The organism is Flexivirga sp. YIM B11880 (genome assembly GCF_058148645.1).
Map to the genome: position 1 here is coordinate 1 of NZ_JBMAMH010000001.1, position 57,671 is coordinate 57,671.

Consider the following 57,671-nt stretch of genomic DNA (forward strand, 5'->3'; position numbering starts at 1 on the left):
CACCCTCAACCGCAGGCCGCGACCTACACTCGACCTACATACCCCAGCCCAACGGCTCGCCGAGCTGCTCGAAACCCCAGCAGCCTGAACCGATGTTGCCTCGACCGTTTGACTTTGCCCCGCCTCACGCGTGCAAAAGCCGCGACCGTCGCGAGATATGCGCGTGCCGCGGTTAGGCTGCCCGCATGGGGGTCGCGGATGCACAGGGTCTGACGGTGCAATATCCCCGGGTGCGCGCGCTGGACGCGCTGACGCTGACCGTCCCCGAGGGCATCACCGGAGTGATCGGGGTCAACGGCGCCGGGAAGTCCACCCTGATCAAGGTGCTGCTCGGGCTGCTCCACCCGACCAGCGGTGTCGTGCGGGTGCTCGGCATGGATCCGGCCACCGACGGCGCCCGGGTCCGCAGCCTCGTCGGTTATATGCCGGAGCACGACGTACTCCCCGGAGATGTCTCCGCCGCCGAGTTCGTCATGCACATGGCCATGATGTCCGGTCTGCCTCGCAATGCAGCGCGCGAGCGCACTTCCGATGTGCTGCGGCACGTCGGACTCGCCGAGGAACGGCACCGGCCGATGGGCGGCTACTCGACCGGCATGAAGCAGCGCGCCAAATTGGCCCAGGCGATCGTGCACAGCCCGCAACTCGTGCTGCTCGACGAGCCGACGAACGGCCTCGATCCGCGCGCTCGGGACGACATGCTGGAGCTGATCGGCCGCATCGGGCACGACTTCGGCATTTCCGTCATGGTCACCAGCCACCTGCTCGGCGAGCTGGAGCGCACGGTCGATCACGTGATCGTCATCGACGCCGGCCGGTTGCTGCGTGCCGATCGGACGCAGGACCTGACTCACACCACTGGCAACGTGCTCGTCGAGGTGCTGGGGCCGGCCGGCAGCGACCGGCGCATCGGCCAGGCGCTGCTCGACCGGGGTGTGCGGGCCTGGCCGGTCGGCGACCGCATCGAGGTCCAGGTGGAGCGGCCGGAGACGCTCGACCTGATCCGGGATCTCGTGGCCGCGGAGGGCCTCGGTCTGGTCCGGTTGCAAGAGGTGCACCACAGCCTGGAAGAGGTCTTCGGACAGAGAGGTGGTCGGGCATGAGCGCCGACCGAGGCGAGGACACGAGCGCAGCGAGGCCCGCAGCCGAGGGCAGAGGCGCGACCACAGGCATGAGCGCCGACCGAGGCGAGGACACGAGCGCAGCGAGGCCCGCAGCCGAGGGCAGAGGCGCGACGAGGGCATGAACGGGGAGAACGCACGCCGCGGGGTCATCCACGACATCGGCTACCGGCCGTTCACCGGCAAGCGGCAGAGCACGGCGGCGGTCGCCTGGGCGCTCTACCTCACGTCCTTGCGGCACTGCTTCGGGCTGGGCCGGTCCGGCAAGTCCAAGGTGATGCCGTGGCTCGTCACCGCCTTGCTGATGGTTCCCGCGCTGGTGCTCGCCGGCCTGCTGCTGCAGCTGAACAAGATGTCACTGTCCAGCCAGGCGAACCTGTTCGCGCCGCTGGCCAACTACTTCGGCTTTCCCTACTGGACGCAGCTGCTCATCACGATCTTCGCGGCGGCTCAGGCGCCGGTGCTCTTCGCGCGGGACCTGCGCTATCGCACGGTCGTGCTCTACTTCGCACGTCCGCTCTCCCGGGTTGCCTACGTGCTCATGCGCCTGGCAGCGCTCGCGACCGCGCTCTTCGCAGTGGTCGCCGTGCCGCTGACCGTCTGGTATGGCGCGGCAATGAGTGCCGACGTCGACCACGGGGAGCACACCAAGAACTACCTGGCCGCGATCGTGGGGGTGGCCGTCCTCGCGGTCATGCTGGCCACCTTCTCCGGCATGGTCTCCGCGATCACCACGCGTTCCGGGCTGGCCGTCACCGCAGTGATCGTCGCGCTGATGCTCACGTCGGGGGTCGTCACGGCCGTGCAGGGTGCGGCATACGGCGCCGGCAACGAGACGCTCAGCTTCATCGGGGCGCTCTTCAACCCGTTCACCGTCGTGGCCGAGTTCATCAGCGGCGCGTTCCACCAGCCGACGCCATCGGACACGGTGCTGCACCCGGGCAGCGGCTGGACCGTCGTCTTCGGGGTCGCGGTGGCCTGCTGGATCCTCGGCTCGGCATACGTTCTGCTGCACCGCACCCGGAAGGCTGCCTCGTTATGAGCGAGCTCGTGCTGGCCGACGTGTCGCGGTGGTACGGCAATGTCGTCGCCGTCAATGACGTCAACATGCACATCGGCCCCGGCATCACCGGTCTGCTCGGACCCAACGGCGCCGGCAAGTCGACCCTGCTGTCGATGATGGCAGGCCTGTTGCCGCCGTCCAGCGGGACGGTGACCATCGACGGCGAGCCGACCCGCGGCAACATCCGCATCTACGGGCCGATCGGTCTCGTGCCGGTGCAGGAGTCGCTCTACGACTTCCTCACCGGAGCGCAGTTCGTCCGGCTCAACGCCGACCTGCAGCGCGTGCCACAGGCCGCGAAGGCGACGGAGTGGGCCATCGGCCTGGTTGAGATGTCGGATGCCGCCGGCCGGAAGATCTCCACCTACAGCAAGGGGATGAAACAACGCATCAAGGTCGCGTCGGCACTGGTGCACGACCCCGGCATCCTGCTGCTGGACGAGCCGTTCAACGGAATGGACCCGATCCAGCGGCGGCACATGATGGGCCTGCTCACGCGGTTCGCCGAGCAGGAACGCACGATCGTCTTCAGCTCGCACATCCTGGAGGAGGTCGAGCAGATCGCGCGCCAGGTCGAGGTCGTCGTCGCCGGACGTCATGCAGCGAGTGGGGATTTCGCCGCCATCCGGCGGTTGATGACCGACCGGCCCAACCAGTACGTCGTGCGCAGTTCCGACGACCGCGCCCTGGCGACGCTGCTGCTGGCCGACGCGTCCGTTCGCGGAGCGCGGCTGCGCGGCGGCACAGCACTCGAGGTCGAGGCGGACGACTTCGGCCGGTTCGCAGCTCTCGTGCCCAAAGTCGCGCAGCAGAACGACATCCGGATCTTCGAACTCACGCCCACCGACGAGTCCCTGGAGAGCGTCTTCTCCTACCTGGTGAACCAATGACAGTTACCCCACGAAGTTCTCCCCCGCTCCGTCACCCCACGAAGTTCTCCGCTCGCGCCTCGCTCCGATACGTCGCGGGAACCCCGACTCGCTCCTCCGATACTTCGCGAGGACCCCGACCTGCTCCTCCGACACTCTGCGGGACCCCGACATGAACAGCGCCATCTTGCGTCTCGGACTGCGCTCGCTCTTCGGTCGCGCGCGGGTCTGGCTGATGATCGCGATGCCGGTGATCATGCTCGTGCTCGCGGCTGTCATCCGTGCCGCGTCCACCGGCGGCGACGACGACTACTCCGCGGAAAGCTTCCTGCGGGTGTTCGGGGTCGGCATCGTCGTGCCGATCGTCGCACTGGTCGCGACCACCACGTTGATCAACTCCGAATTCGACGACGGATCGATCATCTACCTACTGACCAAACCGATTTCCCGCCTGACGATCATCAGCAGCAAGGCAGTGATCGTGCTCGGCGCCGGTGTCGCGTTCGCCGCGGCGCCCATGCTGCTGGCGGGACTGCTGCTCGTCGGCGGATCCTCCCAGGTCGCGATCGCGGCACTGGTCGGCGGTGTCGTCTCGACGGTGGCCTACGTGGGCATCTTCACCGCCCTCGCCACCACGATGAAGCGCAGCATCGTCGGCTGCCTGCTCTTCTGGCTGTTGTGGGAGTCGACGATCTCCTCGCTGCTGTCGCCGGTCAAGTGGCTGTCCGCGCGGGCGTGGGGCAATGCCGTCATCCAGCACATCGCCACCGCGACCGGAGACGGCAAACCTGGTGTGCCGTTGTTGTATGCCGTGCTCGGCGCCGTGGTCGCCTTCGCAGCAGGGGTCGCTCTGGCCGGCCAACGGCTCACCTCGATGACGATCTCGGAGGAGTAGCCCGCGAGGCGTCAGCCCGAGAGGTAGCGGATGACCGCGTGCACCCGCCGGTGCTCGTCCGGGGTGTCCGCGAGATCGAGCGTGGCGTAGATGTGGGACACGTGCTGGACCACCGCCTTCTCGGTGATCGTGAGCAATCGCGCGATGGACGCGTTGCTGCGGCCCTCGGCCATCGCCGCGAGCACTTGCCGCTGGCGACGGGTGAGGCTGTCGAGCCCACCGCGCTGATTGGTGGCCCGGCTGATCATCAGCGCGATGACCTCCGGGTCGAGCACCGTGCCACCGGCACACACGCGATGCAGGTCCGCGCAGAACGTTGGGACGTCGGCGATCCGCTGTTTGAGCAGATAGCCCACCCGCGTGGGCGCACCGGCCAGCAGTTCCAGCGCGTACCGGCGTTGCAGGTACTGCGACAGCACGACGACGGAGATCGCCGGCATTGTGGTGCGGATCTGCAGCGCGGCCCGGAGCCCCTCGTCGGTGTGATCCGGCGGCATACGTATGTCGGTGACGACCAGGTCCGGCTGTTGCTCACGGGTCATGCGCAGCAGCGACTCGGCGTCGGCGGCCGTCGCCACGACATCGAAGCCGCCTTGCCGCAGCACGAGGTTCAGCCCCTCCCGCAACAGCACCTCGTCCTCACCGATCACGACCCGCACGGCAGCTCCACGAGCACCCGGGTGCCCTGACCAGCAGGGCTCTCGAGACTCAACCGGCCGCCCAGGGCATCCACCCGATCGGCGAGACCGCGCAGTCCGAGTCCGGCCGTCGGCCGCGCACCGCCGACCCCGTCGTCGCTCACCTCGAGCGTCAGCGTGTGGTCCAGCTGTGCCAGACGGACGGTCAGTGCCGAGGCGCTCGAGTGCTTGACAGCGTTGCCCAGAGCCTCGGCGACGATGAAGTACGCCGTGTTCGCGACCAGCTCCGGCAACCGTCGCGGCACGTCGAACTCCAGCCGTGTCGGCATCGGGATCCGGTCGACCAGGTCCTCGGTGGCCTCGGCGAGGCCACGCTCGACCAACGGCGCGGGCATCACCGACCGAACGAGATTGCGCAGGTCCGCTGCCGCCTGGTCGATCCGCGAGCGCAACTCGACCGCAGCTGTTGCCATCGCCCGCGGAGTGCCGGGCTGAGCAGCCAGCTGCTGGGCCTGGAGGGCCAGCAACACCAGATCGGCCTGCAGTCCGTCGTGCAGGTCCTGCGCGATCTTCTGCCGCTCCTGGTTGGCGGCCTGCAGGATGCGGATCCGGGAAAGCTGCAACTGCCGCTGGTTGGCCCGCAACTCGACCTCGAGCCGTTGCCGGTCGACCGCGATGGCTACCACGCGAGCGGCCTGCGTCGCCAGGTTCGGGTCGGCGATGAGGGTGCCGTCGTAGACGAGCGCGCCGATCTGCCGGGAGCCGGACTCCACTGGGACCACTGCCCGGCCGGAGCCGGGACCTGGCAAAGCCACCGCGACGCCGCACTCGTCGACGTAGTCGTTCCGGTCGGGCACCCAGTAGAGCAACTGAACGGTGTCGTCGCCGAGGGCGCGCGCGAGTGCCGACGTCAGCGGCGGCCGCCCGGTAGTTGCCATGCCGAGCCATGCACCGAGCTCGGCCAACTCGCCGGTACGTGCAAAGCCGCCTCGGAGCGTCGCGGCGACGAACGCGACCGGTGCGACTGTCAGCAACCCCACCTGGATGTCCCCCGCCAGATCAGTGGACAGACCGGCCGCGGGCACGAGGACCGTCGGCACGAGTGGTGTGGCGATGAGCCCGATGACCCCGTAGACGTAGAGGATGCCGAGCACCCGCCGCTGCGACGGCGTCGCGGCCCACAGCCTGCCGACGAGCAACCAGATGGTCACGGCCACCACAGCCAGGCCGGCACCGCGTTGCAACCACATCGCAACGGTCGCCGGACCCGGCCGGTCCGCGACCGCCAGAATGCCGTTCGGGCTGGCGGCAGGGACCAGCAGGTAGAGCGGCATCTGGAGGACGATGCAGACGACATAGCCTGCCAGCACCGTCCACGCGGCCGCGGGCGAGCGGATCCGGCCGGACGGGAACGCCAGGACCAACTGGACCACGATGCCGAGCGGAACGGTCGCGACCACAACGCCCGCCGCGGCCAGCACCGGCAGCGTGGAGTTGGCCAGACCGGTCAGCAACCAGACCGCTGCACCGACGACCAGGATCACGCCCAGCCGGTTGCTCGGTCGGCGCCACCATGCGAGCAGGCCGGCTGCGGCATACACCAGAGCGGCGGCGGGGGCGAGGATGAACTCCCACCACGGAGCTGCCGGATGGGACGCAAGCAGCGCGACTTCCCCGGCGGTAGCCGTGAGCAACCCAACGCCCAGGCAGCCCAGCGCAACACCGAGCGAGCGGACCACTGCCGGACGCTCGGCGCCGCTGCTGCTCACATGGCTCAGTGTGGCCCCGATCCGCGCTGCGGGACGGTAAATTTCCGGCGATCTCGGGTCGGGGACGACTCAAGACGAGCACCAAGACTGGGGCCAGGTCTATTGAGTGGGACGGGCGGCGGGGACAACGTGGATCTCGGGCCGCGGATCATCCGCGAGGGGGCGCCCTGTTCCGACGTTGAAAGGACCACCTGTGTCCAACCATCACTGGAGGCCGGCTGTTGCGGGCGTGGCTGTCGCCTCGACCGCCCTGCTGGGGCTCGTCTACGCAACACCGGCCCACGCCGATGATTACTCGTGCACCCCGGACGTCGGCGGTTCGGGACTCAGCGCGGCCGTCGTGGCGCATGGCCACCAGAGGATCGCCGATCGGACGATTGACGCCAGCGCCTGCGACATCGGCATCTACATCGGCGCAGGGGTCACGCACGTGACGATCTCCGGCGTCACGGTCAAGAATGCCGGCTTCCAGGGCATCTTCGCCGAGCGAACGTCACACCTGCGGATCCTGGGGTCGAAGGTCCACGATAACGGCTTCCGCACCGTCGACCCGTCGGCGCCGCCGCTGCCCGGCAGCGGCGTGCAGTCGTATGTCGGGCAGGCATTCGCGATCAGTCTCTTCGGGGTCTCCCACGCGGTCGTGGCCGACAACGACGTCTACAACAACGGCCGCGGCGGCATCGGCCTGATGGACAACGGCGCGAACGATCCCGGCTGGCGAATGCAGAACCAGAATCCCGCGGCACCGCTCGTCGCCTCGAGGTACGACGTCATCAGGGACAACCGGACGAGCGCCAACTACAGCGGCTGCGGGATCGTGGCGGCGACCCAGAACCTGGGCGGTCACCTCACCCACCTGCAGATCAGGAACAACACCATCACGGGGACGATCGGAGCGTTCACGCCGTCCGGACCGGACATCGGCGGCATCGTGGTCGCCGCGGACCTGCCCTACTCCAGTGTGTACGCCGTGAACGTCGTGGGCAACAAGGTCTCCCAGTCGTTCGAGGGCGGCATCATCGTCAACGCCGAGGCGTTCAACTCCGCGACCTACGGCGTGCGGGTCTCCTCCAACACCGTCACCGCGAACAACTGGGGTCATTTGGAGGCACCGGAGACGGCCGGCGTGCTCGTGTTCGCGAATCCGGCGCCGATCCCGCCCGGCACCAACGCACCGCGCAACGTCGGGACCAGAGTGACCGGCAACACCATCAGCCAGCAGTACTACGGCATCTGGTCGGTCGGTGACTTCGCGCCCAAGACGGCCGGAAACACCATCTCGGTCCTTCCCGGAGGCACGCCGATCTTCCACGGCTGACGGCTGCTGCATCGGTATGGCGAGCGGCGTGCCGACTCAGCGCTCGGCGACCCGCCCCAACGGGTCGCCCCAGCCGAGATCGGTGATCCCGTGCTTGTCGAGCGCGAGCGTGACAAGCGTGCGGCGATGTGCCGCAAAGGTGAGCATGTGGGAGTCGAGCGCTCGTCCCGGCAGCCGAGGCCGCCGGGTGGTTGAAGAAGCACTCGGTTTCGGCGCGGATGCCGTGAATGTCGAAGGACTGCAACGGAATCGGCGCGGTGTCACTCCGACGGACCGAGCGAACTCGTGCGTGCCCAGGTCTCACGCGTCGGTCGGCGCCATCTTCCCTGCTTTCGCCGCACGCAACGCCGCAAGACCCTGCGGTACGGCGACACACGCCAGCACCGACATCGCGACCGTCCAGGACCCGGTGGAGTCGTGGATCGCGCCGATCAGGATCGGCCCGATCGCGGCCAGGCCGTAGCCGACCGACTGCGCCATACCGGAGACCTGACTGGCCTGAGGGGTCGAGTTGCTGCGCAGCACCATGAACAACAGCGCGAGCCCGATCCCGCAACCCGGACCGATCATCACGATGCATGCCCAGAGCACCTGCGGCCTGTGCACGGTCAGCAGGCCGACGAAGCCGAGGGTGCTGATCACGAGGGATGCCACGGTGATTGCGCGCTGGTCGCGGAACCGGCCGGCGATGATCGGCGCGAGCAACGAGCAGAGCAGGCCGGCGGTCTGGCCGACGGCGAGCACGCCGCCGGCGCCGCCGGCCGACATACCGGCTTCATCGGTGAGGAACTTCGGCAGCCACGCACCGAACGTGTAGAAGATCAGCGACTGCGCCCCCATGTAGATCGTGATCGCCCACGCGGTGCGGTCGCGCCACAAGCTGCTGCTCGGCCGGTCCGCGCTCACCGTGTGCACCCGCCGCAGCTGCGGCAGCCATTGGACCATCGCCACCAGCACCAGCAGGCCCCAGGCCCCGAGCGTCAACCGCCAGCGATCGTGCAAGGCGTCGTCGATGGGCACGGTCAGCCCGGCGGCGACGGCCGCACCCCCGGAGAGCGTCATCGAGTAGAGCCCGGTCATCAGGCCCGAGCGGTCCGCGAAGTCGCGCTTGATCAGCGCGGGGAGCACCACGTTGCACACACCGATGCCCGCACCGACCAGGACCGACCCGCCGAAGAGCGCGCCTGGCGACGGAAGCAGGCGCAACGCGATGCCGGCGAGCAGGACGATCAGTGACCCGAAGATGGTCCGCTCGATGCCGAAGCGGTGCGCCAGCCGCGGCGCGACCGGAGCGCTGATGCCGAAGAACAACACCGGCAAGGTCGTCAGCAATCCGGCGGTGCCGCTGCTGAAGCCGAACGTGTGCGAGATGGTCTCGATCAGCGGCGAGACCGACACCACCGCCGGCCGGAGATTGGCCGCGACGAGCATGATGCCGATGGCCGCGACCAGCGCCGCACGACCGGCGAGCGACCGTTCGTCCGGCGAGACCTGCTTGATGCCGCTCGACACCGAGCGAACGTAACACGCGCGGTTCCCTCGGCCACCTCGCGAGCCGTATGGCGAGACCGCCTCCCAGCACGTCGGCAGACGGCGAAAACGCCTGCTCCCCAACGGAACAGGCGTCTCGCCGGACAGGCGTCGGTCAGGCGGACTTGGGCACCCCGATGCCCGCCCCACCGACGGCGACCGGCCGCTCGGCGGCCTGCAGGTCCTCCAGGTGCTCCTTGCCGGTGCGCGGGCCGAAGAGCGCGATCGTCACCGCGACAATGAGCCAGCACGCCGCGATGTAGACGAACACCGGGCTGTAGCCGTAACTGCCGAAGATCGTCGCCACCACCAAGGGGCCCATGATGTTGGCCAGCCGCCCGACGCCGTAGACGAAGCCGTTGCCGGAGTTGCGGTATGCCGTCGGGTACAGCTCCGGGGTGTAGGCGTAGAGCAACGCAGCGAAGGTCTGGATCAGTGCGTTGACGCAGAAGCCGAAGACCACGATCGCGATCGGGTTGAACGTGAGGCCGTAGGCCAGCCCGCAGACCGCGATGGCGGCGGACACGACAGCGATCGGCACCTTGCGCCCGAACCGGTCCGACAACGGCCAGGCGAGCAGGGCGCCGGGCACCGCGCCCAAGGTGGTGAGGGCCGAGAACGTCAGGCTGTGCACCAGGTCGAAACCGTGCGCCTGCAGCAGGGTCGGCACCCAGGCGACGAAGCCGTAGAAACCCAGCGTCTGGAAGATCCAGACGACCGACAACATCAGCGTGCGCCGGCCGACCGCGCCGTGGAACAGACTCAGGTAGCTGCAGTGTTCCGGCTCGTGACGCGCCGCGGACCAACCGCCGGCGGGTTCCGGCAACGGCCGCCCGGTCTCGCTCTCGATGGCGGCGACGACCTGCTGAGCGCGCTCGTGCATCCCGTGGTGCAGCAGCCACCGCGGGCTCTCCGGGAGTCTGGCGATGAGCGGCAGCGCCAACGCGCCCAGGGCGCCGAACACGAAGATCAGCCGCCAGCTGTTGCTGCTGAGCGGGATGATCCCCCGTGCCGCGAACGACATGGCCGGTATGCCGACCAGGCCGATGGCCATCACGCCGGACTGCATCCGTCCCCGGCTCGCGGCCGGCATCACCTCACACACGTAGGTCGTGGCCGCGACCGTCATCGCCGAGAGCCCGGCTCCGGTCAGGACCCTCGCGATGCCGAGGCTGACCGTGCCCGACATGAAGGCGTTCAGCAGGGAGCTCGCGGAGAAGAACGCGACGGAGATCAGTAGCGCGCGTCGTCGTCCCACCGCATCGGCGAACCGTCCGCCGAAGGTGGCGCCGACGAACATGCCGACGAATGACGCCGATGTCACGACGGCGATCGCGTGGACGCTGAGCCCGAGGTGGTCCTTCAGCGCCGGTGCGGCGTAGGCGAAGGTGTTGAGGTCGCCGAACTCGAAGAGGAAGGCCACCGCGAGCGCCAGCAGCACCCGTCGATGGAACCGTCCGATCGGCAACCGGTCCAGTCGTTCGGACAAAATGGTGTCGCGCATGGTCATACTCCTTCAGGCGAAAAGCGCCGGTTGTCAAGCAGATCGGACGTCGCGGCATACCCTGCGCGCCGGCCTAAGACCGATCCCGCGGTGAGGCCCGATCCGCCCGGGTAGTTGAACCAGAACAGGCCGCCAAGGGCCTCGCCGGCGGCGTACAGGCCCGGGATGGTCCGGCCCGCGGTGTCGAGGACCCGCCCATGGGTGTCGGTCCGAAGTCCGCCGAACGTGAACGTGATGCCGCAAGTGACGGGGTAGGCCACGAACGGCGCGGTGTCGATCCGCTGCGCCCAGTTGGACTTGGGCGGGGTGACGGTCGGAGCGGCCTTGCCGTCCTTGACCGTGGGATCGAACGGGGCGTCGTTGATGTCCGCGTTGAACGCGGCGACCGTGCGACCCAACGCGGCCGGGTCGATCCCGAGTTGCTGCGCCAGGTCGGCAAGCGTGTCGGCCTCGACGCGTGTCGCACCGGGCGCCTGATACTCCTCCGGCCGGAGTAGATCGGCGACCTTGGCGTCGAAGATCTGCACGGCATACCCATCGGGCTGCTGCAGGACTGCGGCGCCATACTTCGCGTAGGTGTAGTTGCGGTAGTCGGCGCCCTCGTCGACGAACCGCTCGCCGTTGCCGTTGACCACGATCCCGAAGGGGTAGCCGCCCCGGGTCAGCTGGTTGGTCAGCTCCCGGTCCCCGGTCGGCCGCGCACCCGCGTCCCAGGCGACCGAGTGGCACCCACTCCACTGACCGTAGGGCGCTGCGCCGTGGGCGAGGGCCATCCGCAGCCCGTCTCCGGTGTTGTACGGCGTGCCGCGCACGAGAGCGAGATCCCAACCGGGGCCGAGGTTTTCGGCGCGCATCTGCGGATTCGCCTCGAACCCGCCACTGGCGAGGATCACTGCGCGGGCGTGCAGCTCGTGGACACCGTCGTCGGAGCTGACGACGACACCGGTGATCTCGCCGCCCTTGTCGACCAGGTCGGTGACGTGGGCGCCGAACCGGACGTCGATGCCTGCCCGCTGCGCAGCGGCGAAATGCTGGGCGAACATACCCTTGCCGCCGTCGACGACCCCGACCGAGAGACCGCCCCAGAAGCGCCACTGCCCGTCGACGGCATACGCCTGCCGGTGGAACATCAACTCGAAGCGCAGCCCCTTCCCGTGCAGCCAGTCGATCACCCCGCGCGACTCGCCGACCAGGACCTCGGCGAGCTCGGGATCCGTGCGCCCCTTGGTGATCCGGTGCAGGTCGGCCGCGAAGTCGTCCCGGGTGTAGGCGTCGAGGCTGACGTGGCCCTCTTTGTCCGCGGGAACGGGTTCGAGCACCGCCGCCAGGTCGTCGAGGCCGCCGTGGGCGATCCGCATGGCACCCGCGGTGAAGTAGGTGTTGCCACCGGCCCATGCGCGAGGCGCCTTCTCCAGCAAAAGGACTCGGGATCCCGCCTCTCGGGCGGCGTGTGCGGCGCAGAATCCTGCGTTTCCGCTGCCGACGACGATGACGTCGTAGATGTCGGACACGAACGTTTCTCCTTGCTGAGTCGTCACGCGCTGTAGGCGTGCTGGTCGGTGGTGGTCGGCGGCAGGCGCAGTTGAGCGCGGGACGCCGGCAGGTAGAGCTCCGCGGTGGCGATGCACCGGGCGGCGCGGCTGAGCGTGACCCGGTGGGGGCCGCTGGTGCCGGACCGGTCGATGCGGGCGACGACGATGCCTGCAGCGGTGCCGATCCGCACCGATCCGGCGCCCTCGACCTTCCGGCCGAGCAGCGCCGGCAGTGTGCCGGCAACGGCCGCCGCGCTCGCCACGGCAACCGCGGAGGTGAGACCGATCGCCGGGTGCGGTGCGTGCATCGAGAGCATGCGGACGCTCAGGTCGTAGTCGTCGGCGTGGAGCTGCTGTCCGGCGGTCGTGCGGTATGCCGCGGCCGGCCCGACGATGCCCACCTTCGGGATCGCGTGGTGGACCGGCTCGCGCTCCTGAGCCAGACCCATCGCCAGCGCTGCGCTGCGACGCAGCGCGACCAGTGCGTCAACCGCGGGACTGAGCTCCCGTGGCGACTCGATCCCGGCGAGGCCGAGGTCGTCGGCGGCGACGAACGCACAGGGCGCACCGGCGTCGGCCAGCGTCGCCCGCACGGCGCCTTCGGCGGACGGGAGTATGTCGCAGGCATGCCCGGTCGGCAGCAGACTGCCGGTCGTGCCGCCCACCGGGTCGAGGAAGGTCAGCTCCACGGGGACACCCGGCTGGGCGACACCCGGCACGCGGGCGGTGCCGGCGAGTGGAACAGTGCCGCCGGGCGTCGCGATCCGGGTCTCCGCCACGGTGCCGGTGTTGGTGTTGTGGATGCGGACCGTCGTGACCGGATCGATCGCATCGACCAGCCCGGTCTGCACGGCATACAAGCCGACGCCCGTGGCGCAGTTGCCGCAGTTGCTGCCCCACTCGACGCTCGGCACGCCGATGCCCACCTGAGCGAAGGTGTAGTCGATGTCGCAGTCCCCGCGCACCGACGGTCCGACGATGGCGGCCTTCGACGTGGTGGATGTCGCGCCGCCGACGCCGTCGAGCTGTCGGGGATCCTCGGCACCGAATGCCATGAGCAGCGCCCCATCCCGATCGATGCCCAGCCGGTCGATGTCGGCGGCGTCGAAGATCCAGCACTTGCTGGTGCCGCCGCGGACCAGCGTTCCGTGAAGTTTCACTTCGTTCCCTTCGTGGTTCCTTTCACTCCACGATGAGACCTACGACACTTGAGCACAATCCCGAAAATCAGTCATCCCATTAAGCTGAGCTAATATCAACGCATGGCCGATCTCGATGTGCGCCGCCTCGCCCTGCTCGCCGACGTTGCCCGCCAGGGTTCGATCTCCGCGGCGGCCAAGGCCGGTGGCTACACCCCGTCCGCCGTTTCCCAGCAGATCGGCAAGCTGGAACGCGAGGCGGGGCAACCACTCCTGGAGCGGCACGCTCGCGGCATCTCACTGACCGACGGAGGCCGAGCCCTTGTTGCGCGAGCTGGCAGCATTGCCAGGGAGATTCGCGCGGCCCGGGCCGAGTTGGACGAGATCGCCGGGCTGCGCTCAGGGTCGGTGCGGCTGGCATCCTTCCCGACCGCCAGCGCCTCGCTGCTTCCGCTGGCGATCAAGGATTTCGGGCAGCAGCATCCCGGTGTGTCGGTCTCCGTCCGCAGTGCCCTACGGGCGGAGCTGCTGGAGATGCTGCACGTGCGCGACGTGGAGCTCGCCCTCCTGTGGGACTACGACTGGGACCGGGTGCAGGACGACACTCTCGAGCTCCTCCCGCTGCTGGACGACCCGACGGCGCTGCTGGTGTCCGCCGATCATCGGCTCGCGCAGCGATCGACCGTCCCCCTCGGGGAGTTGGCCCGGGAGCGCTGGGTGACGAGGGCCGACAATCATCCGCTCGGCGACGTGCTGCGCCGGGTCACCGGCCGTGCGGGGCTGGAGCCGCGAATCGCGTTCGCGGCGCACGATTACCACGAGGTCCAGGCGATGGTGGCGGTCGGTCTCGGCGTCGCGCTCGCGCCGCGGACCGCGCTGACCAACTTGCGCGACGACCTGCGGGTGATCGACGTGTCCCCCGATGCCCCTGTTCGCCGGATCATGCTGGCCCGCTTGGCCGACCGCCGGCTCACCCCTGCTGAGGAAGGCATGCGCCGCGAGCTCGTCGCGGCGGCGGCGCAGTTACGTGCCACCTTCCGGCAGCCGCGCCGTCGCCGCACCCGGTCGACACGCAGCGGCTCCGAATGACGAAAAGCGCCTGCCCACAAGGGGACAGGCGCCTCGCCATACGACACAGATCAGGCGGTGGTCTTCTCCGTGCCGTGCTTGGCCAGCCGCAGCCAGGTCTCCACGACGGTGTCCGGGTTGAGCGAGATCGACTCGATGCCCTGGTCCAGCAACCACTCGGCCAGGTCCGGGTGGTCCGACGGGCCCTGCCCGCAGATCCCGACATACTTGCCGCGGTCCTTGCACGCCTTGATCGCCATGCCGAGCATCGCCTTGACGGCAGGGTTGCGCTCGTCGAAGCCGGCGGCCACCAGTCCGGAGTCGCGGTCCAGTCCGAGGGTCAGCTGCGTCATGTCATTGGAACCGATGGAGAAGCCGTCGAAATGGTCCAGGAACTGGTCGGCGATGACCGCGTTGCTCGGGATCTCGCACATCATGACGACCTGCAGGTCGTTCTCCCCCCGCTTCAGCCCGTATTTCGCGAGCAGGTCGATGACGCCCTTGCCCTCCTCCAGTGTGCGGACGAAGGGGATCATCACCTTGAGGTTGGTCAGCCCCATCTCCTCGCGCACATAGCGCAGCGCCTCGCACTCCATCGCGAAGCACTCTTCGAAATCCTTTGACAGGTAACGAGATGCGCCGCGGTAACCGATCATCGGATTTTCCTCGTGCGGTTCGTAGCGCTCGCCGCCGAGCATGCCGGCGTATTCGTTGGACTTGAAGTCCGACATACGCACGATGACCGGCTCGGGCGCGAAGGCCGCGGCCAGGGTGGAGACGCCCTCGGCGACCCGCTTGACGAAGAACTCCCGCGGGCTGTCGTATGCCGCGATGAGCGCGCGAATGTGCTCCTGCAGCTCCGGCTCCTGGTCGTCCAGCTCCAGCAGCGCGCGCGGGTGGATGCCGATCTGCCGGTTGATGATGAACTCCAGCCGGGCCAGTCCGATCCCCTTGTTCGGCAGCCGGCTGAACTCGAACGCCTGGTCCGGCGTGCCGACGTTCATCATGATCTTCACCGGCAGCTCCGGCATCTCGTCGAGGGAGGTCTCGTTGACCTCGAACTCGCGAGCGCCGTCATACACGAACCCGGTGTCGCCCTCGGCGCACGAGACAGTCACCTCCTGTCCGTCCGCCAGATCCCTTGTGGCAGAGCCGGTTCCGACCACAGCGGGGATGCCGAGCTCGCGCGCGATGATGGCCGCGTGACAGGTGCGGCCGCCACGGTTGGTGACGATCGCCGACGCACGCTTCATGATCGGCTCCCAGTCGGGGTCGGTCATGTCCGCCACCAGCACCTCGCCGGGCTGGAACTCGTGCATCGAGTCGATGGAGCCGAGGGTGCGCACCGCGCCGGCACCGATCTTCTGCCCGATCGCCCGGCCCTCGACCACCACCGGGCCACGCTCCTTGAGCACGAACCGTTGCAGCGTCGAGGCATTCGAGCGCGACTGTACCGTCTCCGGCCGAGCCTGCAGGATGTAGAGCTTGCCGTCGACGCCGTCCTTGCCCCACTCGATGTCCATCGGGCGGCCGTAGTGCTCCTCGATGGCCAACGCGTGGGTCGCCAGCTCGGTGACCTCGTCGTCGGTGAGCGACAGCCGGGCCTGGTCCTCCGGCTCGACCGGCACGAAGTGGATGGTCTCCCCCACCGTGGCGTCGCCGGTGTAGACCATCTTGGTGGCCTTCGAGCCGACGCCGCGCTTCAGGATCGCCGGCCGGCCGGCCTTCAACGCGGGCTTGTAGACGTAGAACTCGTCGGGGTTGACGGCGCCCTGCACGACCGCCTCGCCGAGGCCGTAGCTGGAGGTGACGAACACCGCGTCCCGGAAGCCGGACTCGGTGTCCATCGTGAACATCACGCCGGAGGAGCCGATGTCCGAACGCACCATGCGCTGGATGCCGGCGGACAGCGCGACGAGCGAGTGGTCGTAGCCGGCGTGGACGCGGTAGGCGATGGCCCGATCGTTGTAGAGCGAGGCGAAGACCAGCTTGATCGCGTGCAGGATGTTGTCGATGCCGCTGATGTTGAGGAACGTCTCCTGCTGACCGGCGAACGACGCGTCCGGCAGGTCCTCGGCGGTCGCGCTCGACCGGACCGCGAACGTCGCGTCCTCGCCCTGCTCCGCGGTGAGCTTCTCGTATGCCGAGCGGATGTCGGTGTCGAGGTCGGCCGGGAACTCCTGCTTCTCGATGTCGCCGCGGATCTTGGCGCCGACCCGCGCGAGCTCCTGCACGTCATCCACGTCGAGGCCGTCGAGCAGTTCGTCGATCTCGGCCTTCAGCCCGGTCTCGGTCAGGAAGCGCCGGTAGGCGTCCGCGGTGGTCGCGAACCCGGTCGGCACGCGCACTCCGGCCTTCGACAGGTGCTGCACCATCTCACCGAGCGAGGCGTTCTTGCCACCCACGGTCTCGACGTCGTTCATGCCGAGATCGGCGAACCACTCGATGTTCGTCATGTCGGGATTCCTTTCGTATGACGTGACTCTCACGTCATCGGACTCCGGCGCTCGTGGTGCGTCCGGGGCTCAGTTTGCGGGTCTGCATGATCGTCGCCGCCATCTCCTCCACCGACATGGCGGCGGAGTTGATGTACGGAATCCGGTGGGCGCGGAACATCGCCTCCGCGCGCCGCAGTTCGTAGGTGCACTGCGCCAGGGTCGCGTATGACGAGCCGGGTCGCCGCTCGGAGCGGACCTGGCTGAGCCGCTGCGCGGTCGACAGCAGACCGAAGCACTTGTCGACATACGGCGCGATCGGCCGGGGCAGGCCGCCGGTCGCGAAATCCTCCTCGACGAGCGGGTAGTTGGCGACCCGCAGCCCGAACTGAAGGGCGAGATACATGGTCGTCGGAGTCTTGCCGCAGCGGGACGGCGCAGTGAGGATCAGCTCGGCACGCTCCAGTTGCCGCAGACTCTGTCCGTCGTCGTGCTCGATGGCGAACTCCACGGCTTTCATGCGCGCGTCATACTCGCCGACGTCGCGCATGCCGTGCGCGCTGCTGGCGTTGTGTGCGGCATTGACGTGGAGTACCCGCTCGACCATGTCCAGATGCGATCCGAAGAGGTCGATGAAGGCACATTTCGTGCCGGACAGGATCTCGCGGATCTCCTCCACCGCAACGGTGGAGAAAACCAGTGGGGTGACGTCGTCGGTCTTGGCCGCGTCCATCTGCTCGACGGCGTCGCGGGCCTGCTCCGGCGTCTTGATGAACGGCAGCTTCTCCCGCACGAACCGCACGCTGGGGAACTGCTGCAGCATCATGTTGCCGAGGGTCTCCGCAGAAATCCCCGTGCCACCGGCCACGAAGAAGACCGGGGTCGCTGGCGTTTCAGCCGGGAAATCCACAGGGCGAACTCTGCCATATGTGTCACAGGTCTCGTGAGGTGGTCTCAGGTGTCTTGCGCGGTGGTGGCGGGTGGGGCGGGCGGCATACCGCACACAACTCGCGACCGTCGCGAGTTACGAGCACCCGCGCGCGGTCTAGCCGCCCACAACTCGCGACCGTCGCGAGTTCGGTACATCCGCAGGTCAACCGAAGTGCCGGCGCCACCCGTCGCCGATCGGCACCGGCTGACCGGTCCGCAGCTGGACGCCGTCGGCGATACGCCGCAACACGCGGAGCGGTTCCTGGAACATCGCCGCCGAGGTGATGATGAGAAAACGCCAGCCGAGCCCCTCGACCTCTTCGCGGCGCAAGATGTCCCTGTCCCATTGCGCTTCCCGATCGATGTGGTAGCGCCCGTCGAACTCGATTGCCAGTTTGAGGTCGGGGTACGACAGGTCGAGCCGCCGATGTCGTGGTCCGAGCTGGACGATGTGACCGATCGTCGGCTCGACCATCCCAGCGCTGGTGATCAGCAGGCGGAGCCTGCTCTCGTTGGGTGAGTCGACCTTGGACTGGACGTGGGCAGCGACTTCACGCGCCCGGCGTGCCCCAGTGCTGTGCCGATCCGCGACGAACTCACGCAACTGGCTGGGTGTGACGTCGGTACGGCGGACGAGCGAATCACCAAGCACCAGGAGATCGATGAACTCGAGGAAGGCAGCGAGGTCGAGGAAGGTCTGAGCTGGTGACGTCAGCCAGAGACCTCTGTGCCAGACCAACTCCGGTTCGTGAGTGTAGAAGTGCAGACGAACGCCGTCGCACGTCGAGTGACGCCTCTTTCGCGTGCCCAGGTGTATGTCGGACGCCGTCGGAGTAACGGCTCGCCACAGCGCCGCGGCGGTGTGGTGGCACGCGAATCGCGCCGGCGGAATGACCTCCAGCAGAAAACGCGCCTGCGCCGTGAGGCTCGGCGGCGGCTGCGCAGACATGTACACCCCTCGGATGAGCCGGCGGTATTCCGGACTCCTGAGTCGCCGGGGGTCGACGCCCGCGCGAACGGCCGCGGCCGAAGTGAAGATGCTGTCGAGTTCCGGTGCTATTCACGCAGATTGGCAGGTTTCCGAGCGCCGCTGAGAAGTTATCCACAGTGCGCGGGGCGTGGCTCGCTGCCGGGTGTGCACACAACTCGCGACCGTCGCGACTTACGAACACTCACGCTGCGATCGCCCCGCACAACTCGCGACCGTCGGGACTTACGTACGGCGGCGCACGACATACCCGCACACAGCTCGCGACCGTCGCGACTTACGAACACTCACGCCGCCGATCCCCGCACACAACTCGCGACCGTCGCGACTTACGGACGCCGACGCGCGTTACACCGCCGCGCTCAGGCGCTGAGCTTCTCCGAAGCCGCGAGCAGGATGCAGGTGCCGACGGCCTCCATCGCGGCGGTGACCTCCTCCAGCACCGGGAACGAAGGCGCGAGACGGAGGTTGGTGTCGTCCGGGTCGTTGCCGTGCGGGTATGCCGCGCCGGCCGGCGTGAGGGCGACGCCCGCGGCCTTGGCGAGCTCCACGACGCGCGCCGCTGTGCCGGGGAGGACGTCGACGCTGACGAAGTAGCCACCGATGGGGTCGGTCCACTTCGCGACGCCGAGGCCGCCGAGGCGTTCGGCGAGGATGCGCTGCACCTCGGCGAACTTCGGTGCCAGGATGTCGCGGTGCTTGGCCATGTGCGCCAGCACGCCCTCCGCGTTGCCGAAGAACTCGATGTGGCGCAACTGGTTGACCTTGTCGGGACCGATCGAGCCGACGCCGAGGTACTTGATGTACCAGTCGATCTGCTCCTTGGACGCCGCGAGGAACGCCACGCCGGCACCGGCGAAGGTGATCTTGGAGGTCGAGGCGAACATGATCGGGCGGTGCGGGTTGCCCGAGGCGGCGGCCAGCGACAGCACGTCGGCGCTCTTGGTCTCGTGCGGTGTCAGGTGGTGCACGGCATACGCGTTGTCCCACAGGATCTTGAAGTCGGGCGCCGCGGTGGGCATCGACGCGAGCTTGGCGGCGACCTCCTGGCTGCACACGGCGCCGGTCGGGTTGGCGTAGGTGGGCACCATCCACATGCCCTTGATCATCGGGTCGTCCGCGACCAGCTCGGCGATCGCGTCGACGTCCGGACCGTCATCGAGCATCGGGACGGTCACCAGCTCGAAGCCGAGCGTCTCGGTGAGCAGGAAGTGCCGGTCGTAGCCGGGCACCGGGCAGATGAACCGGCGCTTCTCCTCCTGGACCCACGGACGCGGCGAGTCGACCGCGCCGAAGAGGAGCAGGTCGGTGAGCACATCCTTCATCAGCGTCAGGCTGGAGTTGCCGGCGGCGATGATCTGGTCGGTCTCGACCCGCAGCAGGTCGGCGAAGATCGAGCGCAACTCGCTCAGCCCATAGAGGCCGCCGTAATTGCGGGTGTCGGTCCCGGCCGCGTCGGTGAAGGTGGACGGCAGGTCGAGCAGCCGATTGGACAGGTCGAGCTGTTCGGACGAGGGCTTGCCGCGCGTGAGATCGAGCTTCAGGCCGCTGGACTTCAGCGTGTCGTATGCCGTCTGCTGCTCCTGCCGGAAGGCGGCAAGTTCGTCGGCGGACAGCTCGTGCAGCGGGCGTGTGTTGGACACGGCAGGTTTCTCCTGAAGACTTCCGAAGGCGGTCGCCCCAGTGTCTCAAAACCGCGTCAGCCCGCCGTGTTCAGGACCGTATGACGGACGCGCTGGCGTGCTGCGGCTGTGCCATCGGCTCGCACGGCACTCCGCGCGGGGCCTGCACGAGGCACCGCACGCCTTCCCGGGCTTGGGCGGCCGCGGCCCGCCATTGGTGTCGCTTCGCCTGGGCCACCGCACTGCGCCCTGCGTACACGAAGGAATAGACCAGCGCCTTGCGCGTCGTCGACCGCCGACGCTCCGGCGGCACATGGTTGCTGATGATCCCGATCGCGGTCACCGCTCACGGATGTTGCCGCCGGACACCATCCGCTGCGCGGTGTCGGACTCGTCGTGCTTGCGCTAGCCGGCCAGGATCTCGTCCACGAAGACGACCGGCCCGTGTGCAGCCATCCGCGTCCACAACTCCCAGTCCGCGGCATGCGGTAGATCGGTGCGGAACCCTCCGAACACCTCGTATGCCGAACGGCGCACCACGATGCCAGGGGCGCGCACCCGGTTGGACACCGCGAACGCCTCGAACGCGCCGTCCCAGATGCCGGTGCCTTCCCGGTAGCGACGGGTCTCGTGGATGGTCGCCCCACTGCCGTCGATGTGGCGTGTGCGGCACATGGCCACCAGCGCGGGACTGCCCTCCAGCGCCAGCTCCATCGCGACATAGAAGCCCGGCAGCACGGTGTCGTCGCCGTGCAGGATGTGCACGATCTCGCCCCGCGACAAGGCGATGCACCGGTTGAAGGTCGCCACGGCGCCGAGGTTCACCGGATTGCGTTCATAGCGCACGCTGTCGCCGCCGATCGCCCGCACCACCGTCTCGGTGGCGTCGGTGGACGCGTCGTCGATGACGATGATCTCCGCGTCGTCGCGGCCGCCGAGTTGTTCCACGACCTCGGCGAGGGTTTCGGCGAGGAAATGCGCACAGTTATGCGCCGGTACAACCACCGACCACCGCAGCTTATCCCTGCGTTCATTCGCGCGAAGCACGCTGTCGGCACCGCGACTCAACTGCTTTATCACTTCGGTCACGGTTGAAACGTAGGCGCGCCCGGTGACCAATTCGGGAGCGTGAAGTGAACAGCACAAACACAGGGAGCAAGAATGCAGATAGGAATCGCCGGTGCCGGGTTTTCCGGAGCGGTGCTCGCGCGGGAGCTGGCCGAGGCCGGGCATCGGGTGGTGGTCCACGAGACGCGCGATCACGTCGCCGGCAACTGCCACACCGAGCGCGACCCGGACACCGGCATCATGATCCATCGCTACGGCCCGCACATCTTCCACACCGCTGACGAGCGGGTATGGCGCTACGTCAACCGCTTCGCGGCCATGCAGCCCTACCACCACCGCGTGCTCAGCACCGTCGGCGGACGGGTCTACTCGCTGCCGGTCAACCTGCTGACCATCAACCAGTTCTTCGGCACCACGTTGAGCCCCGAGCAAGCCGAGGAATTCGTTCACGACCAGTCCGAACCGACCATCGAGGACCCGGCGAATTTCGAGGAGCAGGCTCTGTCAATGATGGGTCGCAAACTGTATGACGCCTTCTTCTTCGGCTACACGCACAAACAATGGGGCATGGAGCCACGCGACATACCAGCCTCGGTGCTGCGCCGATTGCCGCTGCGCTTCAATTACCAGGATTCCTATTTCTCGCACCCCTATCAAGCCATTCCGCGGGACGGGTACACCGCCCTGGTGGAGCGGATGCTGGACCATCCCGGGATCGAGGTACGGCTGAGCACGCCATACCCGCCCGAGGGCCGGGATCGCTTCGACCACTCGATCTGGACGGGTCCGCTCGACGCGTGGTTCGGCCACCGGTTCGGCCGGCTCGGCTACCGCACCCTGGACTTCGAGGAGATTCGCGGCACCGGCGACTACCAAGGCTGTGCGGTCATGAACTACGGAGACATCGACGTGCCGTTCACCCGCATTTCCGAGCACAAGCACTTCGCACCGTGGGAGCAGCACGAGGAGACCGTCTGCTTCCGGGAGTTCTCCCGTCTGGCCGGCGAGGACGACATCCCCTACTACCCGATCCGGCTGGCCCGGGACAAGACGCTCCTGGACCGCTACCTCGAGGCAGCGCGCCGCGAGCCGCGAGTCACCTTCCTCGGCCGACTCGGCACCTATCGCTATCTCGACATGGACGTCACCATCGGCGACGCGCTGCGCGCGGCCGATGAGCTGAAAGCGGCGTTCAACGCACGGCGGCCTCTTCCGGCGCTGTTCCAGGAGTGAGGTCCGCGGCGGCAGCGCCGGATGCTGCCGCCGCGAGCACCGCCACCTGCTCCTCCAGCTCGGTCAGCTGTTGCTGCACGGCTGCCAGGGCGAACATCAGGTCGGCGTTCCCGACTTTTGCCCCGGTGCCGCCGATCCGGATCACCGCCCGCAGCCGCTCGTTGCCGTGCAACTTGTTCTGGGCGTATTTGCCCGTCATCGAGGCGGTCCGGCGCACACCGGAGTGCCGCAGGTGGTGCCAGCCCACCCGCACCTTGCTGTCGGTCGCCGGCCGGCCGGCGAGCGCCTTCCGGAACTCCGCTCGATCCGCGGCGGCGACCGCGAGGCACAACCTGCGCGCCTGCGCACCCTTGTGGCCCTCGTGCAGCGCCTGCAGCACGGTGGCCCGCGAGTATGACGCGAAGATCGGGCGCACCGCGTCATACAGTCCGCCGCGTAGCGGCTCCGGCGTACGCCGCGAGATCCACTCCAGTTGCGAGATCGCCCACGTCAGCAGCGTCACTTCGTAGAGCTCCAGCACGCCGCGCTGCTCCAACCATCGGCGGATCGTGCCGTGGTGATCGAAGATCCGCAGCAGCCGCTCGTCGGCCGTTGCCATCGTCTGACCCGACCGGGCCACCCGGTGGTAGGCGAGCACGGTCGGCACGATGGCGATGGACCGGCCCGACACGACCGCGGCCCAGTGGAACGGGTTGTCCTCGTAGAAGTAGTCGCCCACCGGGAAGCGGATGCCTTCCTCCTCCAGCATCGAGCGCCGGTAGAGCTTGCGCCACGGCACCGCGATGAAGCGCAGAAACTGTTGCCGCATGGTCGGATCCAGCTCGTACCGCGCCCGGTCGAGAGCCGCCCAGCGATGCGCGTCCGCCGGCTCGGCGCGCTGGCCGGTGGTGTCGTCGACCTCGAGGTACTTGCACATCGCCAGGTCCGACCCGGCGGCCTCCGCCGCTCCCACCAGCTGCTCGAACATGTCCGGCTCGACGAAGTCGTCTCCGTCGACAAAACCCACCCAGGTCCCCGTGGCGCGTTCCAGGCCGGCGTTCGCAGCGGTCGCGACACCGCCCGGGCTGTTCTGGTCGAGCAGCACTGGGATGAATCGGGCATCGCGAGAAGCGAATTCGCGGATCCGATCCGGTGTGCCATCGGTCGACCCGTCGTCGACGACGAGCACCTCGATGTCCGGGAGAGTCTGTGCGGCAACGCTTTCCAGGCACTGCTCGATGTACCGCTCGATGTTGTATGACGTGACGATGATGCTGACTGTAGCCATGACGAGGACTTCCGATCAGACGAGCGAGCGGCGGACGATGCGGTCGGCGAGCGAGGGGTCGCGGCGCTCCCGGATGCGCATGAAGTCGGCCAGGTTGATGCGCAAGAGGTGCTGTTGCAACCGCTGGCGTCCTTCGTCGGCGACCTCGGGGGCGAGCCGGTCCAATGCCCACGTCGAGGAGCGCAGCACGAAGTCCCAGTAGTGATGCGAGTAGCGGTTGCGCAACTCAGGCCGGCGCCGCAGCATCTCGTAGGTCTCGTCGAGCGCGTCGAAGAGCGCGAGGCGCTCGCGGCCCATCCGGTGCGACAGATTGCCGCCGCCGTCACCGACGATGTGCGTGCAGACCGCGTCGTTGAGCAGCACCAGCGTGCGCGCGTCCAGCAGCGTCATCCAGTGGCCGAGGATGTCGTTGTGCACCTGGGTCTCGCTGAACCGCAAGCCGGTTCGCTGGAATCGCGCGGTCCGGAGCACCTTGTTCCAGGGGTAGTTGGAGAAGCCGAGGAGGCGGGGCACCTCCGAGAGCCGGGCGATCCGGCGACTCTGGTCGCCGACGTAGTGCTGCCAGACGACGTCGTCGAAAGAATTCATCCCCGTGTGGTCGGACGTCCAGCCACGCCGGTAGGTGTAGGGCATCATCGCGACGTCGGTGTCGGTCGCGTCCAGGAGCTCGACGGCATCCGCGAGCACGTCCGGATGAAGCTCGTCGTCGGCGTCGAAGAAGATCGTGTAGCGCCCGCGCGCCCGGTCGAAGCCGACGTTGCGGGCGTGGCCGGCGCCGTGATTGCCGTCCAGCCGGACCAGTCGCACCTCGTCGCGAGCGAGCTCCTGCACCACCTGCACGGAGTCATCGGTGGACCCGTCGTCCACGACGACAACCTCCACCCGCGGGCCGGGAACGTCGAGGAACGACTCGACGACCTTGCCGACGGTCGGTGCCGCGTTGCACATCGGGATGATCGCTGACAGATCCGGCATCAGGTTGGAGAACACAGGAATTGCGCTGCCTTCACTCGGAGTTGACGGTGATCCACCACGGTGGACGCCGGCGACGCTACCCCAGGATCCCCGGGGCCCGCGCCTGTGCAGAGCGCCCTCACCGAGATGTCGATGCCCCGTCACCGACTGTCCATCCGACGGCCAACTCGGCGGCCTACTTTGCCGACGTCGGGCCCGTCCACGGGCCCCGGAAGGTTGAGGCGATGACCGACAACACCACCGATGACCTCCTGCGACAGGTCGTGAAACAGTTGCGCACCACCCGGGAAGTCCCGTCGACCGCCTTGGGTTTGCGTCGCGCCGCGGTCCAGGACTCGGTCGATCACATCCGAGGCGACGAGCGTTTCCTGGACGCACAGGTGCATCTGCACAATCCGGAGGCGCTCCGCCGGGCAGCTGCGGCGGCGCCGTCCTTCGCCGGTCTGATCGCCGAGTTCGGCGTACACCGAGGCAGCAGCCTGACGATGCTCGCCGACCACTTCGCCGACCAGGTCGTGTACGGTTTCGACTCGTTCGAGGGCCTGCCCGAGGCCTGGACCGGCAGCCGGGAAAGCGCCGGGGCGTTCGACATCGGCGGCAAGCCGCCGACGCTGGCGGTGACCAACGTCGAGTTCCACGTCGGCTGGTTCGACGAGACCGTGCCCGCCTTCGCGGCGACCACCACCGAACCGTTCCGCTTCGTCCATCTGGACGCCGACCTTTACAGCTCGACGAAGACCGTCTTCGACGCCCTCGGCGACCGGTTCGTGCCGGGCACCGTGGTGGTCTTCGACGAGTATTTCGGCTACCACGGCTGGCGCCGGCACGAACACCGTGCCTTCAGCGAATTCCTCGGGTCACGACCGGATCTCGACTTCCAGGCGCTCGCCGTGGGGCACATGAGTCTCGCGGTGCGCCTCGTCGCTGCATGAGCCGGCCGGGCAGCTGTCGGCTGGATCAGAGACCCTTCGAGCAAGTATGTCGACGACACCGCCGCCCCATCCCGCCACTGGCGGCCTCCTCGCCGAGTGATCGCGAAATCTCGCCGTCGCCCGGCGAACCGACCGTCATTCGGGGAGGCTCAGCGCAAGTCGCGGATCAGCGGATGGAGTGCGAAGACCGCGCACAGCACGCTCATCGCCATACCGCAGCAGACTGTGGCCACAAGCATGGACGACCCACCGGCCAGGAGTCCGAACAGCGGCGTCGTCGCTGGCGTCAGCACCAGGTCACCGAGCCGGCTCACCGACGCCACGCGTCCCAAGTGGCTCGGCGCGATGATCCGCTGGAACGATCCGCCCAGCCAGACCGAGGCGAGCCCGGCCGTCACACCGACGACCAGCATTCCCGCCACCAGTCCGGCCCGGGTCGGCAGGCCGACGGCAGCGAGAGCAACGCCTTGGATCACCAGCAAGGCGAAGGATCGACGTGGCAGGTAGCTGCCCTGCCAGCGGATGCCGGCGACCGAGCCGAGGATTGCGCCGGTCGCCAGGGCCGCTTCGGCGACGCCCAACCAGCCGGATCCCCAATGGGATTCCGAGACGCGCAGTGCCACGCCGACGGAGGTCACCGGTGTGACGAAGACGTTCAAGGCCGCCAGTCCCAGCAGGAAGACGCGGGCCACCGGCGAGCGCTGGAGGTAGTCCCAGCCGGACCGCAGCGCTCGGCGCACCGGTTCGTCCGAGAGGCGCGGGAGGCGGAACCGGGTACGCACCACCAACCGCAGCACCAGCAGCACGACCAGGAACGTGACGGCGTCCGCCAGCATCGAGAAACCGAAATCCCACTGCACGACGACCGCCCCGATCGGGGCGCCCAGCAGCCGCGCGATCCGGGACCCGGTCTGCGACCAGCCGCTCACGGTGACCAGGTCGCCCGTGTCGACCAGTTGCCGCACCAAGGTCGAGCCGGCCGGCCCGGCCAGCCCAGTGACCGTGCCGAAACAGATCGCGACGGCGAAAAGCACTGCAGGCGTGGGCAATGCGCTGTTCCACGCCGCCACCGCCGCGACGAGCACGAGCACCCGCGCGAGTTCGCCGAGCATCATCACCCGCCGCGTGTCGAAGCGATCGGCGATCACCCCACCGACCAGCGTGCACAGTCCCTGGGGCAGCATCTCGATGCCGAGCACGAGCCCGGCCAGGCCCGGCGACAGGTGGTGCACCGCGGTCCAGGCGAGGCCGATGGCGAACACCGTGTCGCCCGCGGCGGACACCACGGTCGCGCCCAGGTAGGCCTGGACCATCCGGTCGCGCCGCACCGGTGGCGGCGCCGCACCGATCAGCTCCGGACCCTCGGTGGTGACGTGCATCGTCATACCGCGCCCGGCTCACTCGGGAACACCCGGGCGATCACCCGCACGGGGCGCCGATCCGACTCCGGATGCACCTCGGCGTCGGCGCGGACCTCCCCGGCCCACTCCATCACGAGGGCACCGATGCGCTCCTTCAACTCCTGCATCTGCCCGGCCGTCGCGGGCAGGAAGGTGTCGGTGGCCATGCCGTCCCGCCATTCGGCCGGGAGTTCGTCGCGGGTGCGCATCCAGCGCACCGTCGCTGCATTCAGGTATTCGAGGTTTGCTCGTTCGGCGGCGTCGGCCACCTGCCGGGCGAAGCTGCCGTCGGCGTAGTCCTCGGTATTCCAGGACAGCCGGCGAGTGTTGCCGCGCCACCAGGATTCCCGGGTGTCGCGTGCGAGCTCGGGCGCCGGCTCGACGAAGCCGGTCCGGTGCATCGGCTTCAGGTGGTGGCTGACCGACCCCACGGCGATGTCGAGACGAGCAGCGAGTTGCCCCACTGTTGCGGGTCCCTCGTTGGTCAGGATCTCGAAGATGCGCCGCCGCATCGGGTGGTGCAGCGCGAGCAGCGCGTCGATGAGCGCTGCTCCCGCCGGCTGGTCGGGCAGCTCAGCCGAAGGAGCCGAGTCGGTATGCCGCTCAGCGGCAATCTTGCGTGGCATGCGATATATCGTGATGCGGAGTCACGTCATACACAAGAGCTCTTGTATAACTCAGCTCCCTCCAGCGCCGCGCCGACCGGCATTGTCCTCGCCCGCGGACGCAATACCGCATTCTTCTCGATTTATGCCAACGCGACACGCAGCTGCGCAACAAATGTCACAATATTCTCCGGACACCCACCCGACGCGCCGCGACCGGGTGAGCACGACGCACCGACCCCCTCCCTGAGCCACGAGGACAACGCATGGGCATCCCCCGCCTTCTCACCATCACGATCAGCGCCGCCACTGCCTTCGGAGCCGTGGTGGCCGCAGCTCCGGCGCACGCCGACTCCCGGCCCAACCCGGTCCTGAGCGCGCTCGCCGGCACCACCATCCCCGGCCCGGCCGGCAACCCGGTGTGGGCGCTGCGGTCGGTGCAGCGCAGCGCCGCGGCGCTCAGCTCGGTGTCCTGCGCCCCCACTGCCGCCGATGCGCAGACGGCGACGCAGCTCGCCGGGGCGATGACCTACTCCCGGATGGGGCGCCAGCTCTCCGCCGAGCAGGTGGCCTGTGCCCGGCGCGTCGCCGCCGCGGCGAAGGCGACCGGGCTGGACCGCAAGGGTGCCGAGATCGCGCTGATGACCGCCATGGTGGAGACCACTCTGCGCGACTACACCGGAGGCGACCTGGACAGCGTCGGTCTCTTCCAGCAGCGCAACTCCTGGGGCACCTACGCGCAGCGCATCAACCCCGAGTGGGCGACCGGCAAGTTCCTCAGCGTCATGCAGCAGATCTACCCCGGCAGTTCATGGCTGACAGCCCCGTCGGGGGACGTGGCCGCGAACGTGCAACGACCGGCTGCGGCATACCGCGGCGAATACGCCTTGGCACAGTCGTCCGCCGACGCCCTGCTGAACGCGCTCTGGCCACTGCCCGCTTCGACACCGACACCGACACCAACACCGACTCCGACTCCCACACCGACTCCGACGCCGACGCCGACACCGACTCCCACACCGAAGCCCACTCCCAAGCCGACGCCGAAACCCGCGCCCAAGCCGATACCCCGTCCGGCGAAGCTGCGAGTACTGCATCCCGGGATGCGGGGGGCGGACGTGAAGTACGCCCAACAGCTGCTGAATCTGCTCGGCGCTCGCCTGGGTGTGGACGGTGTCGACGGCCCGGCGACGACGGCCGCGATCAAGACCTTCCAGCGTGGGCAGCACTTGGTGGTCGACGGCATCGTCGGCCCCGTCACCTGGTCGCACCTGCAGGCGGCCACTGGTCAGCAGGCCGGCCCGGTGTCCACACCGAAGCCGAAGCCGAAACCCGTTTCCAAGCCGCGGCAGATACCCCGTCCGGCGAAGCTGCGAGTGTTGCATTCCGGGATGCAGGGCGCGGACGTGAAGTACGCCCAACAGCTGCTGAATCTGCTCGGTGCACACCTCGACGTCGACGGTGCTGACGGGCCCGCGACGAGCGCCGCGATCAAGGCCTTCCAGCGCCGGCAGCACCTGACGGTCGACGCCATCGTCGGCGCCGCCACTTGGTCCCACCTGGAGGCTGCGGCCGGTCAATAGGGCGCCTCAGCGCCCCCACGGGAGGCATGCGAAAGGCCCCGAACCTCCGGAGAGGTTCGGGGCCTTTCGGCGGTGAATCAGTTCAAGATCGTCCGCCGGGCCGAGCCCGTCGAGGTCCGCCGGGCCGAGCCCGTCGAGGTCCGCCGGGCCGAGCCCGTCGAGGTCCGCCGGGCCGAGCCCGTCGAGGTCACTTGAGGATCTTGGTGACCCGACCGGCGCCGACGGTGCGGCCACCCTCGCGGATGGCGAAGCGCAGACCGTCCTCCATCGCGATCGGCTGGATCAACGTGACGGTCATCTCGGTGTTGTCACCGGGCATGACCATCTCGGTCCCCTCAGGCAGCTTCACGACACCGGTCACGTCGGTGGTGCGGAAGTAGAACTGCGGGCGGTAGTTGTCGTAGAACGGGGTGTGACGGCCGCCCTCGTCCTTGCCCAGGATGTAGACCTGGCCCTCGAACTCGGTGTGCGGGGTGATCGAGCCCGGCTTCACGACGACCTGGCCGCGCTCGACGTCCTCGCGCTTGGTGCCGCGGAGCAGCAGACCGACGTTCTCACCCGCACGACCCTCGTCGAGCAGCTTGCGGAACATCTCGATGCCGGTGACCGTGGTCTTCTGGGAGGCCTCGCGGATGCCCACGATCTCGACCTCTTCGTTGACCTTGAGCACACCGCGCTCGATACGGCCGGTGACGACGGTGCCACGACCGGTGATCGTGAAGACGTCTTCGATCGGCATCAGGAACGGCTTCTCGATGTCGCGCACCGGGTCCGGGATCGACTCGTCGACCGCGTCCATGAGCTCCTCGACCGACTTGACCCACTCGGGGTCACCCTCGAGCGCCTTGAGCGCCGAAACCTTGACGACCGGGGCGTTGTCACCGTCGAACTCCTGGCTCGACAGCAGCTCGCGGACCTCCATCTCGACGAGCTCGAGGATCTCCTCGTCGTCGACCATGTCCGCCTTGTTCAGCGCCACCAGGATGTAGGGGACGCCGACCTGGCGGGCCAGCAGCACGTGCTCACGGGTCTGCGGCATCGGGCCGTCGGTGGCGGCGACCACCAGGATCGCACCGTCCATCTGTGCGGCACCGGTGATCATGTTCTTGACGTAGTCGGCGTGACCCGGCGCGTCCACGTGCGCGTAGTGGCGCTTCGCGGTCTCGTACTCCTGGTGCGAGACGTTGATGGTGATGCCGCGCTGGCGCTCCTCGGGAGCGTTGTCGATGTCCTCGAACGCCGACGCCTTGTTCAGGTCGGGGTACTTGTCCGCCAGCACCTTGGTGATCGCAGCGGTCAACGTGGTCTTGCCGTGGTCGACGTGACCGATCGTTCCGATGTTGACGTGCGGCTTGGTCCGCTCGAACTTGGCCTTAGCCACTGTGGGGTCCTCCTTCAAGGACTGTTGCTGACGCCGGGGCGGCGCCTTCGGTTTTCGTTATTTTGTGTGACAACCGGGCTGACGATAGGCGCTGCGGCATACCACGATCAATTCGGTATGCCGCGGCGCCGCCACGTCACTCGCCCCGGATCTTCTTGATGATCTCGTCCGCGACGTTCTTGGGAACCTCGGCGTACGAGTCGAACTGCATCGTGTAGTTGGCACGACCCTGGGTCTTGGACCGCAGGTCACCGACATACCCGAACATTTCCGACAACGGCACGACGGCCCGGACGACCTTGGCGCCGCTGATGTCCTCCATGGCCTGGATCTGGCCACGACGGGAGTTGAGGTCGCCGATCACGTCACCCATGTAGTCCTCGGGCGTGCGGACCTCGACGGCCATCATCGGCTCGAGCAGCGCGGGATCGGCCTTGCGGACCATTTCCTTCAGCGCCATCGAACCGGCGATCTTGAACGCCATCTCCGAGGAGTCGACGTCGTGGTAGGCACCGTCGAGCAGGGTGGCCTTGACGCCCACCAGCGGGTAGCCGGCGAGGACACCGAGCTGCATGGCCTCCTGGATGCCCTGGTCGACCGACGGGATGTATTCGCGCGGCACGCGACCACCGGTCACCTTGTTCTCGAACTCGTAGAGCTCGCCTTCCTCGGTGTCCAGCGGCTCGATGCTGAGCTGCACCTTCGCGAACTGACCCGAACCACCGGTCTGCTTCTTGTGCGTGTAGTCGTACTTCTCGACCGGGCGGCGGATCGTCTCGCGGTAGGCGACCTGGGGCGCACCGACGTTGGCCTCGACCTTGAACTCCCGCTTCATGCGGTCGACCAGGATGTCGAGGTGGAGCTCGCCCATGCCGCCGATGACGGTCTGGCCGGTTTCCTCGTCGAGGCGGACCGAGAACGTCGGGTCCTCCTGCGCGAGCTTCTGAATGGCGGTGCCCAGCTTCTCCTGGTCGCCCTTGGTCTTCGGCTCGATCGCCACGTGGATGACCGGCTCCGGGAAGCTCATCGACTCCAGGACGACCTGGTCGTTGATGTCCGAGAGCGTGTCGCCCGTCGTGGTCTCCTTCAGACCGATCGCCGCGTAGATGTGACCGGCGAGTGCTTCGTCGACCGGGTTCTCCTTGTTGGCGTGCATCTGGAAGAGCTTGCCGATGCGCTCCTTCTTGCCCTTGGTCGTGTTGTAGACCTGGCTGCCGGCGGCGACCCGACCCGAGTAGACCCGGATGAAGGTCAGCGTGCCGAAGAAGGGGTGTGCGGCGATCTTGAAGGCGAGCGCGGAGAACGGGTCGTCCGCGCTCGGGTGGCGCTCGACCTCGACACTCTCGTCGCCCGGCTTGTGCCCGATCATGGCCGGGACGTCGACGGGGGACGGCAGGTAGTCGACGACCGCGTCCAGCATCGGCTGCACGCCGCGGTTCTTGAACGCCGAGCCACACAGGATCGGGTAGACCTCGGAGTTGATGGTCAGCTTGCGGACGCCGGCCTTCAGCTCGTCGATGGTGAGCTCGTTGCCCTCGAGGTACTTCTCCATCAGCTCGTCGTCGGCCTCGGCGACGCGCTCGACCAGCTTCGAGCGGTATTCCTCCGCCTTGTCCTGCAGCTCGGCCGGAATCTCCTGGACCTCGTACTTCGCGCCCAGGGTGACGTCACCCTTGGCGTCGCCCGGCCACACCAGAGCCTTCATCTGCACCAGGTCGACGACACCGACGAAATCGGCCTCGGCACCGATCGGCAGCTGGAGGACCAGCGGCTCCGCACCCAACCGGTCGATGACCGTCTGCACGGTGAAGTAGAAGTCGGCGCCCATCTTGTCCATCTTGTTGATGAAGCAAATGCGCGGGACGTCGTACTTGTCGGCCTGACGCCATACGGTCTCGGACTGCGGCTCGACGCCTTCCTTGCCGTCGAAGACCGCAACGGCGCCGTCGAGCACGCGCAGGCTGCGCTCCACCTCAACGGTGAAGTCGACGTGCCCGGGGGTGTCGATGATGTTGATCTGGTTGCCGTTCCAGAAGCTGGTGACGGCCGCGGAGGTGATGGTGATCCCCCGCTCCTTCTCCTGCTCCATCCAGTCGGTGGTCGACGCGCCGTCGTGCGTCTCGCCCATCTTGTGGTTGACACCGGTGTAGAACAGGATGCGCTCGGTCGTCGTGGTCTTGCCGGCATCGATGTGCGCCATGATGCCGATGTTGCGGACCTTCTTCAGGTCGGTCAGCACGTCGAGTGCCACGTTGTCTTCTTTCCTGATTGCTTGTTGTCAGACTCGATTGTGATGGATGGCGGATGCCGATCCGGGTCCGCACGGCGTATGCCGGCCAGGTCCGCCGCCGGTGCGTGCTGCACCGGCGGCGGCACGCATCACCAGCGGTAGTGCGCGAAGGCCCGGTTGGACTCGGCCATCTTGTGGGTGTCCTCACGACGCTTGACCGCGGCACCCAGGCCGTTGCTCGCGTCCAGGATCTCGTTCATCAGGCGTTCGGTCATCGTCTTCTCACGACGCTGCCGCGCGTAGCCGACCAGCCAGCGCAGCGACAGCGTGGTCGCGCGGCCCGGCTTGACCTCGACCGGGACCTGGTAGGTGGCGCCGCCGACGCGGCGGCTCTTGACCTCGAGGCTCGGCTTGACGTTGTCGAGCGCGCGCTTCAGCGTGACGACCGGGTCGGTGCCGGTCTTCTCACGGCAGCCCTCGAGGGCGCCGTAGACGATGCGCTCGGCGATGGACTTCTTGCCGTCGAGCAGGATCTTGTTGACCAGCTGGGTGACCAGCGGAGAGCCGTAGACGGGGTCGACGACGAGGGGGCGCTTCGGAGCGGGGCCCTTGCGAGGCATTACTTCTTCTCCTTCTTCGCGCCGTACCGGGAACGGGACTGCTGACGGCCCTTGACACCCTGGGTGTCCAGCGCGCCGCGGATGATCTTGTAACGCACACCCGGCAGGTCCTTCACACGGCCGCCACGGACGAGCACGATCGAGTGCTCCTGCAGGTTGTGGCCGACGCCGGGGATGTATGCGGTGACCTCGATGCCCGAGGTGAGGCGGACACGCGCGACCTTGCGAAGCGCGGAGTTCGGCTTCTTGGGGGTCGTGGTGTAGACGCGGGTGCACACACCGCGTCGCTGGGGGCTGCCCTTGAGAGCCGGCGTCTTGATCTTGGCGATCTTGTCCTGCCGACCCTTGCGGACGAGCTGGTTGATTGTGGGCAACCTACTGTCTCCGTAACTGATCGAATCTTGTCTGTCGGCAGGGGTTCGCACCCCTGACAACTCCTTGGTTTCTCCGGCCCGCGCAGCCCTCCCCCGCGACGTCCTCGCTCGTACCTCACTCGGCACTTCGCAGGGACCCCCGAGGTCGGGAGTGTCGGACCGGCGCTCTCCCCCGCACTTCCCGTGACGACCTGACCTGTCGAATCCGACCGGCCGACGCGCCCGATGGGCTGCCCGGCGAGAGCGTGTGGTGGCCTGGTGCCACGCGGCCCGTCATACACGCAGAACGTGCCGACCGGCCGGCGGGCAGGGCAGAGCCCACGCACGAGTCACAATCCTACCGGTCGGCCGTATGTCGGCAAAATCGGCGGCATCCGCGCCTCGGCAGACCGGCCGGCCGGCGATCTGGCACATTTGCGGGCGTGACGGTTCCTGTGCCAGCTGCCTGCCCCGTGCTCTCGGTCGTCGTGCCGATGTACAACGAGGAGGCGGTCCTGCCGCTCTTCGTCGAGCGGCTGCGGCCGGTGCTCGACGCGCTGGGCGTGGCCTACGAGGTCGTGGTGGTCGACGACGGGTCGACCGACACGACGCCCGTCATGCTGCAGCGGGTGTTGCGGGAGTGGCCGAGCCTGCGCGTCGTGCGGTTGCGCGCGAACTCCGGTCACCAGGGCGCGATCTCCGCCGGCCTGCATCGCTCGCGCGGCGACTGGGTCGTCACCATCGACGCCGACCTGCAGGATCCGCCGGAGACCATCGCCCGGATGTATGACGCGGCGGTCGCCGAACAGGTCGACGTGGTCTACGGCGTGCGCACCGACCGCACTACCGACTCGGCGTTCAAACGGCACACGGCCGGCGCGTTCTACCGGATGATGCGGCGCCTCGCGAAGCTCGACATCTCCCAGGACGCCGGCGACTTCCGGCTGATGTCGCGTTCGACGGTCGACGCGATCAACGCGCTGCCCGAGCACAACAGGGTGCTGCGGCTCGTCGTGCCGACGCTCGGCTTCCCCTCGACGACGGTCGACTACAAACGTGACACCCGTGCCGCCGGCGAGTCGAAGTATCCGTTGCGCAAGATGATCGGCCTCACCCTCGACTCGGTGACCGGCTTCTCCCAGGCGCCGCTGCGCTTCGCGACGTGGTTCAGCCTGTTCGGCTTCCTGGTCGCCGGGCTCGTGCTCGTCTACGTCGTCTGGAGCAAGCTGGCCGGCGGCACCACCTCGGGCTGGGCGTCGACGGTGGTCATCCTCGCGGTCTTCTCCGGTCTGCAACTGCTGTGCCTCGGCATCCTCGGCGAGTATGTCGGTCGCACGTATGCCGCCCTCCAGCAACGCCCGAGCTACTACGTCTCCTACGACTCCGACCACGGCGGCCCGTCGCACGCCGAAACCGACGAGCCGGTCGACTGACGGCATACCAACCACAATCCGCGCCACGGCCGCCAACCTCCGCTCCTTGCCGAGAGGCTCACACAACGCCGACAGGCTCAGTAAATCCGCCGCTCACGCGGCGATTTACTGAGCCTGTCAGTGTGTTACTGAGCCTCTCGGCAGAGACCGATCAGCTGTCGAATTATCTCGACCGCTTCCTCGCACTGCGCTTCGTCAGCTGTCGAACCCGAGCGAGGCGTCGTCCAACCGGACCGCCTCACCCGAACCCGGGCCGAAGACCGGGTAGTCGTACGGCTGGTAGTCCGGCAGCGCGTAGAGCGCAGCCTTGGCTTCCTCCGTCGGCTCGACCTTGACGTTGCGGTAACGCGGCAGGCCGGTGCCGGCTGGGATCAACTTACCGAGGATGACGTTCTCCTTGAGGCCGAGCAGCGGGTCGCTCTTGGCGTGCATGGCCGCCTCGGTGAGGACTCGCGTCGTCTCCTGGAAGGACGCCGCCGACAGCCACGAGTCGGTGGCCAGCGACGCCTTGGTGATGCCCATCAGCTCCGGACGACCCGACGCCGGACGACCACCCTCGGCGAGGGCGCGACGGGACGCGTCCTCGAAGCGGGACCGCTCGGCGAGCTCGCCGGGCAGCAGGTCGGTGTCGCCCGCCTCGATGATCGTGATCCGGCGCAGCATCTGCCGCACGATGACCTCGATGTGCTTGTCGTGGATCGACACACCCTGCTGGCGGTAGACGTTCTGGACCTCGTCGACCAGGTGCTTCTGGACGTCGCGGGCACCCTGGATGCGGAGCACCTGCTTGGGGTCGATCGCGCCCTGCACGAGCAGCGTGCCGACCTCGACGTGGTCGCCGTCCTGGACCAGCAGACGGCCGCGCTTGCTGACCGGGTAGGCGTGCTCGTCCGAGCCGTCGTCCGGGGTCAGCAGGATGCGGCGTGCCTTGTCGGTCTCCTCGATCTGGATGCGGCCGGTCGCCTCGGCGATCGGTGCGACACCCTTCGGGGTGCGGGCCTCGAAGAGCTCGACGACACGCGGCAGACCCTGGGTGATGTCGTCACCCGCGGCACCACCGGTGTGGAAGGTGCGCATGGTCAGCTGGGTGCCGGGCTCACCGATGGACTGGGCCGCGATGATGCCGACGGCCTCACCGATGTCGACCAGCTTGCCCGTGGCCAGCGAACGGCCGTAGCACATGGCGCAGGTGCCGACGCGGGACTCACAGGTGAGCACCGAGCGGACCTTGACCTCCTCGACACCGGCTGCGAGCAGCTTGTCGAGGTTGACGTCGCCCAGGTCGGCGCCGGCAGCGGCCAGCACCTCGCCGTCGACCTCCACGTCGGTCGCGAGAGTACGCGCGTAGACCGAGGTCTCGACGTTCTCGTGCTCGACGAGCGTCCCGTCCGCGCTGCGCTGACCGATCGGCAACACCAGACCGCGGTCGGTGCCGCAGTCGTCCTCGCGGATGATGACGTCCTGCGAGACGTCCACCAGGCGCCGGGTCAGGTAACCCGAGTCGGCGGTACGCAACGCGGTGTCGGCCAGACCCTTACGGGCGCCGTGCGTGGAGATGAAGAACTCCAGCACCGACAGGCCCTCCCGGAAGTTCGCCTTGATCGGGCGCGGGATGATCTCCCCCTTCGGGTTGGCCATCAGGCCACGCGCACCGGCGATCTGCCGGACCTGGAACCAGTTACCGCCGGCGCCCGAGGACACCATCCGGTAGATCGGGTTCTTCTTGTCGAAGTTGTGCTGCATGTCCGTGGCGACCTCGTTGGTCGCCTGCGTCCAGATCTCCACGAGCTCCTGACGGCGCTCGTCGTCGGTGATCAGACCACGGTCGTACTGGGTCTGGATCTTGGCAGCCTTCTCCTCGTAACCGGCCAGGATGCCCCACTTGTTCGACGAGGTCTGCACGTCGCTGATCGCGACGGTGCAGCCCGAACGGGTCGCCCAGTGGAAGCCCGCCTCCTTCAACGCGTCGAGGGACGCCGCGACCTGCACCTTCGGGTAGCGCTCGGCGAGGTCGTTGACGACGCCCGACAGCGCCTTCTTGTCGATGTCCTTGTTGAGGAAGGGGTAGTCCTCCGGCAGCGCCTGGTTGAACAGCACCCGACCCAGGGTCGTGTCCAGCTCGAACGACGCCAGGCGGCCCAGCTCGTCGACCTCGGCGCCCTCGGGCAGCTCGAAGCCGGCCGGCGGGACCTGGTCGTAGAGACGGATCGTGACGAGCGAACCGAGCTTGATCTCGTGCCGGTCGAACGCCATTCGGGCCTCGGCCGCGGACGAGAAGGCGCGCAGGTGCTCGCCGTCCTCGACCTTCGCCTCACCGTCCTGCGCGGTCAGGAAGTAGAGACCGGTGATCATGTCCTGGCTGGGCATGGTCACGGGACGACCGTCGGCCGGCTTCAGCACGTTGTTGCTCGAGAGCATGAGGATGCGGGCCTCGGCCTGGGCCTCCGCCGACAGCGGCACGTGCACGGCCATCTGGTCACCGTCGAAGTCCGCGTTGAAGGCGGTGCAGACGAGCGGGTGGATCTGGATGGCCTTGCCCTCGACCAGCTGCGGCTCGAACGCCTGGATGCCGAGTCGGTGCAGCGTCGGTGCGCGGTTCAGCAGCACCGGGTGCTCGGTGATGACCTCTTCGAGGACGTCCCACACCTCGGCGCGCTGGCGCTCGACCATGCGCTTGGCCGACTTGATGTTCTGGGCCAGGTCGAGGTCGACCAGGCGCTTCATCACGAACGGCTTGAACAGCTCCAGCGCCATCTGCTTGGGCAGACCGCACTGGTGCAGCTTCAGCTGCGGACCGACGACGATGACCGAACGGCCCGAGTAGTCGACGCGCTTGCCGAGCAGGTTCTGCCGGAAGCGGCCCTGCTTGCCCTTGAGCATGTCGGACAGCGACTTCAACGGCCGGTTGCCCGGACCGGTGACCGGACGGCCACGACGGCCGTTGTCGAACAGCGAGTCGACAGCTTCCTGCAGCATGCGCTTCTCGTTGTTGACGATGATCTCCGGCGCACCCAGGTCGAGCAGTCGCTTCAACCGGTTGTTGCGGTTGATGACGCGGCGGTAGAGGTCGTTCAGGTCGGAGGTCGCGAAGCGACCACCGTCCAGCTGCACCATCGGACGCAGGTCCGGCGGGATGACCGGGACGCAGTCCAGCACCATGCCGCTGGGGTTGTTCTTGGTCTGCTGGAACGCGGTGACGACCCGCAGCCGCTTCAGGGCACGCGTCTTCCGCTGCCCCTTGCCGGTCGCGATGATCTCGCGCAGCGAGGCGGCCTCGGCGTCCAGGTCGAAGCTCTCGAGGCGCTTCTGCAGCGCCTCGGCGCCCATGCCGCCCTCGAAGTAGAGACCGAAGCGGTCCCGCATCTCGCGGTAGAGCACCTCGTCGCCCTCGAGGTCCTGGACCTTGAGGTTCTTGAAGCGGTCCCACACCTGCTCGAGGCGCTCGATCTGCTGGTCGGAGCGCTTGCGCAGCTGGTTCATCTCGCGCTCGGCCGACTCGCGCACCTTGCGGCGGGCGTCGGCCTTGGCGCCTTCCTTCTCCAGCTCGGCCAGGTCTGCCTCGAGCTTGGCGGCGCGGGTGTTGACCGCATTGTCGCGGGCGTTCTCCAGCTCCTTCTTCTCGACCTCGATCTGCGCCTCCAGGGACGGCATGTCCTTGTGGCGCTGCTCGGTGTCCACCGAGGTGATCATGTATGCCGCGAAGTAGATGACCTTCTCCAGGTCCTTCGGGGCCAGGTCGAGCAGGTAGCCCAGGCGCGACGGGACACCCTTGAAGTACCAGATGTGGGTCACCGGAGCGGCGAGCTCGATGTGGCCCATCCGCTCGCGGCGCACGCTGCTGCGGGTCACCTCGACGCCGCAGCGCTCACAGATGATGCCCTTAAAGCGGACGCGCTTGTACTTGCCGCAGTAGCACTCCCAGTCACGGGTCGGACCGAAGATCTTCTCGCAGAAGAGCCCGTCCTTCTCCGGCTTCAGGGTGCGGTAGTTGATGGTTTCGGGCTTCTTCACCTCACCGTGGCTCCACTGACGGATGGATTCAGCGGTGGCGAGGCCGATACGCAGTTCGTCGAAGAAGTTGACGTCCAGCACGTTGTGCCTTCCTTCTCGTGTCTCACGAAAGTCTGAAACTGAAGACTCGTTCCTCGTCTTCACTTTCACCCTTTTATGCCCTTTAACCGTCCTCCGGCCGGGCTGAAAAGAGTTGGGGTTGGGCTGGGTTGGCGAGGTATGCCGGAGGCCGTCCGGCATACCTCAACCGGTTGTCTGTTTTCAGACTTCCTCGACGCTGCTCGGCTCCCGCCGGGACAGGTCGATGCCGAGCTCCTCCGCCGCGCGGAAGACCTCCTGATCGGAGTCGCGCAGGTCGATCAGGCTGCCGTCGCTGGAGAGCACCTCGACGTTGAGGCACAGCGACTGCATCTCCTTGATCAGCACCTTGAACGACTCCGGGATGCCGGGCTCGGGGATGTTCTCGCCCTTGACGATGGCCTCGTAGACCTTCACGCGGCCCGTCACGTCGTCGGACTTGATCGTCAGCAGCTCCTGCAGCGCGTAGGCGGCGCCGTACGCCTCCAGTGCCCAGACCTCCATCTCACCGAAGCGCTGGCCACCGAACTGGGCCTTACCGCCGAGCGGCTGCTGGGTGATCATCGAGTAGGGACCGGTGGAGCGGGCGTGGATCTTGTCGTCGACCAGGTGGTGGAGCTTCAGGATGTACATGTAGCCCACCGACACCGGCTCCGGGAACGGCTCGCCGGAGCGACCGTCGAACAGCCGGGCCTTGCCGGTGTGGTCCACCAGCCGCTGGCCGTCACGCGTCGGCAGCGTCGAGTCGAGCAGCCCCGTGATGACGTCCTCGGACGCACCGTCGAACACCGGCGAGGCGACGCGGGAGTTCGGTGGCGCCTGGTGGGCGTCGGCCGCGATCTGCGCCGCAAAGGAGGTGTCGCCGGCAGCCTTGGAGATATCCCAGCCACGCGAGGCCGACCAGCCCAGGTGCAGCTCCAGGATCTGGCCGAGGTTCATGCGCCGCGGCACGCCGTGCGGGTTGAGCACGACGTCGACCGGGGTGCCGTCCTCCAGGAACGGCATGTCCTCGACCGGGAGGATCTTGGAGATGACGCCCTTGTTGCCGTGGCGGCCGGCGAGCTTGTCACCGTCGGTGATCTTGCGCTTGTTCGCGACATACACGCGGACCAGCTGGTTGACGCCCGGCGGCAGCTCGTCGCCCTCTTCGCGGTCGAACACCTTGACGCCGATGACGGTGCCGGTCTCGCCGTGCGGGACCTTCATCGAGGTATCGCGCACCTCGCGCGCCTTCTCACCGAAGATCGCGCGCAGCAGGCGCTCCTCCGGGGTCAGCTCGGTCTCACCCTTCGGGGTGACCTTGCCGACCAGCAGGTCGCCGTCGCGAACTTCCGCACCGATGCGGATGATGCCGCGCTCGTCCAGGTCGGCCAGCACGTCCTCGCTGACGTTGGGGATGTCGCGAGTGATCTCCTCCGGACCCAGCTTGGTGTCACGGGCGTCGATCTCGTGCTCCTCGATGTGGATCGAGCTGAGCGTGTCGTCCTGCACCAGGCGCTGGGACAGGATGATGGCGTCCTCGAAGTTGTGACCCTCCCAGGACATGAACGCCACGAGGAGGTTCTTGCCGAGCGCCATCTCGCCACCGTCGGTCGCGGGACCGTCGGCGATGACCGCACCGGCCTCGACCCGGTCGCCACCGTTGACGACGACCCGGTGGTTGTAGCAGTTGCCCGCGTTGGAGCGGATGAACTTGCTGATCCGGTAGGTCGTCTGGGTGCCGTCGTCGTTGAGGACGGTCACCAGGTCCGCGGAGACCTCGGTCACGACACCGGCCTTCTCGGCACGGACGACGTCACCGGAGTCCAGCGCGGCGCGCTGCTCCATGCCGGTGCCGACCAGCGGCGCCTCGGACTGCACCAGCGGCACGGCCTGACGCTGCATGTTGGCGCCCATCAGCGCACGCGAGGTGTCGTCGTGCTCCAGGAACGGGATCAGCGCGGTCGCCGCCGACACCATCTGGCGTGCGGAGACGTCCATGTAGTCGACCTCGTCGGCCGGCACGTCGCTCGCCTCACCGCCACGGGTGCGGACCAGGACACGCTCCTCGGCGAAGTGGTTGTCGTCGGTGAGCGCGGCGTTGGCCTGCGCGATGACGAAGTTGTCCTCCTCGTCAGCGGACAGGTAGTGGATCTCGTCGGTCACCTTGCCGCCCTTGACCTTGCGGTAGGGGGTCTCGATGAAACCGAACGCGTTGATTCGGCCGTATGACGCGAGCGAGCCGATCAGACCGATGTTGGGACCTTCAGGGGTCTCGATCGGGCACATGCGGCCGTAGTGGCTCGGGTGGACGTCACGGACCTCCATGCCGGCGCGGTCACGGGACAGACCACCCGGGCCGAGCGCGTTCAGACGCCGCTTGTGCGTCAGGCCCGACAGGGGGTTGTTCTGGTCCATGAACTGCGACAGCTGGCTGGTGCCGAAGAACTCCTTGGTGGAGGCGACGACCGGCCGGATGTTGATCAGCGTCTGCGGCGTGATCGCCTCGACGTCCTGGGTCGTCATCCGCTCGCGCACGACGCGCTCCATGCGGGACAGACCCGTGCGGACCTGGTTCTGGATCAGCTCACCGACATTGCGGATGCGGCGGTTGCCGAAGTGGTCGATGTCGTCGATCTCGACCCGCAGGTCGACTTCTTCGCCGTCGCGGTGACCCTTGATGCTCTCCTGGCCGGCGTGCAGCGCGACGAGGTACTTGATCGTGGCGACGATGTCGTCGACCGACAGCGTGCTGTCGTTGATCGAGGCCTCGAGACCGAGCTTCTTGTCGATCTTGTAGCGACCGACCTTGGCCAGGTCGTAGCGCTTGCCGTTGAAGTAGAGGTTGTCCAGCAGGTTCTGGGCGGCCTCACGGGTCGGCGGCTCGCCCGGGCGCAGCTTGCGGTAGATGTCCAGCAGCGCCTCGTCCTGGTTGGCGGTGTGGTCCTTCTCCAGCGTCTGGCGGATCGACTCGTAGTCGCCGAACTCCTCCAGGATCTGCGCCTCGGTCCAGCCGAGCGCCTTCAGCAGCACGGTCACCGACTGCTTGCGCTTGCGGTCGACGCGCACGCCGACCTGGTCGCGCTTGTCGACCTCGAACTCCAGCCACGCACCACGGCTCGGGATGATCTTGGCCGTGTAGACGTCCTTGTCGGAGGTCTTGTCGAGCGCACGCTCGAAGTAGACACCCGGGCTGCGGACCAGCTGGGAGACGACGACACGCTCGGTGCCGTTGATGATGAACGTGCCGCGGTCGGTCATGAGCGGGAAGTCACCCATGAAGACCGTCTGGCTCTTGATCTCACCGGTGCTGGAGTTCATGAACTCCGCGGTGACGAACAGCGGCGCGGCATAGGTCATGTCGCGCTCCTTGCACTCCTCGATGGAGTACTTGACTTCCTCGAACCGGTGGTCGCGGAAGGACAGGCTCATCGAGCCGGAGAAATCCTCGATCGGGGAGATCTCCTCGAAAATCTCCTCGAGGCCGGAGCGGTCCGGGACGTCGACCTTGCCGGCGTCCTTGGCTTCGGCCACACGGGCCTGCCAACGCTCGTTGCCGAGCAGCCAGTCGAAGCTGTCGGTCTGCAGGGCCAGCAGATCAGGGACTTCCAGCGGTTCGCGGATCTTGGCGAACGACAGACGACCGGAGGCCGTCTTTGCCGAGGAGAGGGATTGGGTCGCAGTGCGCGAGGCAGCCAAGGATGGATCCTTCCACAGGCATTCAAAGCGGGCGATTCGAGTCGCGCAGCCGCAACCTCCTCCGTCACGGTCGACCTCGCCGCGGGCGCGACGACATGGGCTGGAAGTCGGGCGCGTCCGAGGCAAATCGGCGCGCGGATTTCAGCACGGTCAAAGGTGGGGTGGCTGGATACGGGCAGCGCAAAGCAACACAATACCCTAAACGTGGCCGGCTGTCCACACGCGGTAGCGGTCGGACCTCAACAACCCCCCGGCTCGGAGATTCGACGCCACGAGAGTGCACCTTCCCGAGCGCTGGGTCAAGGGCTACGCGTCAGTAGGCGTGTCGTGTCCGCGCACTGCACGGGCCCGAGCGCTTCGGCCGAGCGCTTCGACCGGCATGCCGCGGGGCTGACGCCATACGCCTTCTCGAACGCCGTGCTGAGGCTGAAATGCGCTGCCGTAGGGCCACGGCCTCAGGCGAGCACGTCCACCTGGTCGTGATCGTCCAGCGAGGACGCCAGCCGGGCGAGATGCCAGCGGGTGTCGCCGAAGGTGTGCTCGATCGCCGTCAGCCGTACCGTGTAGTGCCCGACCGCATACTCCGCGGTCATGCCGATGCCACCGTGCAGCTGGATCGCCTCCTGCCCGATGTGCCGGCCGGACTGTCCGGTCACGACCTTGGCGCGGGAGGCGGCCGTGGCGTCGTACGGGTCGGCTGCGAGGGCCATCGCTGCGTAGAGCACGGTGCTGCGGGCGAGTTCGAGCGAGACGTACATGTCGGCCGCCCGCTGGGTCAGGGTCTGGAACGCTGTGAGCGGGACGCCGAACTGCTTGCGGGTCTTGAGGTATTCGACGGTCATCGGCAACGCGGCATCCATGGCGCCGAGGGCTTCCGCCGTCACCGCCAGGATGCCGAGGTTGACACCTGCCTGGATGGCACGCGCAGCGTCGTCGACGCTGCCCAGCGGGACGGCCGGTGTGTTGTCGAGCCGCAACCGCATCCCGGAGACCTGCCCGCCGTCCACCAGGAACAGCCCGGTGCGGTCACCGACCCGGGCGGTCACCACGAACTGGTCGGCCGCGTCGGCATACGGCACCGGCTCCTTGGTGCCGGTGAGCGTCACCTCCGATCCGGTGCCGGACGCCGTGACGTCATGGGCCTCCAGCGACCAGGCGCGGCCCGGCTCGGCGAGGGCCGGCACGATGAGCGAGCTGCCGTCGAGCAGGTCGGGCAGCAGCTTGCTGCGCTGCTCGTCGGTGCCGCCGAACGCGATCAGGCCGGCCGCGGTGAGCGCGTCGGCGTATGCCGTGACGACACGCGCCTTGCCCAGTTCCGTTGCGGCGATGGCGACTTCGACGGTGGAGGCGTCCGCTCCCCCGACGTCCTCGCCGAACGGCAGGGCGAGCAGACCCATCGCGGCGAGCGCTCCCCAGACCTTGACGTCGTACGTCGCCGGACCGACCGGGACGTCGCCGTGCGCCTCGTCCGGAGCGTTGCGGGCGGCCAGCTCGCGGACCGCGTCTTGCAGGGCCTTCTGCTCGTCGTCGAACGTGAAATCCATGTCTGCTCAGCCCTTCAGTCCGAGGATGGCCGAGGCGATGATGCTGCGTTGCACCTCGTTGGATCCGCCGTAGATCGACGCCTTGCGGAAGTTGAGGTAGGTCGGCGTGGCGAGGGCCGTCCAGGCTTCGAGGTCGGTGTCGTCGGGTTGCGTCCACTCCAGCGAGGCCGGCCCGGCGATGTCCACGGTGAACTCCAGGACGTCCTGCTGCAGCTGGGAGCCGCGCAGCTTCAGGATCGAGGACGCGGGCTCGGGCTTGTCGCCGTGGGAGTTGGCGGCGACCCGCAGGACGGTGAGTTCGAGTGCCGCTACGTGCGTTTCGAGTTCGGCAAGCCGTGCCGCGACCAGCGGGTCCTGCAGCAGCGTGGCGTCACCGGACTTGGTGGCGGCTGCATACTCCTTCGCCTTGGCGAGGACCCGCTTGATGCTGCCGACGGATGCGACGCCAACGCGCTCGTTGCCCAGGAGGAACTTCGCGATGGTCCAGCCCTGCCCGCGCTCCCCCACCAGCTGGTCGGCGGGCACCCGTACATCGTCGAAGAACACCTCGTTGACCTCGTGGCCGCCGTCGATCAGCTGGATCGGCCGGACGGAGATGCCGGGGGTCTTCATGTCGATGAGCAGGAAGGAGATGCCGAGCTGCTTCTTGGCTGCGTCCGGCTCAGTGCGCACGAGTGCGAAGATCCAGTCGGCGTGCTGGCCGAGCGTGGTCCAGGTCTTCTGCCCGTTGACGACCCACTCGTCGCCGTCGAGGACGGCTTGGGTGCGCAGGCTCGCGAGGTCGGAGCCGGCGTTGGGCTCCGAAAACCCTTGGCACCACCAGATGTCCAGGTTGGCGGTGGCCGGCAGGAACCGCTCCTTCTGCTCCTGCGTGCCGAACGTCGCGATGACGGGACCGACCATATTGGCATTGAAGGCCAGCGGCGGCGGGACGCTGGCCGCCTGCATCTCCTGCAGGTAGATGTGGCGTTGCAACTGCGTCCAGTCCTTGCCGCCCCACTCGGTCGGCCAGTGCGGGACCGCGAGTCCGGCCTCGTTGAGCAGCCGCTGCGACTGGCGGATGTCGTCGGCGCCGGGCTCGCCGCCGGCGGCCCAGCGGTTGCGCAGCTCGGCCGGGATCTTCGCGGTGAAGAAGTCGCGCATCTGCTGCTGGAACGCAGCATCCTCGTCGGACATGTGCAGGCGCATGCGGGCAACCCTTCGGTCGTCGTGAGTGTGCTACTCCACAGTAAACCATCGACTAAGCGCTTGCTTAGCGATGGCGTGGACGCCTGGCGGACCGCCATCCCCGCCGAGCCGCGCGGGACGCGAGAAGGCCCCGATCCACCAGGGATCGGGGCCTTCTCAGGGAAGCAGTGAAGCGTCAGCTCACTTGAGCTCGACGGTCGCGCCGGCGCCCTCGAGCTGCTCCTTGGCCTTCTCGGCCGCGTCCTTGTCGACGTTCTCCAGAACCGGCTTCGGAGCGCCGTCGACGAGGTCCTTGGCCTCCTTCAGGCCGAGAGAGGTCAGCGCGCGCACCTCCTTGATGACCTGGATCTTCTTCTCACCGGCGGCGGTGAGGATGACGTCGAACTCCGACTTCTCCTCCTCGGCCTCGGCGGCGGCACCACCGGCGGCACCGCCGGCAGCGGCCACGGCGACCGGAGCGGCAGCGGTGACGTTGAAGGTGTCCTCGAACTCCTTGACGAACTCGCTGAGCTCGATCAGGGTCATCTCCTTGAACTGGTCAAGGAGCTCTTCGGTGCTGAGCTTTGCCATGGTTGGCAACCTTTCGTTCGTTTCTACGACCGGAGTCGCATGCCGTGAGTGGCGTTGTTGTTGCTACAGGTTCGAGCCGTGTGCCGCAGCGGCACTCAGCTCTCGTCGCCACCCTCGGCGACGTCGGTGGCAGCCTCGGCCGGAGCCTCGGCAGCGGTCTCTTCGGCGGTCGCGGCCGGGGCGTCGGCGGCAACCGGACCCTCGGTCTCGACCTTGGCGCGCAGCGCGTCGACGACCCGAGCGGTCTGCGACAGCGGCGCGGCGAAGAGGTAGACCGCCTGGCTGAGCGACGCGTTCATGGCGCCGGCCAGCTTGGCGAGCAGGACCTCGCGAGACTCGAGGCTCGCAAGCGTGGTGATCTCTTCCGATGACAGGGCCTTGCCGTCCATGACGCCGCCCTTGATCACCAGCAGAGGGTTCGCCTTGGCGAAGTCACGCAGCCCCTTGGCAGCCTCCACCGGGTCACCGGTGATGAAGGCGATCGCGGAGGGACCCTGCAGGTCGCCCGCGAATGCCGTCACACCGGCCGCCTCGGCGGCGCGCTTGGTGAGCGTGTTCTTCACCACGGTGTAGGTCGCGTGCTCACGGATGGAGTTGCGCAGCTGGGTCAGCTGGGCCACGGACAGGCCGCGGTACTCCGTCAGCACGGCCGCACCCGAGTCACGGAACTTGTCCGTGAGCTCGGCGATGGCTGCCGACTTGTCGGACTTGGCCATGCGGACCTCCTTGATCGGTGAATGTTCGTCCCGAGGAGCCGCCGCGCCGGAGTCGCCATACGAAAAAGAGCCCCGGCACAGATGTCCGGGGCTCGCACGAGATCAGGCGGCACACCCGGAGGTATGACGTGATCGTGCTGGCTGGTTCACCTGCGCTGGTCGCCCGCTCGTCGTGCGGAACCTTCGGTCACGTGCTGCCACGTGAACAACCGGCGGTCTTCGGTGCGTCAAGGGTACGGCTTCAGGCGACCCGGGAGCAAATCGGCCAGCAGACGACGGTCGTGTGGTCGAGCAGGTCCTTCTCGTCGCCCCGCGGCAGGTAGCGTTCGCGGACCGGACCGTCACCGGACATCGCCCGATCCATCACCGACCGGCCGAGCACGCCATACGCACGATCCAGGTCGATGAACGGTCCGTCATATGTGGTCGTGGCGAACTGTCCGCCGGGCAGTTCCTCGGCGCCTCGAGTGCCCGCCTCGACGGGGAGGTAGGCGACGAGTTCGGCGGCGCCGTCGGTGAAGTACTCGGTCGGGAAGATGACGCCGTCCGGTCCGGTGCGTCGGCCGTGGCTGACCCGCAGCCTGCGGTGCAGGTCCGTGAAGGCAGCCACCCACCAGGCCATGGCGGTCTCGCCGGTGACGTCGGCGCGCACGACGAGCGCGTGCACTGTCGGCTCGTGCACCGTGTCGACGCCGAGCACCGGCTGCTCGTCCTGCAGGATCCGGCGCAGGGAGTCGACGGTCTCCTGGGTCTGCCGCAATTGCTCGGTCATCCGGTCCAGGTGCTCGGCGATGATGACGTCCCGCGCCGCGGGATCGGGCGCACTCACCACCCGGCGGACCGCGTCGACGGGCAGGTCGAGGTCGCGCAACCGGCGGATCAGCTGCGCGTCGGCCACCTGCGACGACCGGTAATAGCGGTAGCCGGAGTGCGGATCGATCCGCGCCGGCTCCAGCAGTCCTACCTCGTGGTAGTGCCGCAACGCCTTGACGCTGAGGAACGTCATGCGGGAGAAGTCGCCAATGCTCAACAGGTCGGTCATGCGCACAACGCTCAACCCTCCCCCACGGGGAGGGTCAATGTCACGGAAGTTGTTGAGTCTCCCCCTGCGGGAGGCCGGAGAACTGAGCCATGACAACAACCAGCACAGCGCGACGCGCCACGCGTTCCGCCTCCCCCAAGACCGTTCCCGCTCCCGCGGATCCGGCGTCCCCGGCCGGTTGGCTGCCGCTCGTCACGCTGCTCGCCGGCGTGTTCGTGGTCGTCCTGGACTTCTTCATCGTCAACGTCGCCCTTCCTTCCATGCAGCAGGACCTGCACACGGACGACACCGGGGTCGAGTGGGTCATCGCCGGCTTCGGGCTGACGTATGGCGGGCTCCTCCTCGCAGGGGCCAGGGCCGGCGACCGGTGGGGCCGGCGCCGGATGTTCGGCTCCGGTGTCCTGCTCTTCACGATCGCCTCCGCCGCGTGCGGGCTGGCACCGACGATTGAGACGCTGACCGGTGCGCGCATCGTCCAGGGCGTCGGCGGCGCCCTCATCACCCCCATGGTGCTCGCGCTGATCGGTGACATCTACCAGGGACCGGCACGCGCCCGCGCGATCGGTGCCTACTCCACCGCCATGGGGGTGGCTGCCGCGAGCGGGCAGCTGATCGGGGGCGCGCTCATCCAGCTTGACCTGCTCGGTCTGGGCTGGCGCTCGATCTTCCTCGTCAACGTGCCGATCGGCTGCGGCATACTCGCCCTCGTGCCGCGCCTGCCCGGCACCCGTGCGCAGAACCCGCCGCGGCTCGACCTCGCGGAGACGGCCCTGTCGACCGCCGCGCTCACCGCGCTGCTGCTGCCGCTGCTCGAGGGCCGCCGGCTCGGCTGGCCGGCCTGGACCTGGGCCAGCCTCGGCGCCGTCGTTCTGCTCACTGCCCTGCTCGCCAAGCGCTGCACCGTACTGCTGCGCCGGGGCGAGGAGCCGATGCTCGGCGCGGTGCTGCACGGATCGCGGGCGGTGCGCCGGGGTCTGGTGCTGCAGGTGGTCCTCTTCCTCGGGATGGCGTCATACTTCCTCGTCCTCGCGATCTACCTGCAGGACGGTCGGGGCCTCAGCGCGCTGGAGTCCGGCACCATGTTCACGGTGCTGGCCGTCGCCTATCTGGTCGGCACCGCTCAGGCGGGACGGCTGGTCGCCCGCTTCGACGAGCGCACGATCGCGGTCGGCGCAGGTTTGTCGCTGCTCGGTCACCTCCTCACGGCGGTCGTCGTGGTCGACGCCTCCGGCGGGAGTGTGCTGTGGCTGGCTCCCGGGCTGGCACTGACCGGCCTCGGCATGGGCGTCTGCCTGACCAGCCAGATCGCCGCGGTCATGTCCGCGGTGCGTCCGGCACAAGCCGGGTCGGTGTCCGGCACGCTGTCCGCGGTCCAGCAGGTCGGCAACACGGTGGGCGTTGCGCTCGTCGGCATCGTCTTCTTCGGTGCCATGGACCATGGCCCGCGCATCGCGTTCGAGCACGGCCTCGGCTACCTGGGCGTGGTGACGGCGCTGCTCGGTCTGCTGGTGCTGGTGCCGACACGTGCCCGCCGCCGCTGAGTGGCCCCGCCGATGCCCCGAGCACTCGTGTGCTCGGGGCATCGCTCATGCGGTCGTCTGTGCCGCCAGCCGGACGTGAGTGTTGCGAGCGCCATACCCGTCGTAACCGCCTCTGCGCTCGAGGATCTCGACGAAGAAGCCGCCGTCGCACGGCATGGTGTAGGCGTGCAGCAGCTCGCCGCCCCGGGAGTCCGCGTCGTAGAGGAGCCGGTGCTCGCGGAGCACCGCCAGCAGACCCGGGACCAGGTCGAACGTCGCGTCCAGGTCGTCGTAGTAGTTGTCCGGCACGGGCATCAACGCGACACCGGCGGCCCGCAGCCGATCGACCTCGGCGACCGCGTCGGCGCACGCGAAGGCGAGTTGGGTGACGCCGTCCGGCGCATCGGTCGCCCCGCCGACCTGCGACACATTGAGCACGACGCGCAAGTTGCCGCTCTCCGGCCGCAGGTCGCGGCTCTGCAACCGTCCGTGGGGCTGGATGAACTCCTGGAGTGAGCCAGGCCGCAGACCGAGCAGGATGCGGTAGAACGCCATCTCCTCGTCGAGCCGGTCCGGCGACACGGTGATGCCGAGATGGTCCACGCCGAGCCAGCCGCCGTCGGTGACGAATCCATCGGCGCGGAAGTCCAGGTGCCAGTCGTCCGGCTCACCGGCCGGTGCGCTGACGAAGACGTGGACACCGCTCGGCGCGGTGATGCCCGGCAGCGCGGACTCGTCCGCCCCCCGAGTGTGCTGGAGCTCCGGCCAGTCCAGCGCTCTGGCCCGGGTCTGCACGGCGCCGACCGAGGGCGCGACCAGACCGAGGGCCTGCGGCCGCCCGTGAGCGGAGCTCTCCTGCCCGTTCAGCACCACGGCCGCTTCGCCGTTGCGCCACCAGGTGACCGGCTTGGTCCGATGGACACCGGCCAGGCGGAAACCCAGGGCCTCCAGGGTCGCCTTGACCTGCGAATCGTCCGGTGTCGCAGCCAGTTCCACGAACGCCACGTCCGACGCCGCCACCGCGGGCAGCTCACGCGTCACCTGGTCCTCGAGGAAGAGGAGCGAACGCATCGCATCGCGTGCGGTCACCGCCGGTGGTGCCTCCCGCACCACGTCGCTGAACACCTCCAGCGACACCGGCCCGGCATACCCCGCCTCGAGCGTTGCGGCGAGGACACCCGCCACGTCCAGCGTCCCCTGGCCGGGGAAACAACGGAAGTGCCGCGACCACTCCAGAACGTTCATGTCGAGCATCGGCGCGTCAGCGACCTGCAGGAAGCCGATCCGGTCGCCCGGTATGCCGGCCAGCGCGCTTCCGTCGTCTCCGCGCGCGAGCAGGTGGAAGGTGTCCACGGCGAGGGTGACCGCCGGGTGGTCGGCGTCCTGCACGGCGCGCCACGACTGCCGGACCCGGTTCACGTGCCGGCCCCAGGCGAGCGCTTCGTAGGCGACGACCAGGCCGTGCGCGTCGGCGAGCTCGCCGATCCGGTGCAACTGTTCGGCGCGCAGCCCGGGGTCGTCGATCGCGTCCGCCGAGACGTTGGAGCACGCCAGGACAACCGGTGCCCCGAGCTGCTGCGCCGTCTCGAACTTGCGGCGCAGCCGGTGCAGCACCTTGTCGAAGTGCTCGGGCGGCACGCCCTCCACGTCCCGCACCGGTTGGAAGAGGTCCACGGCGAGGCCGAGATCGGCGCATCGGGCCGCCACCTCGGCCGGACGCAGCGGTGACGCGATCAGATCGTTGTCGAAGATCTCCACACCGTCGAAGCCCGCGGCCGCGATCGTGGTCAGCTTCTCGGAGAGGAGTCCGCTGAGCGACACCGTCGCGATGCCCTTGTGCCAACGGCTCACGAGGCAGTCAACTCCTCGAAGTGCCGGATCATCCGGTCGGCATCCGGGGTCCGGCCGGTGAAGTGCGCGAAGGCGTCGGCCGCCTGGAACACCGCCATACCTCCGCCCCGAAGCACCCGGCAGCCGAGTTCCGTTGCGCGCTGGATGAGTTCGGTGTGCAGCGGGAAGTAGACGACGTCGGACACCCACAGGTCGGGCCGGAGGAGGTCGGCGCCGATCGGCATACCTTCCTTACCGAGCATGCCGATCGGCGTCGCGTTGACCAGACCGTGCGCGCCGGCCAGCGCGGTGGCCGCGTCGGCGGCGACGCCGACCCGGTCGTCGCCGAACACCTTCGCCAGGCGGGTCACGCAGCTGTCGGCGCGCTCGCGATCGACGTCCACCACGCTCACGTGCTCCGCGCCCTGGTGCAGCAGCGCGTAGCCGACGGCCGACCCGGCGCCACCGGCGCCGACCAGCACGACCCGATCGCCGACCGCGTCGGGCAGCACCCGGCGGAAGGCCTGACCGTAGCCCGACCAGTCGGTGTTGGTGCCGATCAGCCGGCCGTCGCGGATCAGGACGGTGTTGACCGCGCCGAGGTCATGGGCGTCCTCGGTCAGCTCGTCGAGGAGCGGTATGACGGCCTGCTTGAACGGATGGGTGATGTTGAGGCCATCGAAGCCCAGCCGCCCGGCCCAGTCCAGGACCTCCGGCAGGTCGGCGCTGGTGAACCGCTGGATGCCGGCATCGATGCGGCGGTAGGTGAGGTTCAGCCCGCACGCCGAACCTTCGTGCTCCTGCATGGCGGGCGTGAGGGAGGCGCTGATGCCGGCGCCGACCAGGCCCAGCACGAATGAAGTCTGCTGCGTCATGGGGTGCTCCTGTTGCCGGTCAGTTGGCGGGAACGGCCGGGACCAGCTCGTGGCCGCAGCCACGCTTGGCACCCAGCTCGGCCGTCGGCATGGTGTGGGTCCGGCTCGGACCGCTCAGGACCGCGATCGCCGACGCAGCACAGGCGAGCAGGGCGAAGGCAGCAACCTTGTACCAGTTGCCGGCGTGACCGCCCATCAGCGCGCCGGCGATCGACGGGGTGAAGCCGGCCAGCGCGAAGCCGCACTGGGTGCCGACCGCCATGCCCGAGAGGCGCACGCTCGTCGGAAAGTATTCGGCATACGTCACCGGCCAGACCGCGTTGGGCATCGAGTAGACCACGCCGGCGAGCAGGATTCCGGTGATCATGACCAGCGGGAGACTGCCGGTGGAGATGGCCCAGAGGAAGACCACGACCATGATGCCGGTGCCGACGAGTCCGCCGACGAACACCGGCTTGCGGCCGATCCGGTCGGACAGCGCCGCCCAGGCCGGGATGGTGCCCAGCGCGACGACGTTCGCGATGATCGCGAGCCACAGCATCGCGGTCTTGCTGATGCCGATGCCGTAGGCGTCCGAGGTGGCGAAGTTCAGCGCGAAGACGGCGAACACGGTGTTGACCATCGCGACGAACGCCGCGAAGAAGACGCGCAGCACACCGCGCCAGTGATCACGGAACAACACGCCCAGCGGCGCCTGCGGGACCTCCGACTTCTCGGTCTCGGCGCGGAACTCGGGTGTCTCCTCGAGGCGGGCGCGGATGAAGTAGCTGATGACGACGACCACGGCACTCAGCAGGAACGGGATGCGCCAGCCCCAGGTGAGCAGCTGGTGCTCGGGCAGCGCCGCGATCGGCAGGAACACCAACGGCGCGAGCACCTGACCGCCCTGGGTGCCGTTCAGCGTGAAGCTGGTGAAGAAGCCCCGTCGATGCTGTGGTGCGTGCTCGAACGTCATGGAGTTGGAGCCGGCCTGCTCCCCGGCCGCCGACAGGCCCTGCAGCAGCCGGAGGACCACCAGCAGCGCCGGTGCCAACAGCCCGACCTGGCCGTATGTCGGGAGGCAGCCGACGAGGAAGGTCGACAAGCCCATCAGGATGATGGTGCCGATCAGGACCCGCTTGCGGCCGAGCTTGTCGCCGATGTGACCCATGAAGAACGATCCGACCGGCCGCGCGACATACCCGACACCGAACGTCGCGAGGGACGCGATCGTCGCCGTCGACGCATCGGCCTCCGGGAAGAAGATCTTGGGAAACACGAGTGCTGCGGCAGTGCCGTAGATGGCCATGTCGTAGTACTCGAGCGCGCTACCGGTCCAGGCGGCGATCGCCGCCCGGCGCGGCGTGCGCTCCTGCTCGCTGGTGCTGTGTGACATCACTTGTCCTCCATCGTCCTGCATCAGTGCGTGTCATAGACGGTAGAAGTGACTCAGATCACCTGGCAATCGTTTGCCATTTTTTGCCATACTCGTGCCATGAGCCGTGGATCGCCTCGGAAGCGCGCCACGATCACCGATGTGGCGAAGGAGGCCGGTGTGGTGGCCTCGACAGTGTCGCGTTCCTTCACCAACCCGGGCCGGGTCAACCAGGTGACGCGTGACCACGTCCTCGAAGTCGCGAAAAGGCTTGGCTACACGCCGAATCCGATGGCGCGTGCGCTGGAGAGCGGCCGCACGGAGACGCTGGCGTTGCTCGTCCCGGACATCACCAATCCCTATTTCGCGGGCGTGATCAAGGGTGCCGAGGGCGCCGCTGCCCGATCGGGCCGGACGCTGGTGCTCGGCGACACCCAGGAGTCGGTGGCCACCGAGGCCGAGCTGCTGCGCCGGCTCGGGCCGGCCGTCGACGGTTTCGTGCTGAGCGCGTCGCGACTGCCGGACAGCGAACTGCGCCGCGCGGCCGAACTCAACAACCTCGTGCTGCTCAACCGGGCGATCCCCGGCATCACCGGCGTGGTCGCGGACTTCGCCTCGGGCACCCGGCAGATCATCGACCATCTGGCGTCGCACGGCCACCCCTCCGCGGTCTTCCTGGCCGGCCCGCCGGAGTCGTGGTCCGGCCGCCGGCGCTGGGCCGGGCTGGAAAAGGCGGCGAAGGCTGTCGGTATGACGGTCAGCCGCCTCGGTCCCTACTCGCCCACCCGGGAGGCCGGCGCTGGCGCCGCGGACGCGGTGCTGACCTCCGGCACCACCGCTGCTGTCTGCCACAACGACATGCTGGCGCTGGGCGTCATCCGCCGGCTGCTCGACCGCGGGGTGCGGGTGCCCGAGGACGTGAGCATCGTCGGCTTCGACAACATCTTCGGCGCGGACCTGTGTACGCCGACCCTCACGACCCTCGCCGAGCACACGCAGGACGCGGGAGCCAGGGCCGTGGACACGTTGATCCAGCTCGGCCTGCAGCGAACCCGCACCGAGCAGTCCTGGCAACTCCCCACGCACCTGGTGGTCCGCGCCTCGACCGGACCGTGCCGCCTACGCTGACCTTCTGCGCACGCAGATCCCCGAAGGAGTGACATGCCGACCCAGTCCCTGACCGTGATCAACGGCCCCAATCTCAACCTGCTCGGCACACGCGAGCCGGAGATCTACGGTCACGAGACGCTGGCCGACATCGAGGCCCGATGTGCCGCGACGGCAAGCGAGTTCGGCCTCACCGTGGACTGCTTCCAGAGCAACGGCGAAGGCGCCATCGTCGACAAGCTGCAGAGCGTGCGGCAGAGCACGGCGGGCATCGTGCTCAATGCCGGGGCCTACACCCACACGTCGGTCGCGATTCGCGACGCTCTGGCCAACGTGAGCGCGCCGTTCATCGAGGTGCACATCTCCAATGTGCATGCACGAGAGGCATTTCGGCACCATTCCTACCTGTCCGACGTCGCCGCGGCAGTCATCGTCGGATGCGGCTCGCAGGGTTACGAGTTCGCCATACGTCGTCTGGCGACGCTGATCGGTGCCGCTGCTCGTCAGTGAGAATCGCGCCGATGAGACTGCGATGGGTTCTGAAGAGGTTCACGCGTCCGTTGAGTCGGCCGGAGCGGTGATCGTGATCGCCGGCCCCCAGGCCGCATAACGCATCTGTAAGGAACTGACACCACCCACAACCACCTCCGTGCTGAGCGGCAGCCCGGCCGGTGACAGGACTTCGACGACGTCCTCGCTCTTGGCCGGCGACTTCATCAGCTTGTCGAGACCCATCTTGTGCTGCTGGGCGCGCACTTGGGCGGCGGTCAGGTGTGCCCGATAGGTCGCGCCGGCCGGTGTGACCGACGTGACGTGCCAGGCCACGCCGGGCGCGACGGCAACCTGGCCACCCTGGCTCTGCCGGATGGTCGCCAGCAGCGGCGCGAACTGCTTCGACAGCGCATCTGTGCCACCGGGCCGGATCGCCAGCCAGCCGGATCCCTCCGAGGGCACGCTGAGGTAGAGCACGTCCTCGACATACCGCAGTTCTACCTTCTGGCCCGCGATCTGCTCGGTCAACTTCTCGGCGGCAGTGCCGTCAGCGGCATACGACACGACGCCTGTGGCGAGGACCCGGCGCTGCGGACCGATCGTCAGCGTGACGTGCGCCGACTTCCCGCGCATGGTCGGCTTGGTCCGGCTTTGAAGTTCGGCCGCGGAAACCGTGTCGCCGACCTTGACGGCCGCCCGGGTGGCAGCCGGAGTGCTGTGGACGGCGCTGGTGGTGGTCGGCTGCTCCGTCGGTGACGAGGTCGTCTTCGCCGCGGAGTGCGGCGCGGCCCGTGATGCGGTGCTTGCCGACGTCGCCTGTGGCGAAGAGTTGCAACCGCTCAGGGTGAGCGCGGCCAGCGCTGCTGCGGCCGCCCATGTGACGACCCGGCGAGCCCCCTGATTTCGCATGGCGCAACAGTAGCCGCCCGCACCCGGGAGCTGACCTACTTCCGCCGAATCCACCCGCCGACGACGAACGGCCGCCGTCCCAGCAGGGACGACGGCCGCTTCGGTGGTACAGAGGCGACGATCAGGCGTCGGCGCCCTCTTCGAGCAGGTTGCGGGTGACCGAGGGGTCGAGCGGGATACCCGGGCCGATCGTCGTCGACATCGTCGCCTTCGAGATGTAGCGACCCTTCGACGCAGCCGGCTTGAGCCGCAGGATCTCGTCCAGCGCCGCACCGTAGTTCTCGATCAGGGCCTTCTCGTCGAAGGACACCTTGCCGATGATGAAGTGCAGGTTGGCGTGCTTGTCGACACGGAACTCGATCTTGCCGCCCTTGATGTCCGAGACCGCCTTGGCGACGTCCATCGTGACCGTGCCGGTCTTCGGGTTGGGCATCAGACCACGCGGGCCGAGGATCTTACCGAGACGACCGACCTTGCCCATCAGGTCCGGGGTGGCGACAACCGCGTCGAAGTCGGTCCAGCCACCGGCAACCTTGTCCAGCAGCTCGTCCGACCCGACGAAGTCCGCACCGGCGGCCTCGGCCGCAGCGGCCTTGTCACCGTTGGCGAAAACGAGCACGCGGGCGGTCTTGCCCGTGCCGTTCGGCAGGTTGACGGTGCCGCGCACCATCTGGTCGGCCTTGCGCGGGTCGACACCGAGACGGAAAGCCACCTCGACGGTCGAGTCGTACTTGGTCTTCGCGCCGGACTTGGCCAGACGCACCGCCTCCAGCGGGGTGTAGAGCTTGCTCTTGTCGATCTGCTCCGCCGCTGCGCGGTAGTTCTTGCTGTGCTTCATGTTGTTCCCTTCAGGGTTGTGGTTGTGCGGGCCGAAGCAGGCCCATCCACGGTGTGGTGTATGGCGTGGTCTCGATACGGGCTCGGCTAGCGCCTCGCCCTACCCTTCGATACGCCCTCGGCTAGCGCCTCGGGCTACTCAGGACGACGCTCGACCGACGTCACTCGGTTTCGATACCCATCGAGCGAGCCGTCCCCGCGATGATGCGCGCCGCTTGGTCGACGTCGTTGGCATTGAGGTCGGACATCTTCTCCTGGGCGATCTCGCGCACCTGCTCCTTGGTCAGCTTGCCGACCTTGGTCTTGTGCGGCTCACCGGAGCCCTTGGCGACACCGGCGGCCTTCTTGATCAGCTCCGCGGCCGGCGGCGTCTTGGTGACGAAGGTGAAGGAACGGTCTTCGTAGACCGTGATCTCCAC

47 protein-coding genes (1 of these 47 running past the window's edge) are annotated in these 57,671 nt (G+C 68.0%); 14 read left to right on the plus strand and 33 right to left on the minus strand.

Annotation, left to right across the window (positions count from 1 at the left end; genetic code table 11):
* Positions 1-185 precede the first annotated feature (185 nt).
* From ACN8HC_RS00005 to ACN8HC_RS00020, 4 genes are all read left to right on the plus strand, one after another.
* A complete protein-coding gene (locus ACN8HC_RS00005) occupies positions 186-1,103 on the plus strand; it encodes an ABC transporter ATP-binding protein (protein WP_490072814.1) in 918 nt (305 codons plus the stop codon).
* A 139-nt stretch (positions 1,104-1,242) separates the two neighbouring features.
* Positions 1,243-2,163 (plus strand): hypothetical protein, encoded by a 921-nt coding sequence (locus ACN8HC_RS00010; protein ID WP_490072815.1) that lies wholly within the window; start codon positions 1,243-1,245, stop codon positions 2,161-2,163.
* Complete coding sequence (locus tag ACN8HC_RS00015; RefSeq protein ID WP_490072816.1) at positions 2,160-3,074, plus strand: ABC transporter ATP-binding protein; 915 nt, start codon at positions 2,160-2,162, stop codon at positions 3,072-3,074. Before ACN8HC_RS00010 ends, ACN8HC_RS00015 begins: the two co-directional genes overlap by 4 nt.
* A 151-nt stretch (positions 3,075-3,225) precedes the next feature.
* On the plus strand, positions 3,226-3,948 hold the full coding sequence (locus tag ACN8HC_RS00020) for an ABC transporter permease (RefSeq protein ID WP_490072817.1): 723 nt from the start codon (positions 3,226-3,228) through the stop codon (positions 3,946-3,948).
* A gap of 11 nt (positions 3,949-3,959) precedes the next feature.
* Here ACN8HC_RS00020 and ACN8HC_RS00025 read toward each other — a convergent pair whose 3' ends face one another.
* Both ACN8HC_RS00025 and ACN8HC_RS00030 read right to left on the minus strand, forming a co-directional pair.
* Positions 3,960-4,607, minus strand: a complete 648-nt coding sequence (locus ACN8HC_RS00025) for a response regulator transcription factor (RefSeq protein ID WP_490072818.1) — start codon at positions 4,605-4,607, stop codon at positions 3,960-3,962.
* Entirely contained in the window at positions 4,595-6,355 is a 1,761-nt protein-coding gene (locus tag ACN8HC_RS00030; RefSeq protein ID WP_490072819.1) for a sensor histidine kinase, read from the minus strand. The genes ACN8HC_RS00025 and ACN8HC_RS00030 overlap by 13 nt, the downstream gene beginning before the upstream one ends.
* A gap of 193 nt (positions 6,356-6,548) precedes the next feature.
* Here ACN8HC_RS00030 and ACN8HC_RS00035 point away from each other — a divergent pair, with 193 nt between their 5' ends.
* Positions 6,549-7,673: a right-handed parallel beta-helix repeat-containing protein gene (locus ACN8HC_RS00035; protein WP_490072820.1), complete on the plus strand. Its 1,125-nt coding sequence runs from the start codon at positions 6,549-6,551 to the stop codon at positions 7,671-7,673.
* 300 nt (positions 7,674-7,973) lie between these two features.
* On the opposite strand, the gene ACN8HC_RS00040 is transcribed toward ACN8HC_RS00035, so the two are convergent.
* The 4 genes from ACN8HC_RS00040 to ACN8HC_RS00055 all read right to left on the minus strand — a co-directional run bounded on the left by ACN8HC_RS00040 (position 7,974) and on the right by ACN8HC_RS00055 (position 13,399).
* Positions 7,974-9,185: a CynX/NimT family MFS transporter gene (locus tag ACN8HC_RS00040; RefSeq protein WP_490072821.1), complete on the minus strand. Its 1,212-nt coding sequence runs from the start codon at positions 9,183-9,185 to the stop codon at positions 7,974-7,976.
* Between the two features lie 133 nt (positions 9,186-9,318).
* Complete coding sequence (locus ACN8HC_RS00045; protein ID WP_490072822.1) at positions 9,319-10,707, minus strand: MFS transporter; 1,389 nt, start codon at positions 10,705-10,707, stop codon at positions 9,319-9,321.
* 2 nt (positions 10,708-10,709) lie between these two features.
* Positions 10,710-12,218, minus strand: a complete 1,509-nt coding sequence (tcuA, locus tag ACN8HC_RS00050) for an FAD-dependent tricarballylate dehydrogenase TcuA (RefSeq protein ID WP_490072823.1) — start codon at positions 12,216-12,218, stop codon at positions 10,710-10,712.
* A gap of 23 nt (positions 12,219-12,241) precedes the next feature.
* Entirely contained in the window at positions 12,242-13,399 is a 1,158-nt protein-coding gene (locus tag ACN8HC_RS00055; protein WP_490072824.1) for a PrpF domain-containing protein, read from the minus strand.
* 102 nt (positions 13,400-13,501) lie between these two features.
* Here ACN8HC_RS00055 and ACN8HC_RS00060 point away from each other — a divergent pair, with 102 nt between their 5' ends.
* Positions 13,502-14,467, plus strand: coding sequence for a LysR family transcriptional regulator (locus ACN8HC_RS00060; RefSeq protein ID WP_490072825.1), 966 nt, complete (start codon positions 13,502-13,504; stop codon positions 14,465-14,467).
* 50 nt (positions 14,468-14,517) lie between these two features.
* On the opposite strand, the gene ppsA is transcribed toward ACN8HC_RS00060, so the two are convergent.
* From ppsA to ACN8HC_RS00090, 6 genes are all read right to left on the minus strand, one after another.
* Entirely contained in the window at positions 14,518-16,902 is a 2,385-nt protein-coding gene (ppsA, locus tag ACN8HC_RS00065) for a phosphoenolpyruvate synthase (protein ID WP_490072826.1), read from the minus strand.
* Between the two features lie 34 nt (positions 16,903-16,936).
* Positions 16,937-17,791 carry a pyruvate, water dikinase regulatory protein gene (locus ACN8HC_RS00070; protein WP_490072827.1) on the minus strand — a complete coding sequence of 285 codons (855 nt, stop codon included), beginning with the start codon at positions 17,789-17,791 and terminating at the stop codon, positions 16,937-16,939.
* Positions 17,792-17,974: 183 nt separating this feature from the next.
* Complete coding sequence (locus ACN8HC_RS00075; RefSeq protein WP_490072828.1) at positions 17,975-18,760, minus strand: hypothetical protein; 786 nt, start codon at positions 18,758-18,760, stop codon at positions 17,975-17,977.
* 401 nt (positions 18,761-19,161) lie between these two features.
* Positions 19,162-20,442 carry an aspartate aminotransferase type Ic gene (locus tag ACN8HC_RS00080; RefSeq protein ID WP_490072829.1) on the minus strand — a complete coding sequence of 427 codons (1,281 nt, stop codon included), beginning with the start codon at positions 20,440-20,442 and terminating at the stop codon, positions 19,162-19,164.
* 70 nt (positions 20,443-20,512) lie between these two features.
* Positions 20,513-20,764, minus strand: coding sequence for a hypothetical protein (locus tag ACN8HC_RS00085; protein WP_490072830.1), 252 nt, complete (start codon positions 20,762-20,764; stop codon positions 20,513-20,515).
* Positions 20,765-20,826: 62 nt separating this feature from the next.
* Positions 20,827-21,426 carry a glycosyltransferase gene (locus ACN8HC_RS00090; RefSeq protein WP_490072831.1) on the minus strand — a complete coding sequence of 200 codons (600 nt, stop codon included), beginning with the start codon at positions 21,424-21,426 and terminating at the stop codon, positions 20,827-20,829.
* Between the two features lie 156 nt (positions 21,427-21,582).
* Between ACN8HC_RS00090 and glf the strand changes: the two genes are divergently transcribed.
* Entirely contained in the window at positions 21,583-22,722 is a 1,140-nt protein-coding gene (glf, locus tag ACN8HC_RS00095; RefSeq protein ID WP_490072832.1) for a UDP-galactopyranose mutase, read from the plus strand.
* Here glf and ACN8HC_RS00100 read toward each other — a convergent pair.
* The gene (locus tag ACN8HC_RS00100) at positions 22,682-23,989 is read right to left on the minus strand and encodes a glycosyltransferase family 2 protein (RefSeq protein ID WP_490072833.1); all 1,308 of its coding nucleotides are present in this window, start codon (positions 23,987-23,989) and stop codon (positions 22,682-22,684) included. The genes glf and ACN8HC_RS00100 overlap by 41 nt on opposite strands.
* Before the next feature lie 15 nt (positions 23,990-24,004).
* Positions 24,005-24,964 carry a glycosyltransferase family 2 protein gene (locus ACN8HC_RS00105; RefSeq protein WP_490072834.1) on the minus strand — a complete coding sequence of 320 codons (960 nt, stop codon included), beginning with the start codon at positions 24,962-24,964 and terminating at the stop codon, positions 24,005-24,007.
* A gap of 224 nt (positions 24,965-25,188) precedes the next feature.
* Between ACN8HC_RS00105 and ACN8HC_RS00110 the strand changes: the two genes are divergently transcribed.
* Positions 25,189-25,896, plus strand: coding sequence for a TylF/MycF/NovP-related O-methyltransferase (locus tag ACN8HC_RS00110; RefSeq protein WP_490072835.1), 708 nt, complete (start codon positions 25,189-25,191; stop codon positions 25,894-25,896).
* A 149-nt stretch (positions 25,897-26,045) separates the two neighbouring features.
* Here the strand turns inward: ACN8HC_RS00110 and ACN8HC_RS00115 are convergent, their stop codons facing one another.
* The gene (locus ACN8HC_RS00115; RefSeq protein ID WP_490072836.1) at positions 26,046-27,281 is read right to left on the minus strand and encodes an MFS transporter; all 1,236 of its coding nucleotides are present in this window, start codon (positions 27,279-27,281) and stop codon (positions 26,046-26,048) included.
* Positions 27,278-27,922 carry a helix-turn-helix domain-containing protein gene (locus ACN8HC_RS00120; protein ID WP_490072837.1) on the minus strand — a complete coding sequence of 215 codons (645 nt, stop codon included), beginning with the start codon at positions 27,920-27,922 and terminating at the stop codon, positions 27,278-27,280. The genes ACN8HC_RS00115 and ACN8HC_RS00120 overlap by 4 nt, the downstream gene beginning before the upstream one ends.
* A gap of 245 nt (positions 27,923-28,167) precedes the next feature.
* On the opposite strand from ACN8HC_RS00120, the gene ACN8HC_RS00125 reads away from it, so the two are divergent.
* On the plus strand, positions 28,168-29,484 hold the full coding sequence (locus ACN8HC_RS00125) for a peptidoglycan-binding domain-containing protein (RefSeq protein WP_490072838.1): 1,317 nt from the start codon (positions 28,168-28,170) through the stop codon (positions 29,482-29,484).
* Positions 29,485-29,556: 72 nt separating this feature from the next.
* Positions 29,557-29,679 (plus strand): hypothetical protein, encoded by a 123-nt coding sequence (locus ACN8HC_RS00130; protein ID WP_490072839.1) that lies wholly within the window; start codon positions 29,557-29,559, stop codon positions 29,677-29,679.
* Here ACN8HC_RS00130 and tuf read toward each other — a convergent pair.
* From tuf to rpsL, 4 genes are all read right to left on the minus strand, one after another.
* Complete coding sequence (gene tuf, locus ACN8HC_RS00135; protein ID WP_490072840.1) at positions 29,672-30,865, minus strand: elongation factor Tu; 1,194 nt, start codon at positions 30,863-30,865, stop codon at positions 29,672-29,674. The two genes, ACN8HC_RS00130 and tuf, sit on opposite strands and share 8 nt — an antisense overlap.
* A gap of 136 nt (positions 30,866-31,001) precedes the next feature.
* Positions 31,002-33,116 carry an elongation factor G gene (gene fusA, locus ACN8HC_RS00140; protein WP_490072841.1) on the minus strand — a complete coding sequence of 705 codons (2,115 nt, stop codon included), beginning with the start codon at positions 33,114-33,116 and terminating at the stop codon, positions 31,002-31,004.
* A gap of 128 nt (positions 33,117-33,244) precedes the next feature.
* Positions 33,245-33,715: a 30S ribosomal protein S7 gene (gene rpsG / locus ACN8HC_RS00145; RefSeq protein WP_123271448.1), complete on the minus strand. Its 471-nt coding sequence runs from the start codon at positions 33,713-33,715 to the stop codon at positions 33,245-33,247.
* On the minus strand, positions 33,715-34,089 hold the full coding sequence (gene rpsL, locus ACN8HC_RS00150; RefSeq protein WP_490072842.1) for a 30S ribosomal protein S12: 375 nt from the start codon (positions 34,087-34,089) through the stop codon (positions 33,715-33,717). Before rpsL ends, rpsG begins: the two co-directional genes overlap by 1 nt.
* A 422-nt stretch (positions 34,090-34,511) precedes the next feature.
* Between rpsL and ACN8HC_RS00155 the strand changes: the two genes are divergently transcribed.
* Positions 34,512-35,501, plus strand: a complete 990-nt coding sequence (locus ACN8HC_RS00155; RefSeq protein ID WP_490072843.1) for a glycosyltransferase family 2 protein — start codon at positions 34,512-34,514, stop codon at positions 35,499-35,501.
* Between the two features lie 195 nt (positions 35,502-35,696).
* Here the strand turns inward: ACN8HC_RS00155 and ACN8HC_RS00160 are convergent, their stop codons facing one another.
* The 7 genes from ACN8HC_RS00160 to ACN8HC_RS00190 all read right to left on the minus strand — a co-directional run bounded on the left by ACN8HC_RS00160 (position 35,697) and on the right by ACN8HC_RS00190 (position 48,328).
* Complete coding sequence (locus ACN8HC_RS00160; RefSeq protein WP_490072844.1) at positions 35,697-39,593, minus strand: DNA-directed RNA polymerase subunit beta'; 3,897 nt, start codon at positions 39,591-39,593, stop codon at positions 35,697-35,699.
* Between the two features lie 180 nt (positions 39,594-39,773).
* A complete protein-coding gene (rpoB, locus tag ACN8HC_RS00165) occupies positions 39,774-43,268 on the minus strand; it encodes a DNA-directed RNA polymerase subunit beta (protein WP_490072845.1) in 3,495 nt (1,164 codons plus the stop codon).
* Positions 43,269-43,723: 455 nt separating this feature from the next.
* Positions 43,724-44,812 carry an acyl-CoA dehydrogenase family protein gene (locus ACN8HC_RS00170; protein ID WP_490072846.1) on the minus strand — a complete coding sequence of 363 codons (1,089 nt, stop codon included), beginning with the start codon at positions 44,810-44,812 and terminating at the stop codon, positions 43,724-43,726.
* A 6-nt stretch (positions 44,813-44,818) separates the two neighbouring features.
* Entirely contained in the window at positions 44,819-46,000 is a 1,182-nt protein-coding gene (locus ACN8HC_RS00175; protein ID WP_490072847.1) for an acyl-CoA dehydrogenase family protein, read from the minus strand.
* 180 nt (positions 46,001-46,180) lie between these two features.
* A complete protein-coding gene (gene rplL, locus ACN8HC_RS00180; protein WP_490072848.1) occupies positions 46,181-46,570 on the minus strand; it encodes a 50S ribosomal protein L7/L12 in 390 nt (129 codons plus the stop codon).
* A 95-nt stretch (positions 46,571-46,665) separates the two neighbouring features.
* Positions 46,666-47,286, minus strand: a complete 621-nt coding sequence (gene rplJ, locus ACN8HC_RS00185) for a 50S ribosomal protein L10 (RefSeq protein WP_490072849.1) — start codon at positions 47,284-47,286, stop codon at positions 46,666-46,668.
* A gap of 241 nt (positions 47,287-47,527) precedes the next feature.
* Positions 47,528-48,328 carry a MerR family transcriptional regulator gene (locus tag ACN8HC_RS00190; protein WP_490072850.1) on the minus strand — a complete coding sequence of 267 codons (801 nt, stop codon included), beginning with the start codon at positions 48,326-48,328 and terminating at the stop codon, positions 47,528-47,530.
* A gap of 89 nt (positions 48,329-48,417) precedes the next feature.
* On the opposite strand from ACN8HC_RS00190, the gene ACN8HC_RS00195 reads away from it, so the two are divergent.
* The gene (locus tag ACN8HC_RS00195) at positions 48,418-49,869 is read left to right on the plus strand and encodes an MFS transporter (RefSeq protein ID WP_490072851.1); all 1,452 of its coding nucleotides are present in this window, start codon (positions 48,418-48,420) and stop codon (positions 49,867-49,869) included.
* Positions 49,870-49,914: 45 nt separating this feature from the next.
* Here ACN8HC_RS00195 and ACN8HC_RS00200 read toward each other — a convergent pair whose 3' ends face one another.
* The 3 genes from ACN8HC_RS00200 to ACN8HC_RS00210 are packed head-to-tail and all read right to left on the minus strand — an operon-like array spanning position 49,915 to position 53,928.
* The gene (locus ACN8HC_RS00200; RefSeq protein ID WP_490072852.1) at positions 49,915-51,699 is read right to left on the minus strand and encodes a sugar phosphate isomerase/epimerase and 4-hydroxyphenylpyruvate domain-containing protein; all 1,785 of its coding nucleotides are present in this window, start codon (positions 51,697-51,699) and stop codon (positions 49,915-49,917) included.
* Positions 51,696-52,553 (minus strand): shikimate dehydrogenase, encoded by an 858-nt coding sequence (locus ACN8HC_RS00205; RefSeq protein ID WP_490072853.1) that lies wholly within the window; start codon positions 52,551-52,553, stop codon positions 51,696-51,698. Before ACN8HC_RS00205 ends, ACN8HC_RS00200 begins: the two co-directional genes overlap by 4 nt.
* 19 nt (positions 52,554-52,572) lie before the next feature.
* The gene (locus tag ACN8HC_RS00210; RefSeq protein ID WP_490072854.1) at positions 52,573-53,928 is read right to left on the minus strand and encodes an MFS transporter; all 1,356 of its coding nucleotides are present in this window, start codon (positions 53,926-53,928) and stop codon (positions 52,573-52,575) included.
* Between the two features lie 99 nt (positions 53,929-54,027).
* On the opposite strand from ACN8HC_RS00210, the gene ACN8HC_RS00215 reads away from it, so the two are divergent.
* Together ACN8HC_RS00215 and aroQ are read left to right on the plus strand one after the other, a co-directional pair.
* Entirely contained in the window at positions 54,028-55,035 is a 1,008-nt protein-coding gene (locus ACN8HC_RS00215) for a LacI family DNA-binding transcriptional regulator (protein ID WP_490072855.1), read from the plus strand.
* A gap of 33 nt (positions 55,036-55,068) precedes the next feature.
* Complete coding sequence (gene aroQ, locus ACN8HC_RS00220; protein ID WP_490072856.1) at positions 55,069-55,524, plus strand: type II 3-dehydroquinate dehydratase; 456 nt, start codon at positions 55,069-55,071, stop codon at positions 55,522-55,524.
* 39 nt (positions 55,525-55,563) lie between these two features.
* Here aroQ and ACN8HC_RS00225 read toward each other — a convergent pair whose 3' ends face one another.
* The 3 genes from ACN8HC_RS00225 to rplK all read right to left on the minus strand — a co-directional run.
* Positions 55,564-56,415 carry a hypothetical protein gene (locus tag ACN8HC_RS00225; protein WP_490072857.1) on the minus strand — a complete coding sequence of 284 codons (852 nt, stop codon included), beginning with the start codon at positions 56,413-56,415 and terminating at the stop codon, positions 55,564-55,566.
* 121 nt (positions 56,416-56,536) lie between these two features.
* Positions 56,537-57,253, minus strand: coding sequence for a 50S ribosomal protein L1 (gene rplA, locus ACN8HC_RS00230; RefSeq protein WP_490072858.1), 717 nt, complete (start codon positions 57,251-57,253; stop codon positions 56,537-56,539).
* A gap of 160 nt (positions 57,254-57,413) precedes the next feature.
* Positions 57,414-57,671: the 3' portion of a 50S ribosomal protein L11 gene (rplK, locus tag ACN8HC_RS00235; RefSeq protein WP_490072859.1), read on the minus strand. It continues 171 nt past the right edge of the window; 258 of the gene's 429 nt are visible here — the last part of the coding sequence; the start codon falls outside the window, past its right edge — the gene reads right to left on this strand; its stop codon occupies positions 57,414-57,416.

What these genes read in the sequence shown, in the direction of transcription:
- ACN8HC_RS00100 (WP_490072833.1), bottom strand. Translation starts at nt 23,989, where the DNA reads ATGGCTACAGTCAGCATCATCGTCACGTCATACAACATCGAGCGGTAC.
- ACN8HC_RS00115 (WP_490072836.1), bottom strand. Translation starts at nt 27,281, where the DNA reads ATGACGATGCACGTCACCACCGAGGGTCCGGAGCTGATCGGTGCGGCG.
- ACN8HC_RS00075 (WP_490072828.1), bottom strand. Translation starts at nt 18,760, where the DNA reads ATGTCTGCGCAGCCGCCGCCGAGCCTCACGGCGCAGGCGCGTTTTCTG.
- glf (WP_490072832.1), top strand. Translation starts at nt 21,583, where the DNA reads ATGCAGATAGGAATCGCCGGTGCCGGGTTTTCCGGAGCGGTGCTCGCG.
- ACN8HC_RS00195 (WP_490072851.1), top strand. Translation starts at nt 48,418, where the DNA reads ATGACAACAACCAGCACAGCGCGACGCGCCACGCGTTCCGCCTCCCCC.
- ACN8HC_RS00015 (WP_490072816.1), top strand. Translation starts at nt 2,160, where the DNA reads ATGAGCGAGCTCGTGCTGGCCGACGTGTCGCGGTGGTACGGCAATGTC.
- ACN8HC_RS00210 (WP_490072854.1), bottom strand. Translation starts at nt 53,928, where the DNA reads ATGTCACACAGCACCAGCGAGCAGGAGCGCACGCCGCGCCGGGCGGCG.
- ACN8HC_RS00175 (WP_490072847.1), bottom strand. Translation starts at nt 46,000, where the DNA reads ATGCGCCTGCACATGTCCGACGAGGATGCTGCGTTCCAGCAGCAGATG.
- ACN8HC_RS00215 (WP_490072855.1), top strand. Translation starts at nt 54,028, where the DNA reads ATGAGCCGTGGATCGCCTCGGAAGCGCGCCACGATCACCGATGTGGCG.
- ACN8HC_RS00060 (WP_490072825.1), top strand. Translation starts at nt 13,502, where the DNA reads ATGGCCGATCTCGATGTGCGCCGCCTCGCCCTGCTCGCCGACGTTGCC.
- ACN8HC_RS00190 (WP_490072850.1), bottom strand. Translation starts at nt 48,328, where the DNA reads ATGACCGACCTGTTGAGCATTGGCGACTTCTCCCGCATGACGTTCCTC.
- ACN8HC_RS00020 (WP_490072817.1), top strand. Translation starts at nt 3,226, where the DNA reads ATGAACAGCGCCATCTTGCGTCTCGGACTGCGCTCGCTCTTCGGTCGC.
- ACN8HC_RS00170 (WP_490072846.1), bottom strand. Translation starts at nt 44,812, where the DNA reads ATGGATTTCACGTTCGACGACGAGCAGAAGGCCCTGCAAGACGCGGTC.
- rplA (WP_490072858.1), bottom strand. Translation starts at nt 57,253, where the DNA reads ATGAAGCACAGCAAGAACTACCGCGCAGCGGCGGAGCAGATCGACAAG.
- rpsG (WP_123271448.1), bottom strand. Translation starts at nt 33,715, where the DNA reads ATGCCTCGCAAGGGCCCCGCTCCGAAGCGCCCCCTCGTCGTCGACCCC.
- ACN8HC_RS00005 (WP_490072814.1), top strand. Translation starts at nt 186, where the DNA reads ATGGGGGTCGCGGATGCACAGGGTCTGACGGTGCAATATCCCCGGGTG.
- ACN8HC_RS00225 (WP_490072857.1), bottom strand. Translation starts at nt 56,415, where the DNA reads ATGCGAAATCAGGGGGCTCGCCGGGTCGTCACATGGGCGGCCGCAGCA.
- ACN8HC_RS00045 (WP_490072822.1), bottom strand. Translation starts at nt 10,707, where the DNA reads ATGCGCGACACCATTTTGTCCGAACGACTGGACCGGTTGCCGATCGGA.
- ACN8HC_RS00010 (WP_490072815.1), top strand. Translation starts at nt 1,243, where the DNA reads ATGAACGGGGAGAACGCACGCCGCGGGGTCATCCACGACATCGGCTAC.
- rplJ (WP_490072849.1), bottom strand. Translation starts at nt 47,286, where the DNA reads ATGGCCAAGTCCGACAAGTCGGCAGCCATCGCCGAGCTCACGGACAAG.
- ACN8HC_RS00110 (WP_490072835.1), top strand. Translation starts at nt 25,189, where the DNA reads ATGACCGACAACACCACCGATGACCTCCTGCGACAGGTCGTGAAACAG.
- rplL (WP_490072848.1), bottom strand. Translation starts at nt 46,570, where the DNA reads ATGGCAAAGCTCAGCACCGAAGAGCTCCTTGACCAGTTCAAGGAGATG.
- ACN8HC_RS00120 (WP_490072837.1), bottom strand. Translation starts at nt 27,922, where the DNA reads ATGCCACGCAAGATTGCCGCTGAGCGGCATACCGACTCGGCTCCTTCG.
- ppsA (WP_490072826.1), bottom strand. Translation starts at nt 16,902, where the DNA reads ATGACGAACATCGAGTGGTTCGCCGATCTCGGCATGAACGACGTCGAG.
- ACN8HC_RS00205 (WP_490072853.1), bottom strand. Translation starts at nt 52,553, where the DNA reads ATGACGCAGCAGACTTCATTCGTGCTGGGCCTGGTCGGCGCCGGCATC.
- ACN8HC_RS00105 (WP_490072834.1), bottom strand. Translation starts at nt 24,964, where the DNA reads ATGCCGGATCTGTCAGCGATCATCCCGATGTGCAACGCGGCACCGACC.
- ACN8HC_RS00125 (WP_490072838.1), top strand. Translation starts at nt 28,168, where the DNA reads ATGGGCATCCCCCGCCTTCTCACCATCACGATCAGCGCCGCCACTGCC.
- aroQ (WP_490072856.1), top strand. Translation starts at nt 55,069, where the DNA reads ATGCCGACCCAGTCCCTGACCGTGATCAACGGCCCCAATCTCAACCTG.